Annotated in this window: 51 protein-coding genes (2 of these 51 only partly in view); 26 read left to right on the top strand and 25 right to left on the bottom strand. The window is 67.7% G+C overall.

What is annotated here, in order from left to right; genetic code table 11:
* Window positions 1–601: the 3' end of an arginine/lysine/ornithine decarboxylase gene (locus tag J8I33_RS06105; protein WP_089488731.1), read on the top strand. It extends 1,679 nt beyond the left edge of the window; only the last 601 of its 2,280 coding nucleotides appear in the window; the start codon falls outside the window, past its left edge; it ends in the stop codon at window positions 599–601.
* Window positions 601–1,419: a lysozyme inhibitor LprI family protein gene (locus tag J8I33_RS06100; RefSeq protein ID WP_209934073.1), complete on the top strand. Its 819-nt coding sequence runs from the start codon at window positions 601–603 to the stop codon at window positions 1,417–1,419. The genes J8I33_RS06105 and J8I33_RS06100 overlap by 1 nt, the downstream gene beginning before the upstream one ends.
* An 80-nt stretch (window positions 1,420–1,499) precedes the next feature.
* Here J8I33_RS06100 and J8I33_RS06095 read toward each other — a convergent pair whose 3' ends face one another.
* From J8I33_RS06095 to J8I33_RS06075, 5 genes are all read right to left on the bottom strand, one after another.
* The gene (locus J8I33_RS06095) at window positions 1,500–2,183 is read right to left on the bottom strand and encodes an HAD family phosphatase (protein ID WP_209933885.1); all 684 of its coding nucleotides are present in this window, start codon (window positions 2,181–2,183) and stop codon (window positions 1,500–1,502) included.
* Window positions 2,184–2,278: 95 nt separating this feature from the next.
* A complete protein-coding gene (gene argH / locus J8I33_RS06090) occupies window positions 2,279–3,688 on the bottom strand; it encodes an argininosuccinate lyase (protein ID WP_050012042.1) in 1,410 nt (469 codons plus the stop codon).
* An 89-nt stretch (window positions 3,689–3,777) separates the two neighbouring features.
* Complete coding sequence (locus J8I33_RS06085) at window positions 3,778–6,120, bottom strand: fimbria/pilus outer membrane usher protein (protein ID WP_209933878.1); 2,343 nt, start codon at window positions 6,118–6,120, stop codon at window positions 3,778–3,780.
* A gap of 70 nt (window positions 6,121–6,190) precedes the next feature.
* Window positions 6,191–6,901, bottom strand: a complete 711-nt coding sequence (locus tag J8I33_RS06080) for a molecular chaperone (protein WP_050012040.1) — start codon at window positions 6,899–6,901, stop codon at window positions 6,191–6,193.
* 6 nt (window positions 6,902–6,907) lie between these two features.
* Window positions 6,908–7,444: a spore coat U domain-containing protein gene (locus J8I33_RS06075; protein WP_050012039.1), complete on the bottom strand. Its 537-nt coding sequence runs from the start codon at window positions 7,442–7,444 to the stop codon at window positions 6,908–6,910.
* A gap of 297 nt (window positions 7,445–7,741) precedes the next feature.
* On the opposite strand from J8I33_RS06075, the gene J8I33_RS06070 reads away from it, so the two are divergent.
* The gene (locus J8I33_RS06070) at window positions 7,742–8,737 is read left to right on the top strand and encodes a spore coat protein U domain-containing protein (RefSeq protein WP_124554780.1); all 996 of its coding nucleotides are present in this window, start codon (window positions 7,742–7,744) and stop codon (window positions 8,735–8,737) included.
* 7 nt (window positions 8,738–8,744) lie between these two features.
* Here J8I33_RS06070 and J8I33_RS06065 read toward each other — a convergent pair whose 3' ends face one another.
* Window positions 8,745–9,554, bottom strand: coding sequence for a helix-turn-helix transcriptional regulator (locus J8I33_RS06065; protein WP_050012036.1), 810 nt, complete (start codon window positions 9,552–9,554; stop codon window positions 8,745–8,747).
* A gap of 224 nt (window positions 9,555–9,778) precedes the next feature.
* Between J8I33_RS06065 and J8I33_RS06060 the strand changes: the two genes are divergently transcribed.
* Complete coding sequence (locus J8I33_RS06060) at window positions 9,779–10,531, top strand: class I SAM-dependent methyltransferase (RefSeq protein ID WP_050012035.1); 753 nt, start codon at window positions 9,779–9,781, stop codon at window positions 10,529–10,531.
* A 133-nt stretch (window positions 10,532–10,664) separates the two neighbouring features.
* On the opposite strand, the gene ppc is transcribed toward J8I33_RS06060, so the two are convergent.
* The gene (gene ppc, locus J8I33_RS06055; protein WP_209933872.1) at window positions 10,665–13,694 is read right to left on the bottom strand and encodes a phosphoenolpyruvate carboxylase; all 3,030 of its coding nucleotides are present in this window, start codon (window positions 13,692–13,694) and stop codon (window positions 10,665–10,667) included.
* Window positions 13,695–13,902: 208 nt separating this feature from the next.
* Between ppc and hemC the strand changes: the two genes are divergently transcribed.
* Genes hemC through J8I33_RS06040 form a run of 3 tightly spaced genes read left to right on the top strand, consistent with a single transcriptional unit; the run spans window position 13,903 to window position 18,067 of the window.
* The gene (gene hemC / locus J8I33_RS06050) at window positions 13,903–14,907 is read left to right on the top strand and encodes a hydroxymethylbilane synthase (protein ID WP_050012033.1); all 1,005 of its coding nucleotides are present in this window, start codon (window positions 13,903–13,905) and stop codon (window positions 14,905–14,907) included.
* Complete coding sequence (gene hemDX / locus J8I33_RS06045; protein ID WP_209926394.1) at window positions 14,907–16,877, top strand: fused uroporphyrinogen-III synthase HemD/membrane protein HemX; 1,971 nt, start codon at window positions 14,907–14,909, stop codon at window positions 16,875–16,877. The genes hemC and hemDX overlap by 1 nt, the downstream gene beginning before the upstream one ends.
* A 2-nt stretch (window positions 16,878–16,879) precedes the next feature.
* Entirely contained in the window at window positions 16,880–18,067 is a 1,188-nt protein-coding gene (locus J8I33_RS06040) for a heme biosynthesis protein HemY (protein ID WP_209926395.1), read from the top strand.
* Window positions 18,068–18,154: 87 nt separating this feature from the next.
* Here J8I33_RS06040 and J8I33_RS06035 read toward each other — a convergent pair whose 3' ends face one another.
* From J8I33_RS06035 to J8I33_RS06020, 4 genes are all read right to left on the bottom strand, one after another.
* Window positions 18,155–18,520: a DUF4180 domain-containing protein gene (locus tag J8I33_RS06035; RefSeq protein WP_209926397.1), complete on the bottom strand. Its 366-nt coding sequence runs from the start codon at window positions 18,518–18,520 to the stop codon at window positions 18,155–18,157.
* A gap of 40 nt (window positions 18,521–18,560) precedes the next feature.
* Window positions 18,561–19,865: an MFS transporter gene (locus J8I33_RS06030; protein ID WP_124554788.1), complete on the bottom strand. Its 1,305-nt coding sequence runs from the start codon at window positions 19,863–19,865 to the stop codon at window positions 18,561–18,563.
* A gap of 195 nt (window positions 19,866–20,060) precedes the next feature.
* Window positions 20,061–20,819: an SDR family oxidoreductase gene (locus J8I33_RS06025; RefSeq protein WP_006478125.1), complete on the bottom strand. Its 759-nt coding sequence runs from the start codon at window positions 20,817–20,819 to the stop codon at window positions 20,061–20,063.
* Window positions 20,820–20,904: 85 nt separating this feature from the next.
* Window positions 20,905–22,344, bottom strand: a complete 1,440-nt coding sequence (locus J8I33_RS06020) for an aldehyde dehydrogenase family protein (protein WP_209926398.1) — start codon at window positions 22,342–22,344, stop codon at window positions 20,905–20,907.
* Window positions 22,345–22,683: 339 nt separating this feature from the next.
* Between J8I33_RS06020 and ppa the strand changes: the two genes are divergently transcribed.
* Entirely contained in the window at window positions 22,684–23,211 is a 528-nt protein-coding gene (ppa, locus tag J8I33_RS06015; RefSeq protein WP_006489643.1) for an inorganic diphosphatase, read from the top strand.
* A gap of 54 nt (window positions 23,212–23,265) precedes the next feature.
* Here the strand turns inward: ppa and J8I33_RS06010 are convergent, their stop codons facing one another.
* Window positions 23,266–24,108, bottom strand: a complete 843-nt coding sequence (locus J8I33_RS06010; RefSeq protein WP_209926405.1) for a GIY-YIG nuclease family protein — start codon at window positions 24,106–24,108, stop codon at window positions 23,266–23,268.
* Window positions 24,109–24,157: 49 nt separating this feature from the next.
* The gene (locus tag J8I33_RS06005) at window positions 24,158–25,192 is read right to left on the bottom strand and encodes an AraC family transcriptional regulator (protein ID WP_209933865.1); all 1,035 of its coding nucleotides are present in this window, start codon (window positions 25,190–25,192) and stop codon (window positions 24,158–24,160) included.
* 142 nt (window positions 25,193–25,334) lie between these two features.
* Here J8I33_RS06005 and J8I33_RS06000 point away from each other — a divergent pair, with 142 nt between their 5' ends.
* Window positions 25,335–27,581 (top strand): glycoside hydrolase family 3 C-terminal domain-containing protein, encoded by a 2,247-nt coding sequence (locus J8I33_RS06000; protein WP_209933858.1) that lies wholly within the window; start codon window positions 25,335–25,337, stop codon window positions 27,579–27,581.
* A 73-nt stretch (window positions 27,582–27,654) separates the two neighbouring features.
* Here the strand turns inward: J8I33_RS06000 and J8I33_RS05995 are convergent, their stop codons facing one another.
* Entirely contained in the window at window positions 27,655–28,833 is a 1,179-nt protein-coding gene (locus J8I33_RS05995; RefSeq protein ID WP_124554792.1) for a GNAT family N-acetyltransferase, read from the bottom strand.
* A gap of 109 nt (window positions 28,834–28,942) precedes the next feature.
* On the opposite strand from J8I33_RS05995, the gene J8I33_RS05990 reads away from it, so the two are divergent.
* Window positions 28,943–30,646 (top strand): NAD+ synthase, encoded by a 1,704-nt coding sequence (locus J8I33_RS05990; RefSeq protein WP_089488726.1) that lies wholly within the window; start codon window positions 28,943–28,945, stop codon window positions 30,644–30,646.
* Between the two features lie 83 nt (window positions 30,647–30,729).
* Entirely contained in the window at window positions 30,730–31,068 is a 339-nt protein-coding gene (locus J8I33_RS05985) for a P-II family nitrogen regulator (protein WP_006398637.1), read from the top strand.
* A 180-nt stretch (window positions 31,069–31,248) separates the two neighbouring features.
* On the opposite strand, the gene J8I33_RS05980 is transcribed toward J8I33_RS05985, so the two are convergent.
* On the bottom strand, window positions 31,249–32,328 hold the full coding sequence (locus J8I33_RS05980) for a porin (protein WP_050012021.1): 1,080 nt from the start codon (window positions 32,326–32,328) through the stop codon (window positions 31,249–31,251).
* Between the two features lie 541 nt (window positions 32,329–32,869).
* The gene (locus tag J8I33_RS05975) at window positions 32,870–33,823 is read right to left on the bottom strand and encodes a LysR family transcriptional regulator (protein WP_209934066.1); all 954 of its coding nucleotides are present in this window, start codon (window positions 33,821–33,823) and stop codon (window positions 32,870–32,872) included.
* Between the two features lie 114 nt (window positions 33,824–33,937).
* On the opposite strand from J8I33_RS05975, the gene J8I33_RS05970 reads away from it, so the two are divergent.
* Entirely contained in the window at window positions 33,938–34,435 is a 498-nt protein-coding gene (locus tag J8I33_RS05970) for a GNAT family N-acetyltransferase (RefSeq protein ID WP_050012019.1), read from the top strand.
* Window positions 34,436–34,498: 63 nt separating this feature from the next.
* Here the strand turns inward: J8I33_RS05970 and J8I33_RS05965 are convergent, their stop codons facing one another.
* From J8I33_RS05965 to J8I33_RS05950, 4 genes are all read right to left on the bottom strand, one after another.
* Window positions 34,499–35,278, bottom strand: a complete 780-nt coding sequence (locus tag J8I33_RS05965; protein WP_050012018.1) for an ABC transporter ATP-binding protein — start codon at window positions 35,276–35,278, stop codon at window positions 34,499–34,501.
* Window positions 35,279–35,297: 19 nt separating this feature from the next.
* The gene (locus tag J8I33_RS05960; protein WP_050012017.1) at window positions 35,298–36,011 is read right to left on the bottom strand and encodes an ABC transporter permease; all 714 of its coding nucleotides are present in this window, start codon (window positions 36,009–36,011) and stop codon (window positions 35,298–35,300) included.
* Entirely contained in the window at window positions 36,008–36,697 is a 690-nt protein-coding gene (gene hisQ / locus J8I33_RS05955) for a histidine ABC transporter permease HisQ (RefSeq protein WP_006489645.1), read from the bottom strand. Before hisQ ends, J8I33_RS05960 begins: the two co-directional genes overlap by 4 nt.
* 229 nt (window positions 36,698–36,926) lie before the next feature.
* On the bottom strand, window positions 36,927–37,709 hold the full coding sequence (locus J8I33_RS05950) for an ABC transporter substrate-binding protein (protein WP_124554794.1): 783 nt from the start codon (window positions 37,707–37,709) through the stop codon (window positions 36,927–36,929).
* 366 nt (window positions 37,710–38,075) lie between these two features.
* Here J8I33_RS05950 and J8I33_RS05945 point away from each other — a divergent pair, with 366 nt between their 5' ends.
* Window positions 38,076–38,780 (top strand): pirin family protein, encoded by a 705-nt coding sequence (locus tag J8I33_RS05945; protein WP_089488724.1) that lies wholly within the window; start codon window positions 38,076–38,078, stop codon window positions 38,778–38,780.
* Window positions 38,781–38,849: 69 nt separating this feature from the next.
* Here the strand turns inward: J8I33_RS05945 and J8I33_RS05940 are convergent, their stop codons facing one another.
* Window positions 38,850–39,404, bottom strand: coding sequence for a periplasmic heavy metal sensor (locus J8I33_RS05940; RefSeq protein ID WP_209933851.1), 555 nt, complete (start codon window positions 39,402–39,404; stop codon window positions 38,850–38,852).
* Window positions 39,405–39,628: 224 nt separating this feature from the next.
* Between J8I33_RS05940 and J8I33_RS05935 the strand changes: the two genes are divergently transcribed.
* Both J8I33_RS05935 and J8I33_RS05930 read left to right on the top strand, forming a co-directional pair.
* On the top strand, window positions 39,629–40,354 hold the full coding sequence (locus J8I33_RS05935) for a response regulator (RefSeq protein WP_006493394.1): 726 nt from the start codon (window positions 39,629–39,631) through the stop codon (window positions 40,352–40,354).
* Complete coding sequence (locus tag J8I33_RS05930; protein ID WP_050012013.1) at window positions 40,338–41,657, top strand: ATP-binding protein; 1,320 nt, start codon at window positions 40,338–40,340, stop codon at window positions 41,655–41,657. The genes J8I33_RS05935 and J8I33_RS05930 overlap by 17 nt, the downstream gene beginning before the upstream one ends.
* A gap of 42 nt (window positions 41,658–41,699) precedes the next feature.
* On the opposite strand, the gene J8I33_RS05925 is transcribed toward J8I33_RS05930, so the two are convergent.
* Window positions 41,700–41,966 (bottom strand): hypothetical protein, encoded by a 267-nt coding sequence (locus J8I33_RS05925; protein ID WP_011545926.1) that lies wholly within the window; start codon window positions 41,964–41,966, stop codon window positions 41,700–41,702.
* 503 nt (window positions 41,967–42,469) lie between these two features.
* On the opposite strand from J8I33_RS05925, the gene J8I33_RS05920 reads away from it, so the two are divergent.
* From J8I33_RS05920 to J8I33_RS05885, 8 genes are all read left to right on the top strand, one after another.
* Window positions 42,470–44,227 (top strand): ABC transporter permease subunit, encoded by a 1,758-nt coding sequence (locus J8I33_RS05920; RefSeq protein WP_050012012.1) that lies wholly within the window; start codon window positions 42,470–42,472, stop codon window positions 44,225–44,227.
* Between the two features lie 22 nt (window positions 44,228–44,249).
* Window positions 44,250–45,587: a nitrate/sulfonate/bicarbonate ABC transporter ATP-binding protein gene (locus J8I33_RS05915; RefSeq protein ID WP_006755837.1), complete on the top strand. Its 1,338-nt coding sequence runs from the start codon at window positions 44,250–44,252 to the stop codon at window positions 45,585–45,587.
* A 517-nt stretch (window positions 45,588–46,104) separates the two neighbouring features.
* Entirely contained in the window at window positions 46,105–49,104 is a 3,000-nt protein-coding gene (locus J8I33_RS05910) for a type VI secretion system Vgr family protein (protein WP_209933844.1), read from the top strand.
* Window positions 49,105–49,199: 95 nt separating this feature from the next.
* Entirely contained in the window at window positions 49,200–49,886 is a 687-nt protein-coding gene (locus J8I33_RS05905) for an ankyrin repeat domain-containing protein (RefSeq protein WP_244140589.1), read from the top strand.
* Between the two features lie 97 nt (window positions 49,887–49,983).
* Window positions 49,984–50,799, top strand: a complete 816-nt coding sequence (locus J8I33_RS05900) for a DcrB-related protein (protein WP_209933836.1) — start codon at window positions 49,984–49,986, stop codon at window positions 50,797–50,799.
* Between the two features lie 12 nt (window positions 50,800–50,811).
* A complete protein-coding gene (locus J8I33_RS05895) occupies window positions 50,812–52,188 on the top strand; it encodes a PAAR domain-containing protein (RefSeq protein ID WP_209933829.1) in 1,377 nt (458 codons plus the stop codon).
* Between the two features lie 50 nt (window positions 52,189–52,238).
* A complete protein-coding gene (locus J8I33_RS05890) occupies window positions 52,239–52,874 on the top strand; it encodes a hypothetical protein (protein ID WP_235356304.1) in 636 nt (211 codons plus the stop codon).
* A 72-nt stretch (window positions 52,875–52,946) separates the two neighbouring features.
* On the top strand, window positions 52,947–53,429 hold the full coding sequence (locus J8I33_RS05885; RefSeq protein WP_050017461.1) for a tetratricopeptide repeat protein: 483 nt from the start codon (window positions 52,947–52,949) through the stop codon (window positions 53,427–53,429).
* A 69-nt stretch (window positions 53,430–53,498) separates the two neighbouring features.
* Here J8I33_RS05885 and J8I33_RS05880 read toward each other — a convergent pair whose 3' ends face one another.
* Window positions 53,499–53,993 carry a hypothetical protein gene (locus J8I33_RS05880; RefSeq protein WP_050017462.1) on the bottom strand — a complete coding sequence of 165 codons (495 nt, stop codon included), beginning with the start codon at window positions 53,991–53,993 and terminating at the stop codon, window positions 53,499–53,501.
* A complete protein-coding gene (locus J8I33_RS05875) occupies window positions 53,990–54,541 on the bottom strand; it encodes a hypothetical protein (protein WP_050017463.1) in 552 nt (183 codons plus the stop codon). Before J8I33_RS05875 ends, J8I33_RS05880 begins: the two co-directional genes overlap by 4 nt.
* 288 nt (window positions 54,542–54,829) lie before the next feature.
* Between J8I33_RS05875 and J8I33_RS34420 the strand changes: the two genes are divergently transcribed.
* The 3 genes from J8I33_RS34420 (at window position 54,830) to J8I33_RS05865 (ending at window position 57,185) form a co-directional block, all read left to right on the top strand.
* Window positions 54,830–55,039, top strand: a complete 210-nt coding sequence (locus J8I33_RS34420) for a hypothetical protein (protein ID WP_080334377.1) — start codon at window positions 54,830–54,832, stop codon at window positions 55,037–55,039.
* 138 nt (window positions 55,040–55,177) lie between these two features.
* Entirely contained in the window at window positions 55,178–56,599 is a 1,422-nt protein-coding gene (gene otsA, locus J8I33_RS05870; RefSeq protein ID WP_209926415.1) for an alpha,alpha-trehalose-phosphate synthase (UDP-forming), read from the top strand.
* On the top strand, window positions 56,592–57,185 hold the full coding sequence (locus tag J8I33_RS05865) for an AAA family ATPase (protein ID WP_089488721.1): 594 nt from the start codon (window positions 56,592–56,594) through the stop codon (window positions 57,183–57,185). Before otsA ends, J8I33_RS05865 begins: the two co-directional genes overlap by 8 nt.
* 30 nt (window positions 57,186–57,215) lie before the next feature.
* Here J8I33_RS05865 and J8I33_RS05860 read toward each other — a convergent pair whose 3' ends face one another.
* Window positions 57,216–57,247, bottom strand: partial view of an MFS transporter gene (locus J8I33_RS05860; protein ID WP_050017466.1) — the final stretch only. It continues 1,336 nt past the right edge of the window; 32 of the gene's 1,368 nt are visible here — the last part of the coding sequence; its start codon lies off the right edge, out of view — the gene reads right to left on this strand; the stop codon is at window positions 57,216–57,218.

Raw genomic sequence — 57,247 nt, 5'->3', positions numbered from 1 at the left:
CGCGATCGTCACGAAGTACCTGGCCGAGCACGGGATCATCGTCGAGAAGACCGGCCTGTACTCGTTTTTCATCATGTTCACGATCGGCATCACGAAGGGTCGCTGGAACTCGATGGTGACCGAGCTGCAGCAGTTCAAGGACGACTACGACAACAACCAGCCGCTGTGGCGCGTGCTGCCGGAATTCGTCGCGCAGCATCCGCGCTACGAGCGCGTCGGCCTGCGCGACCTGTGCACGCAGATCCACGACGTGTACCGCGCGAACGACATCGCCCGCCTGACGACGGAGATGTACCTGTCGGACATGGAACCGGCGATGAAGCCGTCGGACGCGTTCGCGAAGCTCGCGCACCGCAAGATCGACCGCGTGCCGCTCGACGAGCTCGAAGGCCGCGTGACGAGCATCCTGCTCACGCCGTACCCGCCGGGCATTCCGCTGCTGATCCCGGGCGAGCGCTTCAACAAGACGATCGTGAACTACCTGCGGTTCGCGCGCGACTTCAACGAGCGCTTCCCGGGCTTCCACACCGACATCCACGGCCTCGTCGCGGAAGAGGTGAACGGCCGCGTCGAGTACTTCGTCGATTGCGTGCGCGACTGATGGCGGCGCACGGACGATTCCGGACGATGCGCGCGGCGCTGGCCGCGCTCGTCGTCTGGGCGGCAGGATTGGCGGGGCTCGCCGGCGCGGGCGTCGCCCATGCGGAAGTTGCGGCGGCCGACCCGATCGACGTCGCGATGCGGCAATGCCTCGCGCGGCGCGACCGGTCGTCGCCGGCCGGGCAGATCCAGTGCATGGGCGAAGCGCAGCAGCAGTGGCAGGCCGTGATGGACGGCGCGTACCAGCGCCTGTTGAAGGATGCGCCGGCCGACGCGAAGCGCGGCTGGCAGGACAGCCAGCGCCGCTGGCTCACGTGGCGCAAGGACGAAGTGCTGCTGCTGAAGGCCGTGTACGACACGACGCGCGGCACCGCGTATGCGATGTCGAGCGCCGACCTGCAGTTGCAGCCGGTGCGCGATCGCGCGCTGGCGCTGCGCGGCGCGGCCGATCGCTATGCGCCGCCGCCCGCCGCCGTGCCGGTCGCGGCGACGAGCGGTGCGCCGGGCGGTGCCGGTGGGGTCGCGCCGGCCGGCGCCAAGCCGGCGAATGCGCCGCGCGATCCGGCGATCCGCCGCGTGCGGCCGTGCGCGCAGGACGCCGCATGCGAACACGCGTTATTCGACTTGAACCGCTATTACCAGAAGCTGCACCGCAAGATGCCCGCGCATTCGGCCGCGACGCTCGTGCGCGCGCAGCGCGCGTGGGTGGCGTTCCGCGATGCGACGGCGCCGCTCGTCGGCGAGGACGGACGCGTCGACCTGATCGGCGCGCGCATCGCGACGATGAAGCGGCTGTCGGAGACGGCCGGCAATCGGTAAAGGCGCGCCGCTTTTGACTGCGGCGACATGATGAAACGGGCACCCTCGGGTGCCCGTTTTGCGTTGGAGCGGTGTATCGCCTACGCGGGCTGCGACATGCCCTGCAGCCCGAACCACGACGGCACGAGCGCGACCGCGTCGTCGAGCGACGCGAGCACGTGCAGGCTCAGCGCGACGATGTCGGGCGTCGGCGCTTTCAGGTCGGGCACGGTGACGACCGCGGCGCCGGCGCCGGCGGCCGACTGCGCGCCGAAGTCGCTGTCCTCGAACGCGACGCACGCGTGCGCCGGCACGCCGAGACGCTCGGCCGCGAGCCGGTAGACGGCCGGGTCGGGCTTGCCGCGCGCGACTTCGTCGCCGCCCGCGATCGCGCGGAAGAACGGCAGCACGCCGACCGCGTCGAGCCGCGCACGGATCACGTCGCGCGCGGACGACGACGCGACCGCGCACGGAATGCCGGCCTGCGCGAGCGTTTCGAGCAGCGCGAGCGCGCCCGACTTCAGCGGAAACTTCGGATGGGGTTCGGGCGCGGCGAGTTGCTCGCGCACGCGGATGCGCACCACGTCGAACGTGTCGGCGTCGCCGATGAGCCGCGCGAGGATCACCTGGCCTTCGGCGAACGAGCGGCCGACGATCTGCAGGTAATCGATCTCGGTCAGCACGACGCCGTGCGCGTTCGACACGTCGATCCACGTGTTCATGATGGTCCGCTCGGAATCGACGAGCAGGCCGTCCATGTCGAAGAGCGCGGCGGAGAAGGTCATCGTGGGCGTCCGTGAAGCGGGGAAGCGACGGGCGGCGCGACGGCCGCCCGAATGAAAAACGGACGCCGAAGGCGTCCGTCCGGGACGGCGGGCCGTTACTTGCCGATCGCGGCGCGGGCAGCCTTGACGGCCGCGCGCACCTGGTCGGGCGCGGTGCCGCCCGGATGGTTGCGGCTCGCGACCGACCCTTCGAGCGTCAGGTAGCCGAACACGTCGTCGCCGATCAGGTGCGCAACGTTCGGCAGCTCCTGCTTCATTTCGTCGAGCGTCAGGTCGGCGAGGTCGATCCCGCGGTCGTCGCAGATCTTCACCGCGTGCGCGACGGCTTCGTGCGCGTCGCGGAACGGCAGGCCGCGCTTGACCAGGTAGTCGGCGAGGTCGGTGGCGGTCGAGAAGCCCTGCAGCGCGGCCGCGCGCATCGCATCCGGCTTCACGGTGATGCCGGCGACCATTTCCGCGAAGATCCGCAGCGTGTCGGCGACGGTGTCGACCGTGTCGAACAGCGGTTCCTTGTCTTCCTGGTTGTCCTTGTTGTACGCGAGCGGCTGGCCCTTCATCAGCGTGAGCAGCGCCATCAGATGGCCGTTCACGCGGCCGGTCTTGCCGCGCGCGAGTTCGGGCACGTCCGGGTTCTTCTTCTGCGGCATGATCGAGCTGCCGGTGCAGAAGCGGTCGGCGATGTCGATGAAGCCGACGCGCGGGCTCATCCACAGCACGAGTTCTTCGGAGAAGCGCGACACGTGCGTCATCACGAGCGCGGACGCCGCCGTGAATTCGATCGCGAAGTCGCGATCGGACACCGCGTCGAGCGAGTTCGCGCAGATGCCGTCGAAGCCGAGCGTCTTCGCCACTGCATGACGGTCGATCGGGTAGCTGGTGCCCGCGAGCGCGGCCGCGCCGAGCGGCAGGCGGTTCACGCGGGTGCGGCAGTCGCGCATGCGTTCCGCGTCGCGCGAGAACATCTCGACGTACGCGAGCAGGTGGTGGCCGAACGTGACCGGCTGCGCGACCTGCAGGTGCGTGAAGCCCGGCATGATCGTGTCGGCGTTCTGTTCCGCGAGGTCGATCAGCGCGCCGCGCAGGTCGTTCAGCAGGCCGCCGATGCGGTCGATCTCGCCGCGCAGCCACAGGCGGATGTCGGTCGCGACCTGGTCGTTGCGCGAGCGGCCCGTGTGCAGGCGCTTGCCGGCATCGCCGATCAGCGCGGTCAGGCGCGCCTCGATGTTCAGGTGGACGTCTTCCAGGTCGAGCTGCCATTCGAATTCGCCACGCTCGATCTCGCCCTTGATCTGCGCCATCCCGCGTTCGATCGCGGCCAGGTCGTCGGCGCTGATGATCTTCTGCGCGGCGAGCATGTTCGCGTGCGCGAGCGAGCCGGCGATGTCGACGAGCGCGAGGCGCTTGTCGAAAAACACCGACGACGTGTAGCGCTTGACCAGCTCCGACATCGGTTCCGAGAAGCGGGCCGACCAGGCCTCGCCCTTTTTGTGCAGTTGGGACGTCATGGCGATTCTTCGAAGGGGAGTTGGGCGGCTGGGCGCCGCCGAGGGAATCCCGCGATTCTAACATTCGCGAAGCGGGCGGCCGGCGCGCGCTACCGAGGGCCGCAGGTCAGCGGGCCGATGCGCGGCAGCGTGCCGTCGTCCGGCCGCCGGTACGCGAATTCGACGGTGCAGTCGCGGCCGCCGCCGGAGATCTCCAGGTGGTTGGTCTCGACGAGGCCGTCGACGAAGGTCAGGCCGTCGTAGCCGACGATCGTGCGCTGGCCGCTTTCGACGTGGCGGACCGCGAGCCCCGGCGGAAGCGGCGTGCCGTCCGGCGCGTGCAGCGCAATCGACGCGGCGCTGTAGCGCGTGATGGCGAAGTGCGCGAGCACGCCGGAGCGGGCCTGCGGCACGACGTCGAGCGTCGTGTCGGCGATCCGCGCGTCGGCCGGCAGCGCGCTGCCGTCGATCGCGACGCGATTGTTCTGGTACGCATTCAGGTCGGGCACCAGCAGGTAGCCGGCCCGGTCCGTCGCGCCGATCGGCCGGTTCTGGTGCAGCACGGGCACGCGCCCCGTGTCGGTCGAGACGAGCGCGAAGCCGTCGTCGACGCGGCGCGCCGTCATCACCCGGCCGTCCATCAGCACGAACGCGCCCGTGATGTCGGCCGCCGCGTTGCCGCGCCCGTCGAACGATTGCGCGAGCAGCGTGAGCTGGCCGGCGCGGCCGAGATACTGCAGCTGGCCCTGCCCGTAGCGCGTGCCCGCGTTGGCGCCGGCCTGCACGTTCCAGCCGAAGCCGCCGCCATAGTCGGGCGGCCGCGATGCGTTGAGCGTGTAGGTCGATTCGCCGTTCTGCCGCCCGGCGTTCGCGGAGACGGACGTGTTGCCGCCGAGCCCGATGCTCAGGCTCACGAAGAAGCCGCGCGCGTCGCGTTGCCGGAAGTCCTGGAAGCCGCTGAACGTGATCGAGGTCAGGCCGCCGAGGTTGACGAGGTAAGCGAGCGAGCCGATCCGCGACGCGGCGACGCCCGGATACTTGAGGGCCAGATAGCTGAACGACAGCGTTTGCGCGCGCAGGAACGGGAACGACACCGTCACGCGATCGGTGGCGCGCGAGACCGGCACGCCTTCGCGGCTGCCCAGGTCGACGTAGTCGCCGAATGCGCGCAGCGTCTGTGCGTCGATCGAGAAGCGCGACGTCACGTACTGGTAGCCGATGCCGGCCTGCACGCCGGTCCTGCCCGGCGCGCTGAGCGCCAGGGACGCGTTCGCCACGCCCCGCTCGCCGAGGCGCGCGAGCACGCCGGCGCCGGCGTTGTAGACGCCGGCCGTCGCTTCCCCGTGCGCTTCGACGGTCAGCCGCTCGCTGATCCCGTAGCGCAGCGAGGCGCTCGCCGCCGGCGTGCGCGCGTAGTCGAACGAATCGGTGCCGTACGCGCGGCGCAGGAAACCGGCTTCGACCGAATAGCTGGCGAGGCCGGGCGCGAGCAGGCGCGTATCGACGTACAGCGGAATCGACGTCGCGATCGCGCGGCCGAGCGCGTCGCGCGTGACGACCGTCGCGTTGCCCGCGCCGGTGATGCCCGGCACGCTGTTGATCACGAACGGCCCGCTCGGCACGTTGCCGCTGAACTGGCGCACGTTGTTCACGTACAGGTCGACCGACGTCGGCACGACCGCGCTGCCGGACAGTGCAGGCACCGGAAACGTGACGAGGTCGGGGCGCAGGCCGAAATTGCTGCGCCACTGCACGCCGCCCAGGCGCAGCGAGCGCGTCCAGGACAGCGACGACGAAATCGTGTCGCCGACCTGGGTCGTCGTGAGCGTGCCGGGATGCGAGCGGGTCCAGGACGTGTCGTAGCGCACGTAGCGCCGGCGATCGTCGTACAGGTACGCGATGCCGGTGCTGCTGAGTACGCCGGCCGGATCGAAATAGCGCGCCTCGCTCCAGACCGCGAGCGGTGCGCGCGCGACGGTTTGCGCGTACGCATCGTAGTTCAGCACGAAGCCGCGGCCGGACGTGGCCGGCGGCGCGGCGGCGAGCGCGCGCGTATCGAACGTGTGCGGAATCCGCAGTGCATCGGGCACGCGCAGGTCGAGCGTCTGCCGGCCGGCGTCGTAGTCGTAGTGCAGCCCCGCGAGCGTATCGAGCGCGACGAGCGTGTTCGACGGCGCGTTCGCGGGGCCGCCGGTCGCGATGCCCAGGTCGTTCAGGTCGGTGGACGCCGCATACAGCCGCCCGTCGATCTGCCGGAACCGGGCAATCCGGTGCGTCGGTTCGCCATTGACCGACACGTCGAGATACAGCCCGTCGGCTTGCGCCGCGGCTTCGGACGCGGCGGCGGGCGGCACCGGCGCCGGCTGCGCGCATACGACGAGCGCGCGCAGCGCCAGTATCAGCACCAGCGCGAGCGGCGCGGCGGTGGGCCGGCCGGGCCCGGCGTGTCGCACGGGGCAGTCGGGCCGGAGGGTCTTGCTCGGCGTCGGCACGGGCACCGTCGTGCGATCCTGCTCGGGTGGCTCAGGGCGCCGTCAGCCGGGCTTCGACCGGCTGCGCGTTGACGGTCGCCTGGATCTTGACGAACGGCGTGCCGGCGTCGAGCTTGAGCGGCCAGCGTCGCGTACTGCCCGCGAGCGCATAACCGAGCAGCCCGCGCGTGACCTCGTGGACACCGCCTCGCGCATCGACCAGCCGGACCGCGGAAATCTGCGCCCGCCGTCCGCCGCGATTGTCGACCGTGAGCCGCATGCCGGTCCCGTCGGGTTCGACGCGCCAGTCGAGGCGCGGGGACGCTGGCGCGGCATCGGGCTCGACGAATACGGGCACGGAATAGCGCAGCCGGATCGTCACGCCGTTGTCGACCGGCGTGCCCGGTGCGGGCAGTTCGTCGATCAGCACGCGATAGCTCTCCTCGGCGGCCGGCGTGCCGCGGCTCGTGCGTACGAGCCGGATCAACTGCTCGGCGTTCGCGTCGATCTGCAGCAGCGGCGGCGACGCGGCGAGCGCGTCGGTCGGCGTCATCACGTCGGTGCCGTTTTCCTGCGTCCAGCGATAGGTGCGGACCTGGCCGTAGATCGGCCGTCCGCCCGGGTTGCTGAGCGTCATGCTCGCGGCGGCCGCCGATGGCGGCAGCTCGATCGTCACGGGCGTGATCTGCAGCGTGGCGGCATGCGAGACCGCCGCCGCCCATCCGACGTACAGCGCGGCCAACGCGCGCGGGAACAATCGCACGGCCCGTTAGAAATAGACGGTGGCGGTGACCGAGGCCTGGTAGGTGTCGGGCTTCGGCGTCGCCTGCGCGGGCACCTGGCCGTACACGTTCAGCACCTGCGCGGAACCGGTGCCGGTGCCGCCCACCGTGTCGGTGCCTTGCGTATTGCCCCAGATCGTCGAGTGGCCCGAGTCCTGATAGAGCTGGTAGCCGACCGTCGTGCCGGTATTGCCGGTCGTGGTGCCGCCCATCAGCCGGCTGGCGACGGTCGAGCCGCTCACCGTGCCGGCGTCGAGCCCGACGTTGTAGGGCGTCGAGTTCGTGCAGGTGACGGAGACCGTCGTCTGCTGGTTGAGCGTCGACGCGAGCACGCCGGTCGTGCCGAATGCAAGCGGGTTCGCGGCGATCGTGCAGTTCGCCTGAATCGTGAGCGTGACGTTGAATTGTGCGGTGGCCGTGCCGTTCGAATAGACTGCGGCAACGGTGACGGGCTGCAGCACCGGCGCGAACGCGAACGTGGCTGCGAGCATGACTGAAAAAACACGACGTCGGGAATCTATCATTATGATTGTCTCCTGCCGTTCAAGGGGTCGCCCGGCCGCGGAGTGCCTGCCGCGTGGTCTGTTGCCGGTCGCCGTTACCGCTCTGTCGTTGGAGGAAGACTACTCCACCGGTTCGGTCGCGCGCAATGGAGAAAACGCCGACCTGGCGGGCATTGTCCGGGGGGGGCGGACGGATTCCATCGGCCTATTGATATGGATCAAGTAACAGTGCGAACGATCGATGCGCGGACCGATACGATGACGGCGCGACCCGGTCCGCGAACCCGATCGGGCGGACGGTTTTTTTCGGGGAGATGCATGGCGGATGACGGCTTCGACGTGGCGCGCCGCTGGATGCGCGCGCTCGCGTACCTGCTGCTGGCCGCGCTGCTCGGCATGCCGTGGATGCCCGCGCGTGCGGATACGTGCACGGTGACGCCGCCGGCGCCGAGCTTCGGCTCGGTCAGCCCGATCACGCAACAGGCGTACACGACGACCGGCACGATGACCGTGAACTGCACGTGGGACGTGCTGAGCCTGAACACCGGCGTGCTCGTGTGCGTGAACCTCGGCGGCACGAGTCCGCGCTACCTGAGCAACGGGACGAACCAGATGCAGTACGACCTGTATCAGGATGCGGGCTATTCGCAGCCCTGGGGCGCCGTGAGCAGCGGCACGACGCCGATCTCGCTGACGTTGACGAAACCGGCGCTCGGCACGTCCGCGAGTGCGAACGTGACCATCTACGGCCGCATCGCGCCGAACCAGCCGACCGTGCCGACCGTGAACAACGACAGCACCGTCTATACGCAGAGTTTCAGCGGCAACCAGGCCGCATACAGCTACAGTTTTTCGCTGCTCGGCGTGCTGCCGACACCGTGCGTGTCGCAGTCGACGGCCGGCACGATGACGGTTACGACGACCGCCACCGTCGTCAACAACTGCATCATCAGCGCGACCGGCGTCGCGTTTCCGCCGGCAGGCGTGCTGGCGTCGGCGCTGACCGCGAGCGGCTCGATCAGCGCGCGCTGCACGAACGGCGACGCATTCCGGATCGCGTTGAACGGCGGCGGCAGCGGCAACGTCGCCGCACGCACGATGCAGCGCGCGGGCGGCGGGTCGGTCAGCTACCAGCTCTATCAGGACAGCGGCTTCACGCAGCCATGGGGCGACGGCACCGCCGGCACGTCGATGGCGACCGGCACCGGCAGCGGGTTCGCGCAGGCGATCACCGTGTACGGCCGCGTGCCCGCGCAAGCGACGCCGGCGCCCGGCAACTACAGCGACACGATTACCGCGACGATCAGCTTCTGAGCCGCGCTCAGTCGCGCACCAGCACGACGAGCTTCAGGTCCTCGCGGTGCGCGGGCTTCAGCGTGATCTGCTGATACACGACGCGGCCGTCGGCCGGATGGTCGAATTCGCGCAGCCCGCCTTCGCGCTCGAACACGTCCTGCGACGCCCAGTACTGCGCGAACGCGTCGCTGCCGGCCGTCAGCGCGTCGATCAGCGCGCGCGTCGGCGCATCGGTCAGGTGGCGGATCGCATCGGCGCGGAATTCGGCGGCGAGCCGCCGGGCGCGGGTTTCCCAGTCGACGATCAGCGTGCGGGCGGCCGGCGACATGAACGTGAAGCGCAGCAGGTTGCGGTCGTGTTCGCCGTCGAGCCAGCCGGAAAAGAGCGCGGCAGCCGGCGCATTCCACGCGAGCGCGTTCCATTGTCGGTCGAGCACGTAGGCGGGCGTCGCGATCGCCGCGACGGTCGCGGCGAGCGTCGGCGGCAGGTCGCCGCCCGCGACGTCGGGCTCGGCCGGGTCGCGCTGCGCGGCGAGCTCGAACAGATACGCGCGCTCGGCCTTCGACAGCTGCAACGCGACCGCGATCCGGGCCAGCGCGTCGGCCGAGGCCGACACGGGCCGACCCTGTTCGATCCACGTGTACCAGGTCGGGCTGACGCCGCACAGTTGCGCGACTTCCTCGCGCCGCAGCCCCGGCGTGCGTCGGCGCGGGCCGGGCGGCAGGCCGACGGCCTGCGGCGACAGCCGCTCGCGGTGGGCGCGGATGAATTCGCCGAGCGCGCGGGCAGGCGTGGCGTCGAGCGGCGGGACGGGGGCGGAGGAGAGTTGGCTCATGCGGAAACGGCAAAGTGGAAGCGAAAACGCGGCAACGATCGAACGATCAGACAGGTGGATCGAATACCAGAATAACTGCTTAACTTGTACTGGTACACACGCCGGCCTATTGTAGCGGCTCGCGCGCTGGCAGGGCAGCGGGCGTCCCCCACAATACGTTGCACGGGGCCGGATCGCGCGCCGAAGCGTCGGTCGGCCGACTGCATCCAGGACAGGAGCGAACGATGAAACACCACGACCAGGTCGCCGACGCATTCGGCACGACGGCCGCCGCCTATCTGACCAGCACGGTTCATGCGACGGGCGCCGACCTGCAGACGCTCGCCGACGCGGTGCGTGCGACGCCCGATGCGGCGGTGCTCGACCTCGGTTGCGGCGCCGGCCACGCGAGCTTCGCGGTCGCGCCGCACGTGCGCGACGTGGTCGCGTACGACCTCGCCGCGCCGATGCTCGCGACCGTCGACGCGGCCGCGCGCGAGCGCGGGCTCGCGAACATCCGCACGCAGCAGGGTCCGGCCGAGCGGCTGCCGTTCGACACCGCGACGTTCGATTGGGTCGTGAGCCGGATGAGCGCGCATCACTGGCACGACGTTCGCGCGGCGCTCGCCGAGGTGCGCCGCGTGCTGAAGCCGGGCGGCCGCGTGCTGATGATCGACATCGCGGGCAACGACCATCCGTTGCTCGATACGTACCTGCAGGCCGCGGAAGTGCTGCGTGACGCGTCGCACGTGCGCGACTACCGTGCGGACGAATGGCTCGCGATGTTCCGCACCGCCGGTTTCGACGCGCAGGTGCACAGCCGCTGGCGGCTGCCGATCGATTTCGACACGTGGGTCGCGCGCATCCGCACGCCGGCCGACAGCGTCGCAGGCATTCGCGCGCTGTGGGCGCATGCGCCGGACGAGGTGCGCGGCTATTACGCGGTGCGGCCCGACGGTTCGTTCGAGCACGATGCGTTGCTGATCGACGCGCACTGAGCGTGCGGCGCGCGCTGCGCCGTTGCGCCATTTCGTCGCCGCATGAAAAAAGCCGCGATACGCATCGACGCGTATCGCGGCTTTCGTTATCCCGGCCGGCGCCGAACACGTCCGGCGCCGCGCGGCCCGCGGATCAGCCGGTGTTGCGCAGGCCGGCCGCGATCCCATTGATCGTCAGGTGAATCCCGCGGCGCAGCCGCGCGTTCGTGTCGCCCGCGCGGTGACGCTTGATCAGCTCGACCTGCAGGTGGTTCAGCGGATCGAGATACGGGAAGCGGTTCTTGATCGAGCGCGCGAGCAGCGGGTTGGTCGCGAGGCGGCCTTCCTGCCCGGTGATTTCCGCGAGCGCCTGCGACGTGCGCTCCCATTCCGCGACGATCCGCCCGAACACGTGCTTGCGCAGCTTGCGGTCGGACACGAGCTGCGCATAGCGCGACGCGACCGCGAGATCGGTCTTCGCGAGCACCATGTCCATGTTCGACAGCAGGTTCGCGAAGAACGGCCAGGTCTTGTTCATCTTCTTCAGCAGCGTCACGCGTTTCGCACGTTCGGCGTCGTCCTGCGCGCCGTCGAGATACGCGCTCACCGCGCTGCCGAAGCCGTACCAGCCGGTCAGCAGCAGCCGGCACTGGCCCCACGAGAAGCCCCACGGAATCGCGCGCAGATCCTCGATCTTGCGCTGCTTCGGATCCTGCAGCTTGCGCGACGCCGGGCGGCTGCCGATGTTCAGCTCGGCGATCTCGGTGATCGGCGTCGACGAGAAGAAGTAGTCGGTGAAGCCCGGGGTTTCGTAGACGAGCGCGCGGTACGCGGCCATCGCCGAATCGGACAGCGTCTGCATCGCGGCCTCGAACGCGGGCAACTGTGCCGGCGCGTTCGACTGCGGCAGCAGCGACGCCTCGAGCGTCGCGGCGACGACCGTCTCGAGGTTGCGCCGGCCGATCGACGGGTTCGCGAACTTGCTCGCGATCACCTCGCCCTGTTCGGTCAGGCGGATCTGGCCGTTCACCGTGCCCGGCGGCTGCGACAGGATCGCCTGGTAGGTCGGGCCGCCTCCGCGGCCGACCGTGCCGCCTCGGCCATGGAACAGCCGCAGCGTGATCTTGCGTTCGCGGAACAGGTCGACGAGCGCGAGTTCCGCACGATACAGCTCCCAGTTCGACGTGAGGAAGCCGCCGTCCTTGTTGCTGTCCGAATAGCCGAGCATCACTTCCTGCTCGGTGCCCTGGTGCGCGATCAGCGCGTCGATGCCCGGCAGCGCGAAGTATTCGCGCATGATGCGCGACGCGTCGCGCAAGTCGGGAATCGTCTCGAACAGCGGAATCACCATCAGGCTGTTGCGCGCGTCGCTGCCCGGCACGCCGAGCGTGCCTTCGAGCAGGCCCGTCTCCTTCTGCAGCAGCAGTACCTCGACGAGGTCGCTGACGGTTTCCGTGTGCGAAATGATGTAGTTGCGTACCGCACGCGCACCGAATTGCGCGCGGACCTCGCGCGCCTTCTCGAACACGCCGAGCTCGCTCTGCGCGAGCGCCGAGTAGTCGAGGTACGGCGAGCGCAGCGGGCGCGGATCGGCGAGCGCGGCGAGCAGCACGCGCAGCTTGTCTTCCTCGGCGAGCGCCGCATAGTCGGCCTCGACGCCCGCGCGCGCGAACAGCTCGGCGACCACCGCCTCGTGGATGTCGGAACTCTGGCGCAGGTCGATGCTCGCCAGATGGAAGCCGAACACTTCGGCCGCGCGCACGAGCGGCGCGAGGCGCGGCGCGGCGAGCGACGCGCCGTGGTGCTCGTCGAGCGACGCGGTCAGCACCTTCAGATCGGCGACGAATGCTTCGGAATCCTCGTACGGAATCGCGCGCACCGGCGGCGCGCCGCGGCCCGCGCTGCGCACGGGCACCGTGCCTTCGCCGACACGCACGCGCGCGCTCGCGGCGAGCCGCGTGTAGATCCCGATCAGCGCGCGGCGATACGGTTCGTCGACGCGATGCGGCGACTGGTCGGGCGATGCTGCCGCGAGGGCCTTCACTGCGTCGTTCGCGCCGACCAGCAGGTTCGATACCGACAGCTCGGCGCCGAGCTTGTGCACCTGTTCCAGATAGTGCTCGAGGATCACCGCGGCCTGGCGGTTGATCGCCTCGTCGAGCGTCGCGGCCGTCACGTTCGGGTTGCCGTCGCGATCGCCGCCGATCCAGCTGCCCATCTGGAAGAACGCGGGCACGCGGGCCGACAGGCCGTGCTCGGCGAGCGCGGCCTCGATGTCGCCGTACAGCGCGGGCAGTTCGTCGAGGAACGTCGCGCGGTAGTACGACAGCGCGTTCTCGATCTCGTCGCCAACCGTCAGGCGCGAGTCGCGCAGCATGCGCGTCTGCCACAGCGCGGTCACGCGTGCGCGCAGCATCGCTTCGTTGTACTGGCGCTCGCGAGCGGTCAGCTCCTGGTCGCGCTCGGCGAGCAGGCGCGCGATGTCGTGCTGCGCGTCGAGGATGCTCTTGCGCTGCACTTCGGTCGGGTGCGCGGTCAGCACCGGCACGATCAGCGCATCGTCGAAGAAGCGCTGCAGCAGGCGCTTCGACGCGTTGCCGGTGGTTTTCAGCTGGTCGAGCGCATACGCGACCGTGCCAGGCTGCGGCGCGGAGCCGGCCAGCGCGTGGATGCGGCGGCGGCGGTTGTGGTGACGGTCTTCCGCGATGTTCGCGAGGTGCGAGAAATAGCTGAACGCGCGCACGACGCTCACCGTCTGCTCGGGCGTCAGCTTGCGCAGCTTCTTCTCGAGGGTCTGCGCGGCTTCGCTGTCGTCCTCGCGGCGGAACTTGACCGCGGTCTGGCGGATCGTCTCGACGACGTCGAACACCGTATCGCCTTCCTGTTCGCGCACGACGTCGCCGAGCAGGCGGCCGAGGAAGCGGATGTCCTCGAACAGCGGGCGGTCCTTGTCGTCGCGCGTGCGGGTGCCGGCCTTCGGCGCGACGGCCTGGCGGGCGGCGGGGCTGGAGGCTTTCGTCGCGCGTTTTGTCTGACGTATCGGGTCTTTCGGTTTCGTTGCCGTGGGTTTCGTTGCCGTTTTCGCACGGCCGTTCGCGGCGGTCGCGAGCGTGGCCGTCGGGGCGTCGGGGGAGGGCAAGGCAGCATTGCGGCGCGCCGTACGCGCCGATCCGGAAGACTTCACGATGGGTTTCCTTGGGAAAGCTCGAGTCAAAAGGAACTGCGGAAACTGCGGGAACTGCGGTCAAGCAACCAGCTACGTGCGACACATCCGCACAACGGCGCCGCGACCCGCGCGGAAGCAGGCCGGGCGCAGGCTTCGGGCCCGGGCGGGCCGGGGCGTGCGTGCTACCATTGTTCGATCTTCAATCCCGTCCTTCGATGTTCCAGCAATGAATTCCGAGACCCCCGCGGCCGGGCCGCAGCAGGCACAGCCGCCCGCGACGTTGACGATTGCTTCGCGCGAGAGCCGCCTGGCGATGTGGCAAGCCGAACATGTGCGTGATGCGCTGCGCAAATTATATCCAGCTTGTGACGTGAAAATCCTCGGGATGACGACGCGCGGCGATCAGATTCTCGATCGCACGCTGTCGAAGGTCGGCGGCAAGGGCCTGTTCGTGAAGGAACTGGAGGCCGCGCTGGCCGACGGCCGCGCCGATCTCGCCGTGCATTCGCTGAAGGACGTGCCGATGGCGCTGCCCGACGGCTTCTCGCTCGCCGCGATCATGGAACGCGAAGACCCGCGCGATGCGTTCGTGTCGAACGACTACGCGTCGCTCGACGCGCTGCCGGCCGGCGCGGTCGTCGGCACGTCGAGCCTGCGCCGCGAGGCGATGCTGCGTTCGCGCTATCCGCATCTCGAGGTCCTGCCGCTGCGCGGCAACCTCGACACGCGCCTCGCGAAGCTCGACCGCGGCGACTACGCGGCGATCATCCTCGCGGCCGCCGGCCTGAAGCGCCTCGGCCTCGAAACGCGGATCCGCGCGCTGCTCGATGTCGAGGCCAGCCCGCCTGCGGCCGGCCAGGGCGCGCTCGGCATCGAGATCGCCGCGCACCGCGACGACGTCGCCGCGTGGCTCGCGCCGCTGCACGACCCGCGGACCGCGCTCGCGGTCGAGGCCGAGCGGATGGTGTCGCGCGCGCTCGGCGGCAGCTGCGAGGTGCCGCTCGCCGCGCACGCGGTGTGGCGCGCGGGCGAGCTGTACCTGACGGGCCGCGTGTCGACCACCGACGGCAAGCGCGTGCTGACGGCCGACGCGTGCGGCGCGGTCGTGACCGTCGCCGATGCGCTCGCACTCGGCCGCGCGGTGTCCGACGAACTCGAGGCGCAAGGCGCGCTCGACATCGTCCAGGCGCTGCTCGCGAGCTCGCAGGCCGCGGGCAAAGGCGACGCCTGATGGCGGGCGGCGCGCGCGCGTTCACCGCTGTCCTGACGCGTCCGGACGGCCAGTCCGACGCGCTTGCGTCGCAACTGGCCGACGCCGGCTGCGACGTGCTCGAATTCCCGCTGATCGATATCGCGCCGGTCGACGATCCGGCGCCGCTCGACGCCGCGTTCGCGGCGCTGGCCGACTACGCGCTGGTGATCTTCGTGTCGCCGAACGCGATCGACCGCGCGCTCGCGCGCTACGGCGCGATCTGGCCGAACGCGCTGCCGGTCGGCGTGGTCGGGCCCGGCAGCGTCGCGGCGCTCGAGCGCCACGGCATCGCGACGCCCGCGCATCGCGTGATCGCGCCGCAGGCGCCGGCCGACGGCGGCGTGCCCCATTACGATTCGGAAAGCCTGTTCGCGAGCATCGACGCCGCGTTCGGCGGCGCGCAGGCGCTGGCGGGCGAGCGCGTGCTGATCGTGCGCGGCGACGGCGGGCGCGAATGGCTCGCCGAGCGTCTGCGCGAGGCCGGTGCGGACGTCACGCTCGTCGCCGCGTACCGGCGCGTCGTGCCCGAGCCGCGCGTCGGCGCGTGGGAGCGCGTGCACGCGCTGCTCGACGGCCGGCCGCACGCGTGGCTCGTCACGAGCTCGGAAGGCGTGCGCAACCTGCACGCGCTCGCGCGGGCCCACCTGAACGATGCCGAGATCGACGCGCTGAAGCATGCGCCGCTCGTCACGCCGCACCCGCGGATCGAGCAGACCGCGCGCGCATTGGGTTTTGATAGGATTACGCTGACCGGCGCGGGCGATGAGCGCATCGTCCGCGCGTTTCGAACGATGGCCGACGAGGCCGTCCAACCGGCGACAGCCGCACCGGTGACTAAACGCATGACAGATACCAACGATTCCAAAAGCGTCGCTTCCCAGCCGGCCGCTGCCTCCGCGCCGCCGTCCAGCCCTCCTTATCGCGCGCCCGAACCGCGTGCGCGCCGCGGCGGCAGCGCGGTGCTGTGGTTCGTCGTCGTCGTGCTCGGCTGCGCGGCGGGTGTCGGCGGCTACGCGCTGAACCGCAAGATCGACCGGCTCGACGGCACGTTCGTCGCGCGCCAGAAGGCGCTCGACGCGCAAGCGGCCGAAACGCGGACGAAGACCGAGCAGGCGCTCGCCGGCACGCACCAGGTCGACACGCAGCTCGCGCAGCTCGACGGCAAGCTCGCCGATGCGCAGAGCGCGCAGCAGGCGCTGCAGCAGCAATACCAGGACCTGTCGCGCAACCGCGATGCGTGGATGCTCGAGGAAGTCGACCAGATGCTGTCCAGCGCGAGCCAGCAGCTTCAACTGACCGGCAACACGCAGCTCGCGCTGATCGCGCTGCAGAACGCCGACGCGCGTCTCGCGACGTCGCAGAGCGCGCAGGCCGTCACGGTGCGCAAGGCGCTCGCGCAGGACATCGAGAAGCTGAAGGCCGCGCCGGCAGCCGATCTCACCGGCCTCGCGATCAAGCTCGACGACGCGATCGCCAAGATCGACGCGCTGCCGCTGTCCGGCGAGGCGATCGTGCCGCACGCGGCGCCGAAGGCCGCGCCGGCCGACGCCGCGTCGTCGGTCGCCGCCGGCGAGCCGCGCTGGAAGGTGTGGTGGCACGCGTTCTCGGCCGGCCTCGGCCAGCAATTGAAAGGCCTCGTGCAGGTGCGCCGGATCGACAACGCGGACGCGATGCTCGCGTCGCCCGACCAGGGCTACTTCGTGCGCGAGAACGTGAAGCTGCGCCTGCTCACCGCACGGCTGTCGCTGCTGGCGCGCAACGACAGCGCGATGAAGGCCGACCTGCACGCCGCGCAGGCGTCGCTCGGCAAGTATTTCGATCAGGCGTCGAAGGACACGCAGACCGTCGAGGATCTGCTCAGGCAGGTTGACGGCGCATCGCTGACGGTCGCGGTGCCGAACCTGAACACGAGCCTGAACGCCGTTCAGCAGTTCAAGAGCCGGGGGTAACGATGACGCTTCGAGGAATCGTCTGGCTCGCGGTCCTGTTCGCGATCGCCGCGGCGCTCGCCACCGTCGGCCGTTTCGACGCGGGGCAGGTGCTGCTCGTCTATCCGCCGTACCGGATCGACGTGTCGCTGAACCTGTTCGTGATCGCCATCGTCGTGCTGTTCATCGTCGTGTACGCGCTGCTGCGCATCGTGCGCAACATCTGGCGTATGCCGCAGCGGGTCGCCGCGTATCGCGCGCGTTCGCGCAACGAGAAGGCGCAGGCGTCGCTGCGCGATGCGATCGCGAACCTGTACGCGGGCCGCTTCTCGCGTGCGGAGAAGGCCGCGCGTGAAGCGTTGTCGGTCGATGCGAACCTGGGCGCCGCGAGTCTCGTCGGCGCCACGGCCGCGCACCGGATGCACGAGTACACGCGCCGCGACGACTGGCTGTCGAAGGTCGACGCGCCCGAATGGCAGGATGCACGGCTGCTCGCCGCGGCCGACATGCGCGCGGACGCCCGCGACGCGGACGGCGCGCTTGCCGCGCTGGCCGACATGCAGGCCGGCGGCAAGCGCATCCATGCGCAGCAGATCGCGCTGCGTGCGCAGCAGCAACTGAAGAACTGGGCCGAGGTGCTGAAGCTCGCGAAGGCGCTCGAAAAGCGCGAGGCGCTGCATCCGGCCGCGGCCGTGCGGCTGCGCCAGCAGGCGGCGGAAAACCTGCTGCGCGAACGCCGGCACGACCCCGAAGCGCTGCTCGAAGTGTGGCAGTCGCTGTCGCCGGTCGAGCGCCAGTCGCCGCGCCTGGCCGATCTCGCGGCCGAGCTGCTCGTGCCGCTCGAGCGCCGCAACGAAGCGCGCCGTATCGTCGAGGACGCGCTCGCGCACAACTGGGATGCGCGCCTGCTGCGCCGTTACCCGGACACGGCCGGCGCCGATGCGCTGCCGCTGATCCAGAAGGCCGAAGGCTGGAAGAAGGATCATCCGGAAGATGCCGACCTGCTGTTCGCACTCGGCCGCCTCTGCCAGCAGCAGCAGCTGTGGGGCAAGGCGCAGTCGTTCCTCGAATCGGCGCTGAAGCTGGCCGACAACGAGGCGCTGAAGGTGCGCGCGCATCGCGCGCTCGCCCGCCTGTTCGAGCAGCTCGGCGAAACCGACAAGGCCGCGAAGCACTACCGCGAAAGCGCGCTGGCGATCACCGTGGCCTGACGCCGCGCTGCGTAAAAATGCCCCGAACGCCGATCGGCCTTCGGGGCTTTTTTTCGTCCGTCGCGAGGCAGCGGGGCGCGTGGCGCGTTATGCGCCGAGCCTGCGCAGCAGGTCGTTCTCGCTCGGGACGAACCAGACCGATTTTCCGCGATTGGACTCGCGAACGAGCGCGCGCAGCGCTTCGCTGCGCGCGAGCCAGCGGTCGATATCGCCGATCACGCCGAGCCGGACGCCGTAGTTGGTCAGCTTTTGCAGCACGGCGCCGGCCAGCCCGCTGTCGAGCCGGTAGAAGTCGTCGTGCAGCGCGTCGGTGGCGACCGCGATCCAGTCGGCTTCATGCTCGTGCGCGAGCGCGATGAGGTCGAGCGCATCGCTTTCCCGCTGCACGAGGCCGGCGGAAGGATCCCGGACCAGCACACGGCTGCCGGCGGCCTGGACGATTCGATGTGGCATGCGGGTTGGCTCCGTCGACATGATCGTTACGCGCCGCGCATCACTTGTCGACGAGCCGCTTCGGCACCGACAGCGCCAGCAGCCCGCCGAGCACGAGGAACCCGGCCAGCATGTACATGCCCGCATCGTTGCTGCCCGTTACCTGCTTGAGCCAGCCCATCAGGTACGGGCTCAGGAAGCCCGCGAGGTTGCCGATCGAGTTGATCATCGCGATGCCGGCCGCGGCGGCCGTGCCGCCGAGGAAGGCGGTCGGCAGGCTCCAGAACAGCGGCAGCGTCGTCAGGATGCCGATCGTCGCGAGCGTGAGGCCGAGCATCGCGAGCGCGGTCTGGTGGGCCCAGATCACCGACAGCACGAGGCCGAGCGCGCCGATCGCGGCCGGAATCGCGAGGTGCCAGCGGCGTTCGCGGCGCTTGTCCGCGCTGCGCGCGATCAGGATCATCGCGACCACCGCGGCCGCATACGGAATCGCCGACAGCAGGCCGATCATGACCGTGTCGGTCACGCCCGTCGCCTTGATGATCGTCGGCAGCCAGAAGCCGACGCCGTAGAGCCCCATCACGAACGAGAAATAGATCAGCGCCATCAGCCAGACGCGCGGGCTCGACATCACGGCGCCGAGCGGCGGGTCTTCCTTGGTGGCTTCCTCGGCGTCGACGTTGCGGGCGAGCAGCGCCTTTTCTTCGTCGGTGAGCCACGTCGCCTTCGCGATCCGCTCGTCGAGCGCGAAGAACACGAGCACGCCGGCGAGCACCGACGGAATGCCTTCGAGCAGGAACAGCCATTGCCAGCCGTGCCAGCCGCTTACACCGTCGAACGCCTTCAGGATGAAGCCCGAGATCGGCCCGCCGATCACGCCGGACAGCGCGACGGCCGTCATGAAGAACGTCGTCATCCGGCCGCGCCGGTGCGCGGGATACCAGTAGGTGAGGTAGAGGATCACGCCGGGGAAGAAGCCTGCTTCCGCGACGCCGAGCAGGAAGCGCATCACGTAGAACATCGCGGGCGTCGTGACGAACATCGTCAGGATCGAGATCACGCCCCACGTCGCCATGATGCGGGCGATCCACACGCGGGCGCCCACCTTGTGCAGGATGATGTTGCTCGGCACCTCGAACAGGAAATAGCCGAAGAAGAAGATCCCCGCGCCGAGCCCGTACACGGTATCGCTCAGGTTCAGGTCGCTCGCCATCTGCAGCTTCGCGAACCCGACGTTCACGCGGTCCAGATACGCGACCACGTAGCACAGCAGCAGCAGCGGCAGGAGCCGCCACGACACCTTGCGATAGGTTGCTTCCTCGAATGCGCCGGACGAGCCCGGCAGCGATTGCGTCGATGTTGCCATGTTGTCTCCTGTCGATCCAAGTTGGCGCTTTAGCGCTTACTTGGATCCCATGCTTTGCGGTCGATCCAAGTTGGCGCTTTGGCGGTTACGTGGATCCCATGTACCGCTGTCGTTGTAGTTGGCCGGCGCAGACGCCGCGGCGTCCGATCCGGTTTCGTGCGAAGCAAGACGGGGCGATCGAGCGTCCCGGTACGACTAGATGCAGCGTCCGCCGTCGACTTCGAGGCACACGCCGGTGATGAATTCGGCTTCGTCGGACGCAAGATACAGCGCGGCGTTCGCGATGTCCTGCGGCGTCGAGAAGCGGCCGAGCGGGATCGTCGCGAGGAAGCGGCGGCGATTGTCCGGTGTGTCCTCGCAGCCCATGAACTCGGTCATCAACGCGGTTTCGCCGAGCACCGGGTTGATGCAGTTCACGCGGATGCGATCGGCGCCGAGCTCGGCCGCGAGCGACTTGCTCGCGGTGATCATCGCGCCCTTCGTGCTGTTGTACCAGACGAGGCCCGGGCGCGGCCGCACGCCGGCCGTCGACGCGACGTTCACGAACACGCCGCCGCCCTGTGCGCGGAAGTACGGCACGAACGTCTGCACGCACCAGAACAGGCTCTTCATGTTGACCGCGTACACGCGGTCGAATTCGGCTTCCGTCACGTCGAGCACGGGCTTGTTGCGGTGCGTGGTGCCCGCGTTGTTCACGACGATCTGCACCGCATGGAAATCGTCGAGCGCGGCCTGCAGCAGCGCGCGCCAGTCGTCCTCTTTCGACACGTCGCCGGCCACCGCGATCGCCTTGCCGCCCGCGAGCGCGATTTCGCTCGCGACGCGCTCGGCCGCCGCGCCGTTCAGGTCGTTGACGACGACGTTCGCGCCTTCGCGCGCATACGTCTTCGCGATGCCTTCGCCGAACCCCGAGCCGCCGCCCGTGACGATGGCCGTCTTGCCGCTCAACCGCATGGTGTGTCTCCTGTGCTGGTAATGAGAGTCGTCGTGTGCCGACGGGCGGCCGGCTGCTGCCGGCTGCCTGTGGCGTGCCGTGCACTCAGCCGTGCCGGATCGCGATCGTCTTCAGCGCGGTGAAACCGTACAGGGCCTCGAAGCCTTTCTCGCGGCCGTGGCCCGAATGGCCGACGCCGCCGAACGGCAGTTCGACGCCGCCGCCCGCGCCATAGTTGTTGATGAACACCTGGCCGGCGCGCAGGCGCCGCGCGAGCCGCATCTGGCGGGCGCCGTCGCGTGTCCAGATGCCCGCGACGAGGCCGTACGGCGTGCCGTTCGCGAGTGCGACGGCTTCGTCCTCGTCGACGAAACGCATCGCCGCGAGCACGGGGCCGAACACTTCCTCCTGCGCGAGCCGGTGCGACGGCGGCACGTCGCGCAACAGCGCGGGCGCCTGATAGAAGCCGCTTTCGGGCGCGTCGGCGACGACCTGCCCGTGGCCGGCCATCGGAATGCCGTCGTGCTGCGCGTCGGACAGGAAATCCCACACGCGCTGCTGCTGCTTCGCGTTGATCAGCGGGCCGCAGTCGAGATCGGCGCGGCTCGGGCCGACGCGCAGTCCGTTGAATGCGGTGGCGAGGCGCTCGACGAGCGGCTCGTACACCGCGCGCTCGATCAGCACGCGGCTGCCGGCCGAGCACGTCTGCCCGCCGTTCTGCACGATCGCGGACACGAGCACGGGCAGCGCCGCGTCGAGATCGGCATCGGCGAACACGATTTGCGGCGACTTGCCGCCGAGTTCGAGCGTGACCGGCACGTGGTTCTCGGCCGCCATCTGCGTGACCAGCTTGCCGGTGGCCGGCGAACCCGTAAACGAGATGTGATCGATGCCCGGATGGCGGGCGAGCGCGGCGCCCGCTTCATGGCCGTAGCCGGTGACGACGTTGAGCGCGCCGGCCGGCAGCCCGGCCTCGGCGGCCAGCTCGGCGACGCGCAGCACGGACAGGCACGCGTCCTCGGCCGGCTTGACCACGCATGCGTTGCCGGCCGCGAGCGCCGCGCCGACGCTGCGCCCGAAGATCTGCATCGGGTAGTTCCACGGCACGATATGGCCCGTGACGCCGTGCGGCTCGCGCACCGTCAGCACCGTATAGCCGGCCTGGTAGGGGAGGGTTTCGCCGTGCAGCTTGTCGGCGGCGCCCGCGTAGAACTCGAAGTAGCGCACGAGCGCGGCGGCATCGGCGCGCGCCTGTTTCAGCGGCTTGCCGGTGTCGCGCGCCTCGATCGCGGCGAGTTCCTCGATCGAATCGGCCACGCGAGCCGACAGCCGCATCAGCGCGCGGCCGCGTTCGGCGGCGCTCGCGGCGCCCCACGGGCCCGCGAACGCGTCGCGGGCGGCGGCGACCGCGCGCTCGATGTCGGGCGCGGTGCCGCGTGCGATCGTCGCGAACGGCTGGCCGTCGGACGGATCGACGACCGCGATGGTTTCGAGTTGCGCGGGCAACGTCCATTCGCCCGAGATGAAGTGCTTCGCCTCTTCCATGCGTCCTCCTGTCGACCCAAGTTAGCGCTTTAGCGCTTACTTGGGTCCCATGCATAGCGGTCGATTCAAGCAAGCGCTTCAGCGCTTGCCCGGCCCCCACGCACCGCGGTCGACCCGGGTCGGCGCCTTGGCACCGCCTCGGGCCCATGCATTGTGATCGACGTGCCACGCCGCCGCCGGTTCGGCGGTCGACATCCGGAACGATTATCGCGCCGATCGTCATCCGGACGCCACCGGTCGATTGGCTATAATGGCGCATTCCTTTTTGGGGGACGCCCGCGGCCGTGCATCGGCCGCGGCGCCCTGTCCCGAATTCCCATCGACCTACAGAGAGTGCTCATGAGCTTCAATCATGTTCCGGCCGGCAAGGACCTGCCGCAAGATTTCAACGTGATCATCGAGATTCCCGCGCAAAGCGATCCGGTGAAGTACGAGGCGGACAAGGAACTGGGCCTCCTCGTCGTCGACCGCTTCATCGGTACGGGCATGCGCTACCCGGTGAACTACGGCTACATCCCGCAGACGCTGTCGGGCGACGGCGATCCGGTCGACGTGCTGGTGATCACGCCGTTCCCGCTGCTGGCCGGCTCGATCGTGCGCTCGCGCGTGCTCGGCATGCTGCAGATGACCGACGAGTCGGGCGTCGACGCGAAGCTGGTCGCGGTGCCGCACGACAAGATCTGCCCGATGACGGCGAACCTGAAGACGATCGACGACGTGCCCGAGTACCTGAAGGACCAGATCAAGCACTTCTTCGAGCAATACAAGGCGCTCGAGAAGGGCAAGTGGGTGAAGGTCGAAGGCTGGGCCGGCATCGAAGCCGCGCACAAGGAAATCACCGACGGCGCCGCGAACTACAAGAAGTAAGCGGCGTGCCGGCCGACGGCCGGCTCGTACGGAACGCGAACCGCGCGTGTCTCGTCAGGAGGCCGCGCGGTTTTGTTTTGCGCGCGCGGTTTTCCGGCGGGCGGACGCGGAGACGGGCGGCAGCGAGGTAGCCGGTGCGTTCTTCGCGCGTTTCGCGCGGGGCGCGGCAACGGACGGCGCGGTCGCTTCGGCGGCTTTCGTGGCCGAACGACGGCGGGCCGGTGCGGAAGCGGCGTCTTCGCGTGCGTTCGCGGCGGGTTTGCCGGCGGCGGCCGGTGCCTTCCTCTTTGACGACGCGGATGCGGGCAGGTCGGTTTTCTTTACCGGTGTGCGACGCGACGAGGTCTTTTTTGCGGCTGCATCGCCGACGGGTTTTGCACGTTTCGCGTCCGGTGCGGCTTGACTCGCCTTCGTCGACTTCGATGCTTGTTTGCCCTTCGCAGGCTTCGCCGTCTTCGCGGCCGTTGCTGCCCCGACCACTTTCCCGGCCTTCACCTTTTTCCCGGCAACCTGTTCCGTTGCAGCCGTCTCCGCCGCAGCGTCGACATTTTCCGCCTTCACCTTCTTCCGCCCGCGCGCCGTCGCCTTCGTCCCGGTCGTGTCGCCGCTCTCGTCGAGCGTGACCACCGCCGGCAGCACCGATTCAAGCGTCCGCAACCCGGCCGCGAGTTCGCGCTTTTTCGCGGGCGTGAGCCGCTTCACCCAGTATTCGGCGCGCGACGCGCTCGACCGGTCGGGCAGCGCAAACGCCGCGAGCACCGCGCGCGGCTTGCGCGAGCGCGTGTAGCGCGCGCCCTTGCCGGACGCGTGTTCGTCGAAGCGCGCGGCGACATCGGTCGTGATGCCCGTGTAGACGCTGTCGTCGGCGCATTCGATCAGATACAGAAACCAGGACATGGCAGGGCGGCGGGATGCGAAGCCGCCAGTGTCTCAGAAAAACCGTGCATCAACGCCGTCGGTCGCCGTGCCCGTCGCGAAAGCGGCTGGGCGCCGCGCCGAGTTCGCGCGTGAAGAAGCGCGTGAACGCGCTCGTCGAACGGAAGCCGACGCGCACGCCGATCTCGCCGATCGGCAACTGCGTGTTGAGCAGCAGGTCGCGCGCCTCGCCGAGCCGCGCCTGCGCGACGAGCGCATGGAAACCGACCGCTTCGCGATGCAGGCGCCGGCGCAACGTCCAGCGCGACATCGCGAAGCGCGTGCAGACGTGCTGCATCAGCGTATCGGTCGGCACGTCGGCGTCGTCGGACGTGCGCAGCCAGTCGCGCACGCATTGCTCGACCGACGAGCCGAACGTCGAGCGAGCGCGCACGCGTTCGCGCGCGGCGTCGGCCGCATGCCGCTGGATGCCGGCGAGCGGCGCGTTGTAGCGCTCGAACGGCGTGTCGAAGTGCGCGGAGCGCAGCACGATGCGATTGTGTGAGGCATCGAACGACACCGGGGCGCCGAGCATGTCGCGCACCGCGGCAACGGGCGCGAACGCGCGGCCGGCGAATGCGGCGTCGTCGACGCGCACGTGCGGGTCGTACAGGCGCGCGAGCGCCGCGAGGATCGCGAGGTTCGCGAACGCGCTGCCCGCGTGCCGGCCGTCGCCTTCGTTCACGTACTCGAGCGCGATCGCGTCGCCGTTCTCGTGCGCGAACACCCAGTCGACGTTGCCGATCAGCTCGCGATAGTGCAGGTAGCCGTGCAGCGCGTCGCGCAGCGTCGCCGCGTTGCACGTGATGCCCGCGAGTTCGGGAAACGGCACGAGCCACGGCACGACCTGCGGCGGCGGGCGGTGCCACGACAGCGGCCAGTCGTCCATCAATTGCAGCGCGGCCACGTGCCGATCGCCCGCGATGCGGCGCGTGTCGTCGGCGAGCTCGGCCGGCCCGATGCCGAGTGTTTCGTAAAGCGGTGCGGGATCGATGCCGTTCGCACGCGCGTCTTCGCACAGCCAGCGGTAGATCCGGACGGATACCGATTTCTGCTGCAACTCCATGTCTGTCTCCCTGTCGTCATGCCGTTCGGGTTTGTCCCCGCTGCGAGAGGTCAACGCATGCTCCTGCCGGTCAAGCGTGGTGACCGGTCGATTTTTAGACTTGGAGTGGCCACAAGTACAACAGAACGATTCTGGAGGATCAATGAAAACTTCGCTGTTCCGGTGTTCGACGATTGCGTCCGCGTGCGCGCTCACGGTGCTGCTCGCGTCGTGCGGCGGCGACGACATTCACGCCCCGACCGACCCCGACGCGGCAGCCGACCAGCGCGCGGCCGCGCTCGTCGCGCAACTGACGACCGACGAAAAGCTGCAGCTCGTGCATGGCACCGGCATGCCGGCGCTCAGCCTGGGCGGCCCGTTTCCGGCCGACGCGCTGAACGGCGCGAGCTACATCCCGGGCGTGCCGCGGCTCGGCATTCCGGCCGTCAGCAGCGCCGATTCGGCGGGCGGCGTGAACGTGAAGAATGCGCGCGTGACCGCGCTGCCGGCGCCGGTCGCGCTCGCGGCGACGTGGGACCCGGCGCTCGCGGGCACCTACGGCACGCGCATCGCGCTCGAACTGCGCGCGCTCGGTTTCGCCGAAGGGCTTGGCGGCGGCGTGAACCTCGCGCGCGAGCCGCGCAACGGCCGCACCTTCGAATACATGGGCGAGGACCCGGTGCTCGCGGGCACGCTGAGCGCCGCGCGCACGCAGGCCACGCAGGCGCGGAAGGTGATCGCGACGATCAAGCATTTCGCGTTCAACGACCAGGAAACCAACCGCATGACGGTCGATTCGGTCGTCGACGAGCGGACCATGCGCGAGGCCGAGCTGCTCGCGTTCGAGATCGGCGTGAAGGACGGCCAGCCGGGCAACGTGATGTGCGCGTACAACAAGCTGAACGGCGTGTATGCGTGCGAGAACCCGTATCTGCTGACGACCGTGCTGAAGAACGAATGGGGCTTCAAGGGCGTCGTGCAGTCGGACTGGGGCGCGACGCATTCGACGGTCGCGGCCGTGCAGGCGGGGCTCGACGAGGAACAGCCGGGCGCGGCCGACGACGGCAACGCGCCGCTCGGCTCGTACTTCAATGCGAAGCTGCGCGCGGCGCTGCAGGCCGGCAGCGTGTCGGTCGCGCGGCTGAACGACATGGTGCAGCGCAAGCTGCGCACGCTGATCCGCATCGGCGTGATGGATGCGCCGCCGAAGCCGGGCGGCGCGATCGACGAGGCCGCCGGCAATGCCGACGCGCTCGCGATCGCACGGCAAGCGGCGGTGCTGCTGAAGAACGCGGCCGCGCCGGGCGACACGCAGCCGGTGCTGCCGCTCGCCGCGGGCACGCTCAAGTCGGTCGTCGTGATCGGCGGGCATGCGGACGCGGGCGTGCTGTCGGGCGGCGGCTCGGGCGCGGTGCCGGCGATCGACGGCAACGCGGTGACGTCCTGCCAGCAACCGGCGGGCATGCTGTTCGGCGGGTGCGCGACCTGGTACAAGTCCGCGCCGCTCGCGGCGATCCGCGCGAAGGCGCCGAACGCGTCGGTCAGCTATCTCGACGGGACCGACGCGAATGCCGCGGCGAGCGCGGCCGCACAGGCCGACGTCGCGATCGTGTTCGCCACGCAGTGGCAGACGGAAGGGCTCGACCTCGCGAGCCTGTCGTTGCCCGATGCGAAGGCGGACCCGTACAACCAGCAATACGACCAGAACGCGCTGATCGCCGCGGTCGCCGCGAAGGCGAAGCGTGTGATCGTCGTGCTCGAGAACGGCAGCCCGGTGCTGATGCCGTGGCTCGCGAACGTGCATGGCGTGCTGGACGCGTGGTATCCGGGCGCGCAGGGCGGCCAGGCGATCGCCGACCTGCTGTTCGGCGACGCGAACCCGTCGGGCCGGCTGCCGCTCACGTTCCCGAAGCAGGAGGCCGACCTGCCGCAGCCGACGATCGATCCGTCGAACCTGCAAAACGTCTATGCGGAAGGGCTCGCGTACGGCTATCGCTGGTTCGACGCGAAGGCGATCGAGCCGCTGTTCCCGTTCGGCTACGGGCTGTCGTACACGACGTATGCGTTGTCGGCGATGTCCGCGCAGGCGGACGCCGCGGGCAACGTGACGGTCGGCGTGAGGGTGACGAACACCGGTGCGCGCGCCGGTACGCAGACGGTGCAGATCTACGCGGCGCTGCCCGCGTCGCTTGGCGAGCCGCCGAAGCGGCTCGTCGGCTGGACCAAGGTCGCGCTGCAGCCGGGCGAGGCGCGCACGGTCAACGTCGCGGTGCCGGCGCAGCGCTTCGCCGTGTGGGATCCGAGCGCGCACGCATGGCGGATCGGCGCGGGCAGCTACGGGCTGTCGGCGGCCGCGTCGTCGCGCGATCCGCAGGCGCTGTCGCAGACGGTGACGCTCGCCGCGCACTGAACGCGCGGTAGCCGGACGGCAGGCGGCGAGGCCCTTGCGTGGCTTCGCCGCCTGCGCGGCGCGCCGGACGGCGCTAGCCGGTGTTGCGCCGGAACGGATCGTGTTCGCGCAGTTCGTCGACGTACGCGTGGATATGCTCGGTCTCGCGCTCGAGAAAGCGCGCGACCGCATCGGAAAACGCCGGATGCGCGAGCCAGTGCGCGGAGTGCGTGACGGTCGGCAGGAAACCACGCGCGAGCTTGTGCTCGCCCTGCGCGCCGCCTTCGAACGTGTCGAGTCCGGCCTCGATGCAGAATTCGAGCAACTGATAGTAGGCGGTTTCGAAATGCAGGCAGGGCACGTGTTCGATCGCGCCCCAGTAGCGGCCGTACAGCGTGCCGCCGCCGTGCTCGCCGCGCCGGTACACGGCGAGCGCGCTCGCGATCGGTTTCCCGTCGGCTTCCGCGATCACGAGCAGCAGGTTCTCGGGCATCGTCGCGCCGATCGTGCGGAAGAAGTCGAGGTTCAGGTACGGGCTCGAATAGTGCTCGCGGTACGTTTGCCGATAGCAGCGCGAGAAGAAGCGCCAGTCGGCGTCGGTGATCTGATCGCCGGTCAGCCGCCGGAAGGTCACGCCCGCGTCGTGCACCTTGCGCCGCTCCGCGCGGATGTTCTTGCGCTTCTTCTGCTCGAGTGTGGCGAGGAAATCGTCGAAGTGGCGGTAGCCGTCGTTGAGCCAGTGAAACTGCACGCCTTCGCGCAGCATCATCCCCATCGATTCGAGCAGGCGCGCTTCGTCGCCGGTCGGAAACAGCACGTGCAGCGACGACACGTCGCTCTGCTCGGCGAACGCGAGCAGCGTGGCCGCGAGCCGGCGGCGCGCGTCGTCGTCGGCCGCGAGCAGCCGCGTGCCCTGCACCGGCGTGAACGGCACCGCGCACAGCAGCTTCGGGTAGTAGGGCAGGTCGTTGCGCTGGTACGCGTCGGCCCACGCCCAATCGAACACGTATTCGCCGTACGAATGCTGTTTCGCGTAGACGGGCGCGGCGGCCGCGAGGCGGCCGGTGCGCGTGTCGGTCAGCGTGACGAAGTGCGGCGACCAGCCGGTGTCGTCCACCGCGCAGCGCGCGACGTGCAGCGCGTCGAGGAATTCGTGGCGCAGGAACGGCGTGGGCTGCGCGTCGCCCGCGAGCAGCGCGTTCCATTCGTCGGCCGGCACCTCGGCGGGGGACGACAGGATGCCCGTGCGATAATCGATGCGTTCGTGTTTCAAGCGTGAATCCGTACCGTTGGATGTTGCCGGATGCGGGCCGCCGTGGCCCGCGCCCGGATCGATTTCGTCAGCCGTTCAAGGCGCGCCGCCGGGTTGCGCCGCTCCCGCCATGAAGACCCGACTCGCTCTCGCCCAGATCAACGTCACCGTCGGCGATTTCGCCGGCAACGTCGCGCGCATCGTCGCGGCCGCGCGCGCCGCGCACAACGATGGTGCGCAACTGATGGTCGCCCCCGAACTCGCGTTGTCCGGCTATCCACCCGAAGACCTGCTGCTGCGACCCGCGTTCTACGCGGCGGCGGCCGCCGCGCTCGACGCGCTCGCCGACGCACTGAAGGCGTTCGACGGGCTCGCGGTACTGGTCGGCCATCCGTTGCGCGGTGCGGGGGCGGGCAGCGCGTCAGCCGTCGATGGTAATGCAAACCGCCCGATCGAGCGCGGCGTGCCGCCCACCGATACCTTCAACGCGGCGTCGCTGATCGTCGGCGGCGAGATCGTCGGCACGTACCGCAAGCAGGATCTGCCGAACGCCGAGGTGTTCGACGAGAAACGCTACTTCGCGACCGATACCGAGCCGCTCGTGTTCGAGCTGAACGGCGTGAAATACGGCGTGATCATTTGCGAGGACGCGTGGCATGCGTCGGCCGCGCAGATCGCGAAGGCGGCCGGCGCGCAGGTGCTGCTGATCCCGAACGGCTCGCCGTATCACATGAACAAGGAGGCGGTGCGCATCGACATCCTGCGCGCGCGGATTCGCGAGACCGGGCTGCCGATGGTCTACGTGAACCTCGTCGGCGGCCAGGACGAACTCGTGTTCGACGGCGGGTCGTTCGTGCTCGACGGCGACGGCGCGCTCGTCGCGAAGATGCCGCAGTTCGACGAAGGGCATGCGATCGTCGAATTCGATGGCGCGCGGCCGCTGCCTGGCGCGATCGCGCCCGAGTTGTCGACGCACGCGCAGGTGTACCGCGCGCTGGTGACCGGCGTGCGCGACTACATCGGCAAGAACGGCTTTCCCGGCGTGCTGATCGGGCTGTCGGGCGGCGTCGATTCGGCGCTGGTGCTGGCCGTCGCATGCGATGCGCTCGGGCCGGAGCGCGTGCGCGCGGTGATGATGCCGTCGCGCTTCACGGCCGACATCTCGACCACCGATGCGGCGGAAATGGCGCGGCGCGTCGGCGTGCGCTACGACGAGATCGCGATCGCGCCGATGTTCGATGCATTCCGCACCGCGCTCGCGGACGAATTCGCGGGCCGCGCGGAAGACGCGACGGAGGAGAACATCCAGGCGCGCATCCGCGGCACGCTGCTGATGGCGCTGTCGAACAAGTTCGGCTCGATCGTGCTGACGACCGGCAACAAGAGCGAGATGGCGGTCGGCTACTGCACGCTGTACGGCGACATGGCCGGCGGTTTCGCGGTGATCAAGGACATCGCGAAGACGCTCGTGTACCAACTCTGCCGCTATCGCAACGAAACGACCGATTACGCGCTGCGCGACGTGATTCCCGAGCGGATCCTGACGCGCGCGCCGTCGGCGGAGCTGCGCGAGAACCAGACCGACCAGGACAGCCTGCCGCCGTACGACGTGCTCGACGCGATCATGCGGATGTACATGGAAGAAGACCGGCCGCTCGCCGAGATCGTTGCGGCCGGCTACGCGCAGGCCGACGTCGAGCGCGTGACGCGGCTCATCAAGATCAACGAATACAAGCGCCGCCAGGCGCCGATCGGCATCCGGGTCACGCATCGCGCATTCGGGCGCGACTGGCGCTACCCGATCACATCACGTTTTACCGAACGGCTCGATTGACCGGTGCTGGGCCGGAGGCGGCCCGCCGGCTTACAATCGGGAACGCGATTTTTCATCCAAACGAGCATTGAGGGACAACCATCATGAAACGCATCACCGCCATCATCAAGCCGTTCAAGCTGGACGAAGTCCGCGAAGCGCTCGCCGAAGTCGGTCTCACGGGCCTGACCGTGACGGAAGTGAAGGGCTTCGGCCGTCAGAAGGGCCACACCGAGCTGTATCGCGGCGCCGAATACGTGGTCGACTTCCTGCCGAAGATGAAGATCGAGGTGGTCGTCGCGGAAGCGCAGGTCGATCAGGTGATCGACGCGGTGATCGGTGCGGCGCGCACCGGCAAGATCGGCGACGGCAAGATCTTCGTGTCGGACGTCGAGCGCGTGATCCGCATCCGCACCGGCGAAGAGAACGAAGCGGCCGTCTGAGCGCCGCCGCTTCCGCGCCGTTCAATCACTTCCCGGCCGCTTCGGCCGAGCGGGCCACGGGTCGCAAGAATCCGCCGCCCAAGAAAAAACGGTGCGGATACCCGGTTGGGTACCGCACCGATACGCGCCTCTCGCAGCAGCGTGGAAAGTGTTGTCGAATCGTTCTTTGACGGCGCCTGATCAGAACAGGTGCTGGATGCCGGCGTAGACGCCGGTCTGGCTGCCGCCCGGATGCGGGTTGCCGGTCGACACGGCGGTGCCCGCACCGTTCGCGTTCAGGCCGAAGTTGGCCGACGAGCTGTTGCGTACCGTCGCGGCCTGCAGGTCGAACAGCGTGCGCTTCGAGATGTTGTACGAACCGCCGATCGTGTAGATGTTCGCGTTGCCGCCGCCGTGGTTCGCGTTCACGTGATACACGGCCGCGATCAGCGCCGCTGCCGGCGTCGCCTGCCACGTCACGCCGCCCCACACCTGTTGCGTACCCGTCACGCCGGCGTTCACTGCCGGGCCGCCGCTGCCGTCCGCGCGCGATGCCTGGTAGGCCGCCTGAACCTTGAACTGGCCGAGGAACACGTTCACGCCCGCGAAGTATTCGCGCGAGTAGTTGAACACGTCCGAGAAGCGGCCGTTGCTGTCGCGCGTTTCGTCGTAGATGCCGCGCAACTGGAACAGCGAGTTCGTGTAGGTGACCTGACCGCCCATTGCACGACCCGGTTGGCCGGCCGTCGTGTTGCCGTTGAAGCTGGTCGAATTCGAGAACGAGAACTGGCCGTAGAAGTCGAGGCCGTAGAGCGACGGCGACTGGTACGACACGTTGTTGCTGGTCTTGTTCCAGTTGCGGCCGCGCACCAGCGAGGCCGTCGACCAGGCCGACTGGCCGAACGGGTCGAAATCCCACACGCCGTTGGCGATCGCGAGCTCGCGACCCAGCAGCAGCGTACCGTAGCGGTCGTTCGAGATACCGACGGTCGCGAAACGATCCCAGATCGAGCCGCTGAAGCCGCCCGTCATCGTGTTGAACGCGCCTTCGATGTGGAACAGGACCTTGTTGCCGCCACCGATGTCCTCGCTACCCTTCAAGCCCCACAGGCTCGTGCCCCAGTCGCCGCTTTCCGCGCGCACTTGGTGGCCGTTTTGCAGGCCGTTCATGTACTCGATACCTGCATCCAGGCGGCCATACAGCGTGACGCTGCTCTGCGCGTGCGCCGTCACCACCCCAGCAGCCATCAGCGCCGCCGCGACCAAAGCTTTCTTCATCATCTCCTCCATACCCTGTCAAAAAGTCAACCCAGACTGCACGAGATGCCCGGAGCGCGAGCGCCGGGCAAAAGCGGGATAACCAGGGAGACCTCGTGCAGGGCCGGTAAGCGCGGCACGCGGGCAAGCAGACGGAAAACCGTTGAGCGGTCCCGCGCAGCCGGGTCGGCCTGCGGGGTCTCCTTGTTGTGTCGTGAAGCTAAACTACATTTCACGAACTTCGTTTTGCTACTTTGGTTACTAATTTAGCAAAAATACAATTTTGTGGCGACGGAAATCGTTGTTTGACTAACCGCTGTCGCCAAATTGCCATGCAACACGGTGCGCAACAGGGCTCCCAAGGGTTCTCGATTACCGGAAAACCCTTGTCCCACAAGGGAGACATGGATTCGGCGGATAGGGCTCAAGGATTGCCACTATTGACGTTGCAAAGGCGCCGGCGTAAGCGCGAAAGTCGCGAAATGGGTAAGTATTTCGTAATGATTCGGGCGATTGTCGCCATCGCGGATCGACGCCGGAAACGCCCGGCCGAAACGCGCTGTGGCTAGTCCGCGCTCGGCCGTGCGTCGAGCAACTGCGCGCGGATCCAGCGATGCGCGTCGGTGCGCGCATGCTTCGCATGCGAGTAGACCTTCACCGTGTAGCGCGGGATTTCGAACGGCGCGGGGAAGATGCGGATCGGCGCCGCGTGCCGCAGCGCCTGCGCGGCGCGGTTCGGCGCGGTCATCAGGAGTGCCGACTCCGCGATCACGAACGGCGCGGCCAGCACGGTCGGCAACTGCACGGCGACGTGCCGCGCGACGCCGAGCCGGTCGAGCACGTAGTCGACGACGCCACGCGACTCGTTCCACGGCGTGACGACCACGTGGCGCGCCGCCAGGTACTGGTCGAGCGTCAGCCGCCGGCGGATGTCCGGATGCGTGGCGCTCGCGATCACGACGTAATCGTCGGAGAACCAGTCGACATCCTCGATTCCCGGTGCGTCGGCCGCCGATTCCTCGTGGTAGCCGAGCGCGAAGTCGATGCGGCCGGCCGCGAGTTCGTCGACGGAAATCTTGCGGTCCGAATGGACGACGCGGATGCGCAGGTGCGGCGCCACGTGCTGGATGCGGGCGACGAACGCCGGCAGCACCGCGAATGCCGTGTAGTCGGTCGCGGCGAACACGAACGTACGGTCGCTTTGCGCCGGATCGAAGCGGCGCGCGCGGGCGAGCCCCTTCGACATCGCGTCGAGCGCGTCGCCGGCCCACGTGGCGATGTCGTCGGCGCGCACGGTCGGCTGCATCTCGTTGCCGAGCCGCACGAACAGCGCATCGCCGATCGCGTCGCGCAGCCGGGCGAGCGCATGGCTCAACGCCGACGGGCTCAACGCGAGCTCGTGCGCGGCCGCTGCGACCGACCGGTGGCGGTACAGCGCGTCGAACACGAGCAGCAGGTTCAGGTCGAGGCGGCGCAGATCGGGATGCATCGTGTTCAGGTCCGGATGAAGAACCTGCACTTCCTGCAGGCATCGCATGAACGTAGCATGACGGTTTGAACGGCGCCAGCGCGGCTGCGGGCTGCGCGGCGCCGTTTTCCGTTTCACATCCCGGGCCGGAGGAGGGCTCAACCCGTGCAAATCGATATCCGTTCCGCCACCGTCGCCGACGTGCCGCAGATCCTGCGCTTCATCACCGAACTGGCCGTCTACGAGAAAGCGGAGCACGAAGTCGTCGCGACGCCCGAATCGCTCGAACGCAGCCTGTTCGGCGAAGGCTCGCCGGCGCGGGCGCTGATGTGCGAGATCGACGGCGAGCCGGCCGGCTTCGCCGTGTATTTCTTCTCGTATTCGACGTGGCTCGCGCGGCAGGGGCTGTATCTGGAGGATCTGTACGTATCGCCGCGTTTTCGCGGCGCCGGCGCGGGGCTGCGGCTGCTGAAGGCGCTCGCGCGGATCGCGGTCGACTCGGGCTGCGGGCGTTTCGAATGGAGCGTGCTCGACTGGAACGAGCCGGCGATTCGCTTCTACGAAAGCGTCGGCGCGGCGCCGCAGAGCGAATGGGTGCGTTACCGGCTGGCGGGCGACGAACTGCGCGCGTTCGCCGACGGCACGCCGGTGAGCGCCGCGTAAACGCAAAACGGGCGCCGCGCGGCGAACCGCGGGCGCCCGCTCGGGCGTGGCGCGTGACGGGCGTTACTTGAGGCTGCCCGACAGGAAGCCGCGCAGGCGGTCGCTCTTCGGGTTCGCGAACACCTCGGCCGGCACGCCTTGTTCCTCGACGCGGCCCTGGTGCAGGAACATCACGTGGTTCGACACGTTGCGCGCGAAGCCCATCTCGTGCGTGACGACGATCATCGTGCGGCCTTCCTCGGCCAGCTTCTGCATCACCTTCAGCACTTCGCCCACCAGTTCCGGGTCGAGCGCGGAGGTCGGCTCGTCGAACAGCATCACGTCCGGATGCATCGCGAGCGCCCGCGCGATCGCCACGCGCTGCTGCTGGCCACCGGACAAATGCGACGGATACTGCTTCTCGACGCGCGGCGCGAGGCCGACCTTCTCGAGATACTCGCGCGCACGGTCCTCGGCTTCCTTCTTCGGGATGCCGAGCACGTTCACCGGCGCTTCCATCACGTTCTCGATCACGTTCATGTGCGACCAGAGGTTGAAGTGCTGGAACACCATCGACAGCTTGGTGCGCACGCGCTGCAGCTGTTTCGAATCGGCCGCGCGCAGTGCGCCCGTCTTGTCGAGCGCGGTGCGCACTTCCTCGCCGTCGACGAAGATGCGACCCGCGTTCGGCTGCTCGAGGAAGTTGATACAGCGCAGCATCGTGCTCTTGCCGGAGCCGGACGAGCCGATCACGCTGATCACGTCGCCCGAGTTCGCCCTCAGCGACACGCCTTTGAGCACCTCGTTGTCGCCGTACCGCTTGTGGAGATCGTCGACGAAAAGCTTCTGGGTCTGGGAGTTCATTCGATAGTCCTGCGGAAACTTACTTGCCTTGCGGGCGCAGATACGCGAGCCAGCGGCGCTCGGCCTGGCGGAACAGCCACACGAGCGTGAACGAGATCACGAGGTAGAGCAGCGCGGCGATGCCGAACGCGTGGAACGACATGTAGGTCGCCGAGTTCACGTCGCGCGCGATCTTCAGGATGTCCGGCACGGTCGCGGTGAAGGCCACCGTCGTCGCGTGCAGCATCAGGATCACTTCGTTGCTGTACAGCGGCAGCGCGCGGCGCAGCGCCGATGGCAGGATCACGCGGCGATACATCGTGAACGGCGACATCCCGTACGCGCGCGCGGCTTCGATCTCGCCGTACGACGTCGCCTTGATCGCGCCCGCGAAGATTTCGGTGGTGTACGCGCAGGTGTTCAGCGTGAACGCGAGCAGCGTGCAGTGCATCCCGTCGCGGAAGAACGCATCGAGCATCGGCGTGCCGCGCACCGCCTGCAGGCTGTACAGGCCCGTGTAGCAGAGCAGCAGCTGCACGTAGAGCGGGGTGCCGCGGAACACGTACGTATACAGCCACACGGCGCCCGCCAGCCACTTTCGCTTCGACACGCGCGCGACGGCGAGCGGCACCGACAGGCAGAAGCCGAGGCCGATCGACACGACCAGCAGCCACAGCGTGATCGCGACACCGGTAATGCGATAGCCGTCGGTGTACAGATAGTTGCGCCAGTATTCTTGGATGAGTTCGATCATAGGTCAGCCTTGCGGACACCGGTCGAGTAGCGCTTTTCGAGCCACATCAGCACGAAGTTCGAGATCGTCGTGATGGCGAGGTAGACCGCTCCCGCGATCAGCGTGAAGAAGAAGAATCGCAGCGTGCCCTTGCCGGCGTCCTGCGACGCCTTCACGACGTCGGCCAGACCGATGATCGACACGAGCGCGGTCGACTTCACGAGCACCTGCCAGTTGTTGCCGATGCCCGGCAGCGCGAAGCGCATCATCTGCGGGAACATGATCCGCGTGAATACTTGCCAGTTCGTCATCCCGTAGGCGCTGCCGGCCTCGAGCTGGCCGCGCGGCACCGACAGGAACGCGCCGCGGAACGTCTCGGTGAAGTACGCGCCGTAGATGAAGCCGAGCACGAGCACGCCGGCGAGGAATGGGTCGATGTCGATCTGGTCCCAGCCGAGCGCGTCGGTCGCCATGTTCAGCCAGATCTGCAGGCTGTAGAACAGCAGCAGCATCAGCACGAGATCGGGCACGCCGCGGATCAGCGTCGTGTAGACGGTGCCGACGCCGTTCGTCACGCGGTTGCGCGACAGCTTCGCGCCGGCGCCGAGCAGCCCCAGCAGGAACGACAGCGCAAGCGAAAGCACCGCCAGTTTGACGGTTTGCCAGGTGCCGGCGAGGATCAGCGGGCCGTAGCCTTGTAGAAACATATGGGGTCCCTGGTGTGGTCCCTGACGGCGCACGCGGTGCGCCGCGAAACACGCGTCCGCCAAGCTGCGCGGAACGCCCCGTGCGTATCATGACCGTCCGCCCCGGCAACGGTGCTGGGCCCGCCCGTCGCGCGAGCGACGGGCAAGAGGCGGGCGGCGCGTGGTTGACTGCCTGTACTGCCCGGACGCGGGGCCGCCCCCGCATCCGATGCTTCTGCTTGGGCCGCGTTCAGCGGGCCGGCGCCGAATAGACGCTGAACGAGAAGTACTTGTGCGACAGCCGGTCGTAGGTGCCGTCCTTGTGCATGTCGGCCAGCGCCCGGTTGATCTTGAGCTTCAGGTCGGTATCTTCCTTGCGCAGGCCGATCGCGGTGCCGTCGCCGATCGTCTTCGGATCCTTCACTTCCGGCCCGGCGAACGCGAAGCCCTTGCCGCGCGGCGTGCGCAGGAAGCCGTAGTCGGCCTGCAGCTCGTCCTGCAGCGTCGCGTCGAGGCGGCCCGTGCCGAGATCGGTATAGACCTGGTCCTGGTTCTGGTAAGGAACGATCGTCACGCCCTGCGGTTCCCAGTACGCCTTCGCGTAGGTTTCCTGCGTCGAGCCCTGCTCGACGCCGACGCGCTTGCCCTTCAGCGACGCGACCGTCGGCAGCAGCGGCGAGCCGGTCTTCGCGATCATCCGTGCGGGTGCGTCGTACACCTTGTCGGAGAAGTCGATCTGTTCGCGACGCTTGTCCGTGACGGTCAGCGACGACACGATGACGTCGTACTTCTTCGCCTTCAGCGCCGGGATGATTCCGTCGAGATCCTGCGCCACCCACACGCATCTCACGTTGATCCGCTTGCAGATTTCCTTGGTGAGATCCACGTCGAAACCGACGATCTCGCCGCTCGGCGCGGTCGACTCGAACGGCGGGTAGCTGGCGTCGACGCCGATCCGCACGGTCTTCCACTCCTTCGCGAAGGCGCTGCCCGCCACGAGGGCGAGGGCGGCGCACAGGGCGGCCTTCTTCATTTCCATCCTTCTGTTGCTGACTTTCCGGGGGCGCTCGCGGCCGGTCGAACCGGGCGCCGCGGCGTATTCTAGACGGCCAAAAATCGCCGATCGGCGCTCTGACGTTGGCGGCCGCCGGAACGGCGAACGCCAAAAGGGCGGTATTTTACCCGAACGCGATACCCGGAAAACGGCAATCCGGCACGGTCGACCGATTCCTCGAATCGGCTGTTGCGGTAATCGCGGTATTCGCAACGAATATTTCGGCAATTGGTTCCGCGGCTGCAACGATGCGGTGCGCGGGCGGCGGATTGTGGCGCGTTCGAGGTCCCCCTACAGTGGAGGTAAACCCGAACAGAACATCTGCGCCCCCGAGCGTCCACCCCAATGTTCCAGATCCTGCGCGCCGAAGACCGCTGGCATACGCGCCACGGCTGGCTCGAATCGAGTCACAGTTTTTCGTCTGCCTGCCGCACCGCGCATGCGCCGGTGCGTCCGCCCGTCGGCGCGCTGTGCGTGCTGAGCGAGGATCTGATTGCGCCGACGCGCGGTTTCGGGATGCAGCCGCGCCGCGACGTGGAGATCGTCACCTACGTGCTGGACGGCGTGCTCGCGCACCGCGACAGCCTCGGCTGCGGCGCGATCGTCCGGACCGGCGGCATCCAGCGGATGAGCGCCGGCACGGGGCTCATGCACGGCGAAACCAACGCGTCGCGCGACCGCCCGCTGCATCTGCTGCAGATCTGGCTGCAGCCGGCCGAGCGGGGCGGGCGGCCCGGCTACGAGGAGCGGCGTTTCGCCGACGACGAGAAGCGCGGGCGCCTGAGGCTCGTCGCGGCGCCCGACGGCGGCGACGGCGCGCTGTCGATGCGGGCGGATGCCCGCATCTTCGCGGGGCTGATCGACGGCGACGAGACGACGGCGTTCGACGTGCCGGCCGGGCGCAGCGTCTACGTGCACGTGGCGCGCGGCGAGGTCGAGGTCAACGGCCGCGCGCTGGCCGCCGGCGACGGCGCGCGGATCGGCGGCGTGGACGCGGTGGCGTTCGCGCGCGGCCGGAGCGCCGAGGTGCTGCTGTTCGACGTCGCCTGAAACGAAAAAGGGGACGCAGGCCGATGCCTGCGTCCCCGTTCGGTGCCGCCGTGCGAGCGGCCCGCCGGCTTACTGCGCCGGCGCCGACGCGCCCTTGGCGGCCGCGCGATGCTGTTCCCAGCGCGCCTTCATCTTTTCGTGGCGCTGTTCCATCTTCGCGAACTGCTGCTTGAGCGCCGTGCTGACCATCGTCTTCTGCTGGTCGTTCAGCCCGTTGTAGAACGTGAGCCATGCGGCGGACGTCTGCTCGCGCAGCTGCGCGTTCTGCGCTTCCGCCTGCTGGCGGGCCGAGTGCATCGCGCTCAGGTCGAGGATCGGCTGGTTCTGCTGGGCCTTGAACTGCTCGCGCATCTGCTCGTGGCTCTTGCGCATCGCGTCACGGTTCTGCTTCATCGTATTGACGGCGGCTTGCCATTGCTGCTCCTCCGACGCATTGAGCTTTAGCTGGTCGTGCAGTTTCATGATCGCGCCGAACGGGCCGCCTTCATGGCCGCCGTGCATCCGGTGCATGCCGGGGCCGCCCGGCGGCGGCATGTCGTCGGGCTGCGCGGCATGCGCGGTGCCGAATGCGAGAGCGAGCACGGTGGCGGCCGCGATGGCCACGCGGGAAGTCTTCTTATACATTTCAGAAACTCCTTGTATCCAAAGGGTCCGGCGATGCGGTGCCGGAAAAGTCGGGTACCGCATCCGGTAAGACGCAGGTTAGCGATGCAGGCTCCGACGGGTGTTACGCGGGGCGGCGGCCCGGTTACCGCGCATTACAGTTCCCTTGCGCGGTAACCCGCAGTAACCCTTTCGCCCCTTTGTTTCGTTCTTCGACTCCGCCCTCGCGCGGTAAACTTCGAGCCATGACTACCCAGATCCTCATCGTCGACGACGACCAAGAACTCCGAGACCTGCTGCGCGACTATCTCGTGCGCCAGGGGATGGAAGTGTCCGTGCTGCACGACGCGGCGACGCTCGAGAAGCGCCTCGAGCGCGAGCGGCCCGACCTGATCGTGCTGGACCTGATGATGCCGGGCGTGGACGGCCTGACCGCGCTGCGCCAGCTGCGCGCGGCCGGCGACGACATCCCCGTGATCATGCTGACCGCGCGCGCGGACGACGTCGACCGCATCGTCGGGCTCGAGCTCGGCGCGGACGACTACCTCGGCAAGCCGTTCAACCCGCGCGAGCTGCTCGCGCGCGTGCAGGCCGTGCTGCGCCGCCGCCGCGCGACGCCGTCGGCGGCCGCGCCCGAACAGCGCGAGCCGTTCGCGTTCGGCCGCTTCCTGCTCGACTTCCAGGCGCGCACGCTGTCGGTCGACGGCAAGCCGGCCACGCTGTCGAGCAGCGAATTCGCGCTGCTGAAGATCTTCGTGAACCACGCGCTGCGCACGCTCACGCGCGAGCGGCTGCTCGAGCTGCTGCACGGGCCCGAGTACGACGGCACCGACCGCGGCATCGACGTCCAGGTGTGGCGCCTGCGCCGCATCCTCGAAACGGATCCGTCGACGCCGCGCTTCATCCAGACGGTGCGCGGGCGCGGCTACGTGTTCGTGCCCGACGGCGAGGCCCATGCGCAAACCCATTGATTCGCTGTTCGGGCGGCTGGCGCTGCTCGTCGTTGGCGTCCTGCTCCTGTCGCACTTCGCGTGGTTCTTCGCGATGCGGCTCGAGCGCAACCAGATGCAGACGCGCTATGCGGTCGAGGAGGCCGCGTTCCTCGTCGACGCGGTGCGCCAGCACGTCGCGCGCACGCCCGACCAGCCGCTGCCGTCGCGCGTGCGGCTCGTGTCGCCGGACAGCGCCGACGTGCCGAAGGGCGGCGATGCGGGGCTGCCGCCGCCGCTGAAGCGGTTCCGCGACGATGTGAGCGACCGGATGCCGCCTGGCACGCAGGTCGAGATCGGCACACCGGGCCATCCGCCCGTGCTGTGGGTGAAGGAGCCGGCCGACCGCAACTGGATCGTGGTGCCCGTGCAGCCGCTGCGGCCGCCGCGCTCGCTCGACCGGATGCTGCTGTGGCTCGGCACGATCTTCTCGGCCGGCGTGATCGCCGCGCTGTTCGCGGCCTGGCAGTTACAGCAGCCGCTGCGCTCGCTCGCTCGCGCGGTCGCGCGTTTCGGCCGCGGGCAGCCGGTGCCGCCGCTGCGCGAACGCGGGCCGCGCGAACTGCGCCAGCTCACGCACGGCTTCAACCAGATGGTCGAGCAGGTGTCGCAGGCCGACAGTGATCGCGCGGTGATGCTGGCCGGCGTCGCGCACGACCTGCGCACGCCGCTCGCGCGGATGCGCCTGCGGGCGGAAATGATGGACGACGCGCGGCTGCGCGACGGCGTCGTGCGCGACGTCGACTCGATGTCGCACATCGTCGACCAGTTCCTGGTGTTTGCGCATGGCGGGGCCGACCGCAGCGAGCCGGTGCCGGTCGATCACGCGTGCGAGCGGATCGCGCGCAGCTATCGCGCGGTCGCGCCGAACGCGCCGGCGGTCCAGACGCGGCTGGAGGCCGATCCCGGCTTCCGGCTGCCGACGGCGACGCTCGACCGGATCCTGTCGAACCTGCTGGACAACGCGCATGCGTACGGCGCACCGCCCGTACTCGTCGAGACGGCGCGCACGCCGGCCGGCTACGTGCTGTCGGTCAGCGACAGCGGCGGCGGCATCGCGCCGCGCGACCTCGCGGCCGCCACGCGGCCGTTCGTGCGGCTCGATCCCGCGCGCGGCGGGAACGGCCACAGCGGGCTCGGGCTCGCGATCGTCGAGCGGCTCGTGCTCAGGCTGGGCGGCGCATGCGACATCGGCAATCGCCCCGAAGGCGGCCTGCGCGTGTCGATGACGTTCCCGTTCGACGCCGTGCCGAAAGACGACGAATCCCATGCACAGGCCGCATGAGCGGGGGCGGCGCCTGCCCGGCCGGGCGGGCGCCGCGCGGCGTCATTCGCCGAACAGCGTGCCGAGCGTCTCGGCCGCGTTGCTGTCGATCGTGTTGTAGGTCACCGTGGTGGCCTCGAAGATATAGACGGTCGTATACCGGCCGAGGCGCTCCAGGATTTCCTCCTGCAGCGATTCCGGCACGACGTTCATGTTCAGGTACCACGCCGTGGACGACAGCCGCGTCTGGAACGACCCGTACTCCTGCATGAGTTCATAGAACGCGTCGGCATCCTGATCGCGACAGACGATCACCAAGTTTCCTGCCATTCCCTTCCTCCCGCTCGTCGGTCGATCCCCGGGGCCGGTCGACACGGCGCGCGTGCGTGTTGCGGCGACACGGCCGAACCGGACCCCGGGGGCTAGCCCCGATCATACCTGCTTCGCCGTATCCGGCTGCTGATCCCGGACACGGTTTGTGCCCGCGTGCGGGGGGCGGGTTCACGGCCGGGCCGGATCACGGCATAATTCGGGCCTGCGTGCCGGCCGCCGGACTGCGGCCAGGCTGTTCCGTACCGCGCGCCCGCCATCCGTCCACGCGCCGGGCACGATCCATGCGTTGCCTGCGCCGTCCCCGGACGGTTGTACCTGAAATACAGGTTGGTGTAGTGTCGTGCCGTCGCGGCCCGGCTCGACCGGCCGCGGCAGCGCATGCACGCACGGCGCGCCGCGTGCGCGAGATCGCCAGTCAATCGAATTACCGCGCCCGTGCGCTTTGCCATGAATCAACATCGACTGCCGGCTTCGATCGGCCTTACCGGGGAGGGCGCCTGATGAACGTCGGATTCTTCAATCCGAACCGGACCGCCAACGCATCCGCGTGGCGCGTGTTGCCGAACCGGTGGGACTTCATCGCCTTTCCGCTGATCATCTGCCTGATCGCGATGGCGGTGGTCGGCTTTCACGAAACGCTGGCGCCGATCGGCGTGCTGCAGACGCAGAAGATCTCGCTCGATCCGTCGAACCTGCCCGAATATGCACTGCGCACCACGCTGCGGATGCTCGCCGCGATGGTCGCGTCTCTGGCGTTTACGCTCGTCTACGGCACGCTCGCGGCCAAGAGCCGCCGCGCGGGCATGGTGCTGATCCCGATCCTCGACATCCTGCAGTCGGTGCCGGTGCTCGGCTTCATCTCGTTTACGGTCACGTTCTTCCTCGCGCTGTTCCCGAGCCGCGTGCTCGGCGCCGAGCTGGCCGCGATCTTCGCGATCTTCACGAGCCAGGCGTGGAACATGACGTTCAGCTTCTACCAGTCGCTGCGCACGGTGCCGCGCGACCTGGACGAGGTGTCGCGCGGCTTCCACCTGACGTCCTGGCAGCGCTTCTGGAAGCTCGAGGTGCCGTTCTCGATGCCGGGCCTGATCTGGAACATGATGATGTCGATGTCGGGCGGCTGGTTCTTCGTCGTCGCGTCGGAGGCGATCACCGTCGGCAACCAGACGATCACGCTGCCGGGCATCGGCGCGTATCTCGCGCAGGCGATCGCGGACAAGAATTTCGGCGCGATCGGCTGGGTGATCCTGACGATGACGGTCGTGATCCTCGCGTATGACCAGTTCCTGTTCCGCCCGCTCATCGCGTGGGCCGACAAGTTCCGGATGGAAAACACCGCGTCGGGCGATGCGCCGCAATCGTGGCTGCTCGACCTCGTGCGCCGCACGCGGCTGATCCATCAGCTGCTCGTGCCGGCCGGCTGGTTCTTCGCGAAGGCCGCGCGGATCCCGCTGCGCCTGCCGCTGTCGGGCGCGATGCGCTTTACGCTGCCGCGCGTCGAGAAGAAGGCGTCGCGCACGGTCGACATCGCGTGGGCGGGGCTCGTGCTGCTCGGCACGGCCTATATCGTGTGGCGCGTCGTCAGCTTCGTCGCGACCGGCGTGACGATGGCCGAAGTCGGCCACGTGCTCGTGCTCGGGCTCATCACGCTGCTGCGCGTGGTCGTGCTGATCTCGATCGCGTCGCTGATCTGGGTGCCGATCGGCGTGTGGGTCGGGCTGCGTCCGAAGCTGGCCGAGAAGCTGCAGCCGCTCGCGCAGTTCCTCGCCGCGTTCCCCGCGAACCTGCTGTTCCCGGTGTTCGTGATCGTGATCGCGCGTTTCCACCTGAATGCGGACATCTGGCTGTCGCCGCTGATCGTGCTCGGTACGCAGTGGTATATCCTGTTCAACGTGATCGCCGGCGCGACGTCCTACCCGAACGACTATCGCGAAGCGGCGACCAACTTCCGCATCCGCGGCTGGCAGTGGTGGCGTCAGGCGATCCTGCCCGGCATCTTCCCGTACTACGTGACCGGCGCGATCACCGCGTCGGGCGGCGCGTGGAACGCGAGCATTGTGTCGGAAGCCGTACAGTGGGGCAGCACCCGGATCGAGGCGCATGGCCTCGGCGCCTACATCGCGCGGACCACCGCCGCCGGCGATTTCCCGAAGATCATCCTGGGCATCGCCGTGATGTCCCTGTTCGTCACCCTGTTCAACCGCCTACTGTGGCGCCCGCTGTATGCCTTCGCCGAAGCGAAGCTGCGGCTCGACTGAGACCGATTGAGAGCGAAACGCGATGCACAATCCGAATGCTGTAAACGCCCCCGTCCAGACGTCCCAGCCGCCGCGCCTCGGTGAAGAAATCCTGCGCGTCGATCATGTCTGCCGCGGCTTCAACAAGACGCAGGGCGAGCTGCTCGTGCTCGACGACGCGAACCTGTCGCTGCGCGAAGGCGAGATCGTCGGCCTGCTCGGCCGCTCGGGCTCGGGCAAGTCGACGCTGCTGCGGATCATCGCCGGGCTGATCGAGCCGACCGGCGGCGAAGTGACCTATCTCGGCAAGCCGCTGCGCGGCCCGGCCGAAGGCGTCGCGATGGTGTTCCAGACCTTCGCGCTGTTCCCGTGGCTCACCGTGCTGCAGAACGTGGAGGCCGGGCTGGAAGCGCTCGGCGTCGGCGCGCGCGAGCGGCGCGAGCGTGCGCTCGCCGCGATCGACCTGATCGGTCTCGACGGCTTCGAGAACGCGTATCCGCGCGAGCTGTCGGGCGGGATGCGCCAGCGCGTCGGTTTCGCGCGCGCGCTCGTCGTCGATCCGACCATTCTGCTGATGGACGAGCCGTTCTCCGCGCTCGACGTGCTGACGGCCGAGACGCTGCGTACCGATTTGCTGGACCTGTGGACGCAGGGCCGCATGCCGATCAAGTCGGTGCTGATCGTCACGCACAACATCGAGGAAGCGGTGTTCATGTGCGACCGGATCCTCGTGCTGTCGTCGAACCCCGGCCGCGTGATCGCCGAGATCAAGGTGCCGTTCAAGCACCCGCGCAATCGTCTGGACCCGGCGTTCCGCAAGCTCGTCGACGACATCTACGCGAAGATGACCGCGCGGCAGACCGGCGAGGCGACGAAGAAGGGGCTCGAGCTCGGCAGCTGGCTGCCGCAGGTGTCGACCAACCTGATGGCCGGCCTGATCGAGACGCTCGCGATGGCGCCGTACCACGGCCGCGCGGACATGCCGGAAATCGCGCGCACGCTGCATCTGGAAGTCGACGACCTGTTCCCGATCGCGGAAGTGCTGCAGTACCTCGGCTTCGCGGACGTGCGCGAAGGCGACGTGTTCCTGACGCCGCCGGGGCGCGTGTTCGCGGAATTCGGCACGCAGGAGCGCAAGCTGATGTTCGCGGATCACCTGCTGAAGCACGTGCCGCTCGCCGCGCGGATCAAGAAGGTGCTGAACGAGCGCCCGGGCCATCGCGCGCCGCGCGTGCGCTTCGAGCAGGAGCTCGAGGATTTCCTGTCGGACGGCGCGGCCGAGGAAACGCTCGACGCGGTGATCGACTGGGGCCGTTACGGCGAGATCTTCTCGTACAACGACCAGACCGAAATCTTCAGCCTCGAGGACGTCGAGTCCTGATGTTGACAGGGCGATTCCTGCACGTCCCGCTGGAGTCGCCCGGATGCCCCCAAGCGGGTTGATTCGGCCGCTGCGGGCCAAGGGCCCGTGGCCCGCCCTGGCGTTCGCAATGGGCGCCGGTCCCCATGGACACCCGCCTGGCGGATCGTGCTCCTGCCGGAAGCGCCGCGGATGGCGTTCGCCGAGGATGTCGCGCCCGGTTTCACGCTTCGGCGCTCACGCTTCGTTCACTTTCGCCGCCGTCCTCCCCCTTCAACACGCGTTTAATGCCGGATCGGTGCGGTGTGCTTCAATCGGCGCGCGAGCGCGCCCGCCCGTCAGCAACTGATATCGGGGATCGATCAATCGATCGACAGCGGCCGTTTTTCGGCGCCGACTACTAAATGCCGACAAGCGCTTATGAATTTCCCTACGGTTTGATATATTTGGCGCCACCGAGGCGGCTGAGAGCGCCTTGGTGGTGCGATAGCGTCCAGATCGCGGCGGGTCCGCCCGATAAAAAAGAACGAGGTTAATGATGAGTTTCGCAGCAAACGGAAACCCTGACGGAATGGGAGGGGGCGGTGCGGCCTTGGCCGGCGGTTTGAGCAACCTGGGTTCGCTTGCCGGCATGGCGGGCCAACTGGGCGCGCTGACCGGTATGCCGGGCGCGGGGCTGCTGGGCGGTGCCGCGAGCGCGGTGCAACTGGCGCAAACCGGCTTGTCGCTGATGGGCAAGGCCCCCGAATCGATCGCCGAGGCCATCAACGGCCTGACGGGCGCGCTTCCGCGCCTGACCCAGGACAATCGCTTCATCACGATCGAAACGCCGCTCGGCCCGGACGTGCTGCTGGTCAGCGCGGCGGTCATCGACGAGCACGTCAATCAGCTGACTGAAACCCATCTCGACCTGCTTTCCCATCGCAACAACATCGAACCGCAGGAAATCGTCGGGCAGCGAGTCAAGATCACGCTCGAGCCGCAGAGCCGCAATTTCAGTCTGACGCGCGTCGTGACGTCGGCGGCGGATACCGAGACGAAACGATATTTCGACGGTTACGTTGCGTCGTTCGGTCGCGTCGGAAAATCGGGTTCGGTGACCCGCTATGAAATGTCGGTCGTTCCGTGGTTCTGGTTTCTCGCGCGCTCGACCGATTGCCGGATTTTCCAGAACCAGACGCCGCAGGACATCCTGAGCGACATTTTCCGCGAGATGGGTTTTTCGGATTTCGAGTTCACGATGCAGGGCGAACGTCCGAAACTCGAATACATCGTCATGTACGATGAGTCGTACTACAGTTTCTGCTCGCGCCTGATGGAGCAGGAAGGGCTGATCTGGACGATCCGCTACGAACAGGACAAGCACATCCTCGTGATCGGCGACACCAACGCGGTGTTCCAGCCGATTCCGAGCCTGAAGACCATTCCGTACGAAGCCAGCAGCGCCGCCAGCGAGCAGAACGGCATCGATCGATGGGACGAGGCGTTCAGTTTCCGCGTCGGCAAGATCACGTACCGGGACTTCAACTACAACCAGCCGTCTTCGCAACTGATGCATGTCGAGGTGCCGACCGTCAATCTGAAGCACCCGAACATCCAGACGACCGAGCGTTACCAGTTCCATTCGCTGTATGACCACGGCGACGACGGGCAGCGGTACGCGTGCTACGCGATGGAAGCGGAAGAAGCGCTCGCGCATCGTTTCAACGGCGCCGGTCATGCGCACGGGATGACGACGAGCGGGCGCTTCACGCTGGTCAATCACGGCACGTCCGCCTACAACAACAAGGATTTCGTGATCCTTCGCGTGCGTCACCAGGTGGCGAACGACTATACCCAGCAGACGTCGAAACTGCCGTACCACAACACGTTTACGTGCCTGCCGATCGACATCCCGTTCAGGCCCGAGCGGCGTACGCCCAAGCCGCACATGCAGGGTACGCAGTCGGCGATCGTGGTCGGGCCGAAGGGCGAGGAAATTCACACCGACGGCAGCCGGGTCAAGCTGCATTTCCTGTGGGACCGGCGCGGCAAGCTCGACGGTTCCGATTCAATGTGGGTGCGTGTATCGCAACCATGGGCGGGCAAGGGCTGGGGCGGCTCGGCGATCCCGCGGATCGGCCAGGAGGTGCTCGTCTCGTTCAATCAGGGCGATCCGGACAACCCTATCGTCGTCGGCCGTGTGTTCAACGGCGAGTCGGGCAACCCGTATCACGGCAGCGGCGGCCAGACGATGGGGATGCGCAGCCAGACGCATAAGGGCGAGGGCTTCAACGAGCTGCGGTTCTCGGACGTGAACGGCGCGCAGGAAGTCTTTCTGCATGCGCAGAAGGACATGAAGACGATCGTCAAGGATAGCGAATCGCACACGGTGGAATCCGGCGCCCGGAACGTGTCGGTGCTGAAAGGCGACGAAAGCAAGCATGTCGCGGAAGGCAGCCTGTCGGAAAAGATCGCGAAGGCGCGCTTCACGACGGCCAACACCGTCGGCGTGCAGGCGCTCGCCGGCGATGCCGGGCCGGGCAAGCAGAGCTATCAGGCGACGGACGAGATCGAGCATCGGGTCGGCGCGAGCATCGTGACGCTCAAGCCGGACAGCATCAAGCTGTCTCACGGCGCATCGAGCATCCTGATCAATCAGAGCGGCATCTTCCTCGATGGCCCGGTGATTCACCTGAACCAGGGGCTGTTCGTGACGCCCGAGCAGGCGATGGCGATCGAGTGGGCCAATCAGCAGGCGATCATCGCGGCGGGTCTCGCCTCGGCCGATCCGAAGGTGCAGGCCGCGGCACGCAAGCTCCAGGCGACGGTCAAGGCGCAGCAACTGGCCAAGCTCGCGGAGGCCGTGTACACGCCGGGCACGGCGCCGCCGGGATGGAAGAACGTGTCGAACGATCCGGAAGCGTTGAAGAAATTCGGCATGCGACCGCAGGACCTGCAGATTCCCGGCAGCAATTTCGGCGCACAGGTCTATGCGCCCGATCCGGCGGTGTTCGGCGACAGCATGAAGCCGACGCTGGCCTTCAAGGGTACGCAGCCGACGGTCAAGGAGGACTGGTCGAACAACCTCAGCCAGGGGCTCGGCGACAATTCGCCGTACTACGATCGCGCCGTGACCCTCGGCAAGAAGGTCTACGGTTCGGGAAATGCGGGCGGACTCGACCTCACCGGCCATTCGCTCGGCGGCGGGTTGGCGTCGGCGGCATCGCAGGCGAGCGGCGCCGGCGCGACGACCTTCAACGCGGCGGGCCTCAATCCTGAAACGCTGCCGCTGTACGGGGCCACGCCGCGATCGTCGTCGATCACGAACTATCGCGTCGACGGCGACATCCTGACGGGCGCGCAGGAGGGTGGGCTGGGCCCGATCAGCGATGTGACGTCGCAACTGATGCCCAAGGCGGTCGGTGAGCAGATCACCATTCCGGGCACCAGCGTGACGACGGTCCAGCGGCACATGATGGGCCAGGTGACGAGCGGGCTGAATACGACCGTCGCCGAGCAGCAATCGTCGCTGCTGAGCCAACTTCAGGGACATTGATGAAATACAACAAGGTCATCGCCGCGGGCGCGGTTGTCGCGGTAATCGGGTTGTCGTCGCCGTTCTGGTGGCCGACTCATGCACAGGAAACGAAAATGGCAGACTTCAAACGTTACCCGCCCGAAGATTTTTTCACGGGACAGCAACTCGAGCTGGCGCGTGCCATTCGCGACGGGAATCTGGAGCAGGTCAAGGCGCTTGCGACACATACGGATCTCGCTGCGCTGGGCAACAAGAAGGCCAGCCTGTTGTCGTTCGCGGTGCAGGAGGCCGTGCCGGTGAAGACGGATGCGACCAACGTGCGCCTTCAGATCGTCAGCGAACTGGTCCGGGACGGCGCCAAGCCTGAACAGCCGTTCGGCGAGAATGGCGCGAACGTCGCGTATCTGGCCGCGCGGGCCGACACGCCGAACCTGCTGCGGGCATTGCTGGCCGGTGGCATGAGCCCGGATCTCAAGTACGACGGCGATACGCCGCTGCTCTTCGCCACCTGCAAGGACGCGTTGTTGCCGCAAATGCGCGTGCTGGTCGAGCACAAGGCGAACGTCAACCTGCGGGATTCGATGAAGGAAACCGCGCTCTACGAAGCGACGCGCCTGCGGCAGTGGGACGTCGTCGATTATCTGCTCGAGCACGGCGCCGATCCGTCGGTGAAGAACGACAACGGTCTCGCGTACGCGAAAGTCCTCGGCGACGAACTGCAACAGACGCCGAAAGGCTCGCCGCAACTGGGTCGCATCGAAGCCATTCACAAGCGTCTGGTCACGGCCGGCGTACGGTAACGCTGCCGCCTGACGGATGCGTCGGCGGCGCCTGTGTCGCCGGCGAACAGTTTCAATCCGGCGCCTGCTCGAATGAGCAGGCCGAACCGAGAAGAGCATGGCCGAATATCAGATGAACGATGCCGTCATTCAGTTGCCGGCGCACTTCAAAGACAAGACGATCCACCTGTTCACGGTCGACGAAGCAGGAAGCAGCGGATTTACCTTCGTGGTGTCGCGCGCGCCGATGGAACCGGACGACACGGTCGATACGTTCGTGACGCGATTGGTCTCGGAGATGCGCAAGTCGCTGCCGCGTTTCGAGTTGAAGCACCTTGAAAACCGGGAAATCGACGGCGAAACGGCGCGCGAAATCGATTACCAGTGGGTGTCGGAAGGCTCGCCGCTGCATCAGCGCCAGACGGTCGTGATGTCGCCGAAGGCGGGGCGCGAGCGCATGGCGATCAGCTTCATCGGTACCTGTCCGAAGTCGTTCACGGAGGACAAGAGCAAGGAATACAAGAGCCTGCTCGCGGGTGTCGTGTTGGCGCGGCCCGAGCGGGCGGCCTTCGCGCCGACGGCGCTCGGCCAGGACGCGGCCGGCATCGTGTTCGTGCTGCACGAGCCGAGCGCGACGCTGTACGCGCTCACCGGCATGGCCGAACTGTACCGGCACGACGTCACGGAAATGTTCGACGACACCGCGTTCTTCGGCTCGGGCGGCGAGCCGCTGGCGCTGCAGCCTGCGCCGCACGGGCAGCCGGCGTGGCGAGCCGTGGACGGCCGTCAATTCGCGCTATGGACGACGGATTCGAGCGAGCACGCATCGCTGGGCGATCGACTCGGTGAGGTGACGGCGGTGAAGGGCATGGTCGGCATGCAGAACGTCGAGGCCGTGCGGGCTTATCTGACCGCGGTGGCGAACGCAGGCTGACGGGGAGCGCGTGTGGATACATTGCTTGCTGCTGCGCGGTTCGGCGATCCGATCGCGCATACGGCGTCCAAGGGATGGATGATCGCCGGGATGATTGCCGGCGCGGTGATTGGCGCCGTGGCGGTGGTCGCAACCGGCGGTGCGGCGTTGACGGTGATTGCCGCGGTCGCCGCGGGTGCCGCCGCGGGCGGCGGGCTGGGCGAAGTGCTGGGCACGATGTCGTGGGCGCCGCGGCACGTCACCGGAAGCCTGACAAAGGGCTCGCCCAACGTCTTCATCAACAGTCGCCCGGCGATACGGGCCATTTTGAGCCTCGGGCTGTGCAGCGACCACGCGGGCCCGCCGCAGGTGGTCGCGCAGGGTTCGTCGACGGTGTTCATCAACAGCCAGCCGGCGAGCCGCAAGGAAGACCGGATGATGTGCGGCGCGTTGATCAACGACGGATCGCCGAACGTGTTCATCGGTGGCCCGGCGGTCGGGGAGTTCAATCCCGAGATCCCGGCGTGGGTGAACTGGACGATGGCCGCGGTGGGCATTGCTGCCGCGGCCGTTCTTGCGGGGCCGGCGCTGGCGCTTCTCGGCGCGGCCGGCGGTTTTCTTGGCGGCGAAGTTGGCGGGTGGCTGGGCGGAAAGATTTTCGGCGAGGGTTCGGACGGGCAGAAGTGGTCGATGCTTGGAGGAAGCTTGCTGGGCGGGTATGCTGGAACAAAGGGGGGCGTTGGTCTTTTGGGCCGAGCGACTCCGGAAGTTCCGGTGACAGTCAATCCAGGAGAACTATCTGCAGCGCCAGACTATCTCAGCGCGGTATCGAAATTTACCGGGAAGTCGCCGACGGAAATCGAAGGGTTCTACAAGCAAATGAACGATCAAGGTGCAACGTATCAGGATCTTATCGGCAAGGCAGTCGATAAGCATGGTCTGACGCCAGACGAAGCGCACGGGATATTTGGTTACACGACGAAGCTATTCTATCGGGACCTGAATGAGACACTGTTGGCGGGTGGTAGCCCGGAAGCAGAGGGATTGAGTTCTATCATTCAGTCGGGTCTCGACAAGATGCCAAATTCGTCTCCGACGCAATATCGAGGATGGCGTCTGGGAGATACTGATGCGGTGGCGGAATTCGATGCAAGGTTTGCTGAGGGGAAAACGGTTGAGTCAAATTTCTGGTCGACTGCACCATCCGAAGGTGACGCTTATGTTGGCGACCGGAATGTTGTTATTTATACAGATAAGGCGAAAGATATTTCGGATCTTGCGTTCGGAGTACATTACCACGGTCTGATCGGGAAGCCGGTTTATTCATCAGAAACGGTGATACCTCCAGGTGTGAAGTTTGAGGTGGTAGGGGTGGATGAATTCGGACGAGTTATTTTGGAGCAATTGTGATGTTGAAGCGGGACAGACTACCTTACTCCTCGCTACCTTCAGCATTGAGAGTGTTGATTCCCGAGGCCATTTTTTTGAAGGCGTTCGAGAATGCAGAGTCTCAAACGATCGTCGTTTGGTATTCCGACTCGAAAATCGGCAGTCAGCATGAGGTCGAATATTCGTCAAAATTGGGGCGTTTTCTGTCACGCAGCGAGCGTGAAGCGCGATTTCCTGCGGAGCGGGAGATTGTTCTGCGGGACGGGATCCGAGTCAAAGTAGGCAATAGACTTGGGGTCCATACCGACGTTCGCTATGAGACGTATACGGCATACGATCCAATTACGTCGTCGAAGCTTGCAGTTGGGGAGCAGATGTTCTTCATGCGGTTTCTTGCTGAAGTCGAGACCGTCGTTCGGCAAGCAATCGAAAAAGCGAAGTTTCCAAGTACTTATGCTGGGTGGAGTCCACTCGAGCGCATTCGCTATTGGGTCGGCGTGCTGTATCGTGCGCGGCGCCAGACCGGGGAGTCGGGCATTAATGAGGATGAGGCCTTCCAGCCTTCTTTGTTGAAGCAGATGAGAGCTGTGGATCCTGGGGTCGATGCCATTCTCGCGGCGGTCCTTGCCGAGTTGAGCCGCATGGAGATGATCAGCCCAGACGTCATGCGGGCCGCGTTTAATCAACGTACGGGCGCATCGATTTGATCGCCCGGCGGATAAGCATGTTGGATGGTCGGTATACCCAGGTTCGCACGAAATTTTCTATGGTTAAATTGAATGACCGATAAGAATCCCGATTTTTCACCGATGCGCATGCGGGCACGCGGATTCGTGTCGCAGGGGCGCATCGAGGATGCGCTTGGACTGTACGGCGACATCCTGAAAGTGGCGCCGGAAGACGCGGCGACGTATGCGGATCGCGGCACGACCTTCGCGATGATCAAGAAGACGGATCTCGCGCTGAACGATCTGAACCGGGCCATCGAGCTGGGGTACACGGACCCATCGGCGTATTGCACGCTCGCGACGATTTACCTCGAAGGCGGTGCCTACCAGAAGTCGCTCGATTACTTCGACAAGGCGCTGAAGCTCAATCCCGACCAGCCTTTCGTCTATTTCAATCGCGCCAGGGCATACGAGACGCTGGGCGATATCAATGCGTCGATCGCCGATCTCGAGCGATGCCTGACTTACAACCCGGACGATGCGCTGTCCGCGAAGATCAAGGAAAGGGTGGCGCAGCTTCGCGCGCGTCTGTAACCACGGCAGGTCGCGAGCACGCAGAGCGCCACGGGCGCCGCGCACGATGACGCGCGGCGCATCGCGCGATTACTGCAAATTCCCCCACCGATCAACGGCCGGCTCCGCCGACGCCCATTTCCAGTGCGTGCCTTGCTGGCACGCATTCGCGAAATACCAGTCGGCCTTGTCGCCGTCCTTCACCGAGAACGCGAATTCCTTGCACAGCGCGAGCGCCGACGAGTACGCGCGCGTGACGCGCACTTCGCCTTCGCCGTTTTCGAGCGGCAGCGTGTTCTTCACCTTCCACGGCTTCACTTCGCCGACGGCGAGACTGCCGGCCGTCTTTGCGATCGCGTCCTGCTGATTCTGATGGAGTTGCTTCATCGTGCGGTTGACGGCTTCGTCGGTCGCGGCCTGCACGGCAATGCCGACGCCGACGCCGACCGCCGGGTTCGCGGTGACGAGGCCGGTCGCCGCGCCGGCCAGCGCGCCGCTGGCGGCGCCGACCGACCCGCAGCCCGACAGCGCGACCGTCGCCGCGCACAGCGCGCCGATCGCCGCGATACGGATCGCGACGCTCATTGCAGCGCGCCCCAGCGTTCGGTCGCCGGTTCCGCCGATGCCCATTTCCACACGGGCCCGTCGCGGCAGATCGTGGCGACGTAGAACGCCGATTGCGCGGCCTTGTCGGCCTTCGCCGGCGTATCGACCGCGAACACGATTTCCTTGCAGTCGAGCGGACCGACGCTGATCATCCGGCTGACCGTCACGCGGCCCTGCTCGTCGTCCTCGATCGGGAACGAATGGTGCGTCGACCACGGCGCGACACCGCCGACGTCGAGCGGCCCGGCCGCCTTCGCGATCTGCTCCTGCGTGTAGCGGTGCGCGACGCGTTGCGAGTACTGGACGCCGGCGCGCGCGCCGGCGACGGCGCCGAGGCCGATGCCCGTCGCGACGGCGGCGTTGTTGGTGACCTTGGAGGCGATCGCGGCGCCCGCGATACCGGCGCCGGCCGTCGCGCCTTCGCTGTACAGCGAATTGCAGCCGGACAGCAGTGCGGCCGTGGCGATCACGGCCAGCACGACGCGCGCCGGCGTGGCCCGGCGCGGCGATTCGAAACGAATGTTCATCCCTGAGTGCAAGTCCTGTCTGGGTGAGCGGCGGCGCGTGCACGCCCTGATGCCGCGTCATTGTTTCGCAATTGTCATAGGAAAACTGCAAAGCTTTGACAAATCGCCGTGCGGCGCGCCGCGTGCGCGCGGGCGGCGTTATTGTCGGATAGATGATCGGCGAGGGGTCGAAACGTTACAAATTGAAGGTAATTGTTACCTTCGGATGCGATCAAGCGACCTAGACTATTTTGCTATGGAATGTTTCTACGACGGCCTCGAGCCGCGCCGCATATGAGACACCCAACCATGCGCCGTTCGAAACGGTTGTCACCCCGGCCCCCCGTCGCGGCGGCCGACCATCCGGAAGTGCCGCCGCGTCCGCGGACCGACGCGCCTTCGGCACCGCCTGCGGGCGCGCCGGACGAGACACCGTCGGACGGCGATCACAACCAGGGCGGTGCTCGCCCGGAAGGGCTCGACTATCAACGCGACCTCGGTCAGGAGCAGGACGCTTGATACGGTCGTCGCCGCATTCCATCGCCGTATTTCATTGCAATTCTCGGAACTGAGTCGCCGCGCGGCCGCCTTCGGGCCGCCGCGCCTGCTTTGGCGTGCGTCGCGCGCCAGCCAATCGAATCGAGGAGGGGAAGTCGCATGAGCAGATTGATCGTGGTATCGAATCGTGTCGCCGCCGGCGAGGACACGCGCCCAAGCGCGGGCGGCCTGGCCGTCGGCGTGATGGACGCGCTGAAGGAAACGGGCGGCGTCTGGTTCGGCTGGAACGGCGAGATCGTCGGGGCGCCGGATGCCGAGCCCGCGATCCAGCGGGACGGCAACGTGACGTATGCGACGGTTGGACTGACCCGGCGCGACTACGACCAGTACTACCGCGGCTTCTCGAACGCGACGCTGTGGCCGGTGTTCCATTACCGCGGCGATCTCGCACGCTTCGATCGGCAGGAGTACGCCGGTTATCTGCGCGTGAACGCGATGCTCGCGAAGCAGCTCGCCGCGCTGCTGCGTCCGGACGACTTGATCTGGGTGCACGACTACCACCTGCTGCCGTTCGCGCACTGCCTGCGCGAGCTCGGCGTGAAGAACCCGATCGGCTTCTTCCTGCACATCCCGTTTCCGTCGCCCGACATGCTGCGCCTCGTGCCGCCGCACGAGGAACTTGTGAAGTTCATGTGCGCGTACGACGTCGCGGGCTTCCAGACCGACGCCGACAAACAGGCGTTCACCGACTACATCGAGCGGCGCGGCATCGGCGCGGCGAGCGAGGACGGGATGCTGCACGCGCACGGCCGCGTCGTGAAGGTCGCGGCCTATCCGATCGGCGTGCATCCCGACGCGATCGCGCAGGCGGCCGTCCAGTACGGCACGCGCAAGCCGGTGAAGATGCTGCGCGAGGCGCTCGGCGACCGCAAGCTGGTGATGAGCGTCGACCGCCTCGATTACTCGAAGGGGCTCGTCGAGCGCTTCCAGTCGTTCGAACGGATGCTCGCGAATGCGCCGGGCTGGCAGGGGCGCGTGTCGCTGCTGCAGATCGCGCCGCCGACGCGTTCCGACGTGCAGACCTACCAGCAGATCCGCGAAACGCTCGAAGGCGAGGCCGGCCGCATCAACGGCCGCTTCTCGCAACTCGACTGGACGCCGATCCAGTACCTGAACCGGAAGTACGAGCGCAACCTGCTGATGGCGTTCTTCCGGATGTCGCAGGTCGGCTACGTGACGCCGTTGCGCGACGGGATGAATCTCGTCGCGAAGGAATACGTCGCGTCGCAGGATCCGGCCGATCCGGGCGTGCTCGTGCTGTCGGAGTTCGCGGGCGCGGCAGCCGAGCTGACCGGCGCGCTGCTCGTCAATCCGTACGACCTGTCGCAGATGGCCGAGGCGCTCGAACGTGCGCTATCGATGCCGCTCGCGGAGCGGCAGGCGCGTCATGAGGAGAATCTCGCGCGGTTGCGCGAGAACGACCTGTCGGTGTGGCGCGACACGTTCGTCGCCGACTTGCGCAGTGTCGCCGCGGCGGCGTCGGTCACGCAGCGCGCGGGCCGGCGGGTCGCGCATGCGTGAGTGCGCGCCGGGCGCCGGCAGCGACGAAGAAACGGCAGGCGATACGGCCGGCCGTTTCTTCGTCGTGACGGGCGGCCCCGGTTCGGGCAAGAGCACGTTGCTCGATGCGCTCGAGCGCGCCGGGTTCGCACGCTCGCAGGAAGCCGGACGCGGCGTGATCCGCGACCAGATGGCCGTCGACGGTCCAGCACTGCCGTGGCGCGACCCGGCAGCGTTCGCCGAGTTGATGCTGGGCTGGGAGATGCGGTCCTACCATCTCGCGCGGCAGGCGCGCGGGCCGGTGTTCTTCGACCGCGGCGTGCCGGACGTGATCGGCTATCTGAAGCTGACCGGATTGGCGGTACCCGCGCACGCGGAAGCCGCGGCGCGGCGTTTCCGCTATCACCGGCGCGTGTTCATCGCGCCGCCTTGGCCCGACATCTATGCGCAGGACGCCGAGCGTCGGCAGGATTTCGCGGAAGCGGTGCGCACCCATGACGCGATGGTCGAGTGCTATACGTCGTACGGCTATCGGTTGATCGAGTTGCCGCGCGTGAGCGTGAAGGCGCGCGTGCGCTTCGTGATGGACGCGCTCGACGCCGCATGACGCCCGACGCGGGTGCGGCGCACGACGGTGTCAGGCCGCCGTGTCCGGCCGCGGCGACGCGA

Origin of the sequence: Burkholderia sp. AcTa6-5 (assembly GCF_017815075.1) — a bacterium.
GTDB classification, from domain to species: Bacteria; Pseudomonadota; Gammaproteobacteria; order Burkholderiales; family Burkholderiaceae; genus Burkholderia; species Burkholderia sola.
The sequence above is the reverse complement of the archived record's forward strand: the minus strand, read 5'-3'. Positions and strand labels throughout refer to the sequence as shown.

Coding starts and splice junctions, on each gene's coding strand:
- J8I33_RS05950 (WP_124554794.1), bottom strand. CDS start 37,709: ATGAAGAAGGCCGCCCTGTGCGCCGCCCTCGCCCTCGTGGCGGGCAGC.
- J8I33_RS34420 (WP_080334377.1), top strand. CDS start 54,830: ATGCGCCGTTCGAAACGGTTGTCACCCCGGCCCCCCGTCGCGGCGGCC.
- J8I33_RS06060 (WP_050012035.1), top strand. CDS start 9,779: ATGAAACACCACGACCAGGTCGCCGACGCATTCGGCACGACGGCCGCC.
- J8I33_RS05930 (WP_050012013.1), top strand. CDS start 40,338: ATGCGCAAACCCATTGATTCGCTGTTCGGGCGGCTGGCGCTGCTCGTC.
- J8I33_RS05910 (WP_209933844.1), top strand. CDS start 46,105: ATGAGTTTCGCAGCAAACGGAAACCCTGACGGAATGGGAGGGGGCGGT.
- J8I33_RS05985 (WP_006398637.1), top strand. CDS start 30,730: ATGAAACGCATCACCGCCATCATCAAGCCGTTCAAGCTGGACGAAGTC.
- J8I33_RS05965 (WP_050012018.1), bottom strand. CDS start 35,278: ATGAACTCCCAGACCCAGAAGCTTTTCGTCGACGATCTCCACAAGCGG.
- J8I33_RS06010 (WP_209926405.1), bottom strand. CDS start 24,108: ATGTCCTGGTTTCTGTATCTGATCGAATGCGCCGACGACAGCGTCTAC.
- J8I33_RS06040 (WP_209926395.1), top strand. CDS start 16,880: ATGACGCTTCGAGGAATCGTCTGGCTCGCGGTCCTGTTCGCGATCGCC.
- J8I33_RS05920 (WP_050012012.1), top strand. CDS start 42,470: ATGAACGTCGGATTCTTCAATCCGAACCGGACCGCCAACGCATCCGCG.
- J8I33_RS06020 (WP_209926398.1), bottom strand. CDS start 22,344: ATGGAAGAGGCGAAGCACTTCATCTCGGGCGAATGGACGTTGCCCGCG.
- J8I33_RS05915 (WP_006755837.1), top strand. CDS start 44,250: ATGCACAATCCGAATGCTGTAAACGCCCCCGTCCAGACGTCCCAGCCG.
- J8I33_RS05935 (WP_006493394.1), top strand. CDS start 39,629: ATGACTACCCAGATCCTCATCGTCGACGACGACCAAGAACTCCGAGAC.
- J8I33_RS06025 (WP_006478125.1), bottom strand. CDS start 20,819: ATGCGGTTGAGCGGCAAGACGGCCATCGTCACGGGCGGCGGCTCGGGG.
- J8I33_RS06000 (WP_209933858.1), top strand. CDS start 25,335: ATGAAAACTTCGCTGTTCCGGTGTTCGACGATTGCGTCCGCGTGCGCG.
- hisQ (WP_006489645.1), bottom strand. CDS start 36,697: ATGTTTCTACAAGGCTACGGCCCGCTGATCCTCGCCGGCACCTGGCAA.
- J8I33_RS05905 (WP_244140589.1), top strand. CDS start 49,200: ATGGCAGACTTCAAACGTTACCCGCCCGAAGATTTTTTCACGGGACAG.
- J8I33_RS05875 (WP_050017463.1), bottom strand. CDS start 54,541: ATGAACATTCGTTTCGAATCGCCGCGCCGGGCCACGCCGGCGCGCGTC.
- J8I33_RS06005 (WP_209933865.1), bottom strand. CDS start 25,192: ATGGAGTTGCAGCAGAAATCGGTATCCGTCCGGATCTACCGCTGGCTG.
- J8I33_RS05980 (WP_050012021.1), bottom strand. CDS start 32,328: ATGATGAAGAAAGCTTTGGTCGCGGCGGCGCTGATGGCTGCTGGGGTG.
- hemC (WP_050012033.1), top strand. CDS start 13,903: ATGAATTCCGAGACCCCCGCGGCCGGGCCGCAGCAGGCACAGCCGCCC.
- J8I33_RS05885 (WP_050017461.1), top strand. CDS start 52,947: ATGACCGATAAGAATCCCGATTTTTCACCGATGCGCATGCGGGCACGC.
- J8I33_RS05960 (WP_050012017.1), bottom strand. CDS start 36,011: ATGATCGAACTCATCCAAGAATACTGGCGCAACTATCTGTACACCGAC.
- J8I33_RS05880 (WP_050017462.1), bottom strand. CDS start 53,993: ATGAGCGTCGCGATCCGTATCGCGGCGATCGGCGCGCTGTGCGCGGCG.
- J8I33_RS06100 (WP_209934073.1), top strand. CDS start 601: ATGGCGGCGCACGGACGATTCCGGACGATGCGCGCGGCGCTGGCCGCG.
- J8I33_RS06095 (WP_209933885.1), bottom strand. CDS start 2,183: ATGACCTTCTCCGCCGCGCTCTTCGACATGGACGGCCTGCTCGTCGAT.
- J8I33_RS05925 (WP_011545926.1), bottom strand. CDS start 41,966: ATGGCAGGAAACTTGGTGATCGTCTGTCGCGATCAGGATGCCGACGCG.
- J8I33_RS06035 (WP_209926397.1), bottom strand. CDS start 18,520: ATGCCACATCGAATCGTCCAGGCCGCCGGCAGCCGTGTGCTGGTCCGG.
- J8I33_RS06075 (WP_050012039.1), bottom strand. CDS start 7,444: ATGATAGATTCCCGACGTCGTGTTTTTTCAGTCATGCTCGCAGCCACG.
- J8I33_RS05865 (WP_089488721.1), top strand. CDS start 56,592: ATGCGTGAGTGCGCGCCGGGCGCCGGCAGCGACGAAGAAACGGCAGGC.
- J8I33_RS05940 (WP_209933851.1), bottom strand. CDS start 39,404: ATGTATAAGAAGACTTCCCGCGTGGCCATCGCGGCCGCCACCGTGCTC.
- J8I33_RS05990 (WP_089488726.1), top strand. CDS start 28,943: ATGAAGACCCGACTCGCTCTCGCCCAGATCAACGTCACCGTCGGCGAT.
- J8I33_RS06030 (WP_124554788.1), bottom strand. CDS start 19,865: ATGGCAACATCGACGCAATCGCTGCCGGGCTCGTCCGGCGCATTCGAG.
- J8I33_RS05900 (WP_209933836.1), top strand. CDS start 49,984: ATGGCCGAATATCAGATGAACGATGCCGTCATTCAGTTGCCGGCGCAC.
- hemDX (WP_209926394.1), top strand. CDS start 14,907: ATGGCGGGCGGCGCGCGCGCGTTCACCGCTGTCCTGACGCGTCCGGAC.
- J8I33_RS06065 (WP_050012036.1), bottom strand. CDS start 9,554: ATGAGCCAACTCTCCTCCGCCCCCGTCCCGCCGCTCGACGCCACGCCT.
- argH (WP_050012042.1), bottom strand. CDS start 3,688: ATGACGTCCCAACTGCACAAAAAGGGCGAGGCCTGGTCGGCCCGCTTC.
- otsA (WP_209926415.1), top strand. CDS start 55,178: ATGAGCAGATTGATCGTGGTATCGAATCGTGTCGCCGCCGGCGAGGAC.
- ppa (WP_006489643.1), top strand. CDS start 22,684: ATGAGCTTCAATCATGTTCCGGCCGGCAAGGACCTGCCGCAAGATTTC.
- J8I33_RS05945 (WP_089488724.1), top strand. CDS start 38,076: ATGTTCCAGATCCTGCGCGCCGAAGACCGCTGGCATACGCGCCACGGC.
- J8I33_RS06070 (WP_124554780.1), top strand. CDS start 7,742: ATGGCGGATGACGGCTTCGACGTGGCGCGCCGCTGGATGCGCGCGCTC.